The sequence below is a fragment of the Salipiger thiooxidans genome (assembly GCF_900102075.1).
Taxonomy (GTDB): Bacteria; Pseudomonadota; Alphaproteobacteria; order Rhodobacterales; family Rhodobacteraceae; genus Salipiger; species Salipiger thiooxidans.
On sequence record NZ_FNAV01000020.1, the window covers coordinates 1 to 55,707 of the forward strand.

Here is a 55,707-nt window from a genome sequence, read left to right on the forward strand (position 1 = left end):
AAGCAACTGGATACGCATGGAGAGGCGGTCGACCGCTCCATCGAGCGCCACACCATGGAGCTCGGCCTTCGGGATTTCGGTCGGACGGAGCTTGAGCAGCTTCGTGCGGCGGGCGAGGTCCTGCATATCAAGGTCGTGGGCCTCGCCCGCATCGGCTCAGACGTCACGCCCGACCTCGCCCGGGCGACCATCGGCTCGATCACCGTTCTCGGCAGCCTCCAGGCGTCCGCGGACATCAAGAAGGCCCTCGCCGACCGCATCCTGTAGCGTCGGCTCTCACAAGGACGGAACAGATGATCAAGCTCAACGCCGGCGCATGGCGCACGGCGACCGGGCAAACGCGCGCTGCGCGGCTTGCCTCCGCAAACGACCTCGTGACCCGAACCCTCGCCCAGCACGGCCTGACGGCCGGACCGGTGGCCGGGTCGCCCGCCGATGACGGCAATGACACGCTGACCTCGGCGCTTTCCGGGCTGATGGCGCGCCTTCACCTCGAAGGCCGGCCCGCAACGCCACCCGCCGATCTTCCGGACGGCGCACAATATGCCGAGGACAGTTTCACCTGCGCCGCCGGAACGCGCCGATACCGCACCTACGTGCCCGCCTCGGCGCAGGAGGGGATCACCGGCCTTGTGGTGATGCTTCACGGCTGCACCCAGACCCCGGAGGATTTTGCCGCCGGGACCGGCATGAACGCCCTGGCCGAGCAACACCGGTTCGTCGTTGTCTACCCGCAGCAATCGCGCGGTGACAATGCCCAGTCCTGCTGGAACTGGTTCAGCCGCGGTGACCAGGCGCGGGATCGGGGCGAGCCTTCCATCCTTGCCGGCCTGACACGCGAGGTCGTCGCCCGCCATGCCATACCCGGGGACAAGGTCTTCGTGGCGGGTCTCTCGGCGGGCGCGGCAATGGCGGTCATCCTTGGCGGCGCCTACCCGGAGGTGTTCAAGGCGGTGGGCGCGCATTCGGGTCTGCCAGCGGGGGCCGCGAAAGATGTCCCCTCCGCCTTTTCGGCCATGGCCGGTCGTGAGGCCGGAAGCGCTCCGCGCACGGCTCCTACGCGAACCATCGTCTTTCACGGCGATGCCGACGCCACCGTTCACCCGTCCAACGGCGCGGGTATCGTCCGGCAGGCTCTCGAGGGCGGCCCGTCGCAGAGCCTTCAGACCGAGACTGCGGGCGCCGCGGGGGGGAGATCCTATCAACTTAGCAAGACCTATGGCGACGCCGGTACGGAAGCGGTCGAACACTGGGTTGTCGAGGGGCTGGGACATGCATGGTCCGGCGGACAGTCCGCAGGAAGCTATACCGATCCGAAAGGGCCGGATGCGAGCTCAGAGATGGTCCGCTTCTTCTTCAACCCGTCCACGCCGCCGACTGGCTGAAGCGTAGGCTCGACACCAGATATCGCGCGCAGCAATTGCCGCCAGCGCAATTGCTGCGACATTGGCCTACGATGTTGATTTCCACCCAGAACTGACCCGGGTGTTCCATCGAGAAGTGACCCGCCTTGGATTATGCTGAGCGGGTCATGATTGGGTCAAGACATGGCGTCCCTCCCTCTTTTTCCGGGTGGCTGCGACCGCGCTGTCCTTGAAGCGGAAGCTGTCGTTTCCGGTCTCGAGGATGTGGCTGCGATGGGTCAGCCGATCGAGGAGCGCGGTGGTCATCTTGGCGTCACCGAACATTGTGGCCCACTCGCTGAAGCTGAGGTTCGTGGTGATGATCACGCTGGTGCGCTCGTAGAGCTTGCTCAGCAGATGGAAGAGCAAGGCGCCCCCTGAAGCGCTGAACGGCAGGTATCCGAGCTCGTCCAGGATCACCAGGTCGAGGCGGGTGAGGGTCTCCGCGATGTGTCCGGCTTCTCCCTTGGCCTTACCGGGTTCCGCGCGGGCGAAGATCCACTGACCGTCCGGTCACGGATGAGCGCCCTCGATGCTGCCGGCTTCGGCGGCGGGTCTGAGTGTCTTCGTCGTGACGCCGAGCAGGCGCGCGGCGTTGGTCAGGTTGAGCCAGGGGGCGGTGCCGTCGGGAGCCTGGCGGAACACCGGGATCTTGTGATGCGACCTGAGTGCGGTGACGCGCTCCCGGGTCCATCGGGTGCCATGACCGGTCAGCAGACCGTTTCGATTTAGGATGCCGGCGATCAGATCGTCGGAGGCCAGGAGAACAAGCTGACGTACCGCCGCGGTGATCTCGGGTGTTGTACTGTTGCGCTGGCCTCGACGCCGCTTCGGCAGGCGCAGTTCGGTAGAGCACCTCGCGCTCCTCGGTCCCGTGGGTGGTCTGTGATTGCGTTGTACAACACGGACCGGCCCCGCAGCGCCGGGCAACCAGACCCCGCAACAAGCGCGCCGAGTGCTTGAGTACTATGAGGGCTCCGCGCCCGACGCGCTTGCGCAAGAGGGGGAGCCGAATACCAAAATCCAACCAACAGGCGCTCGTTATGAATGAGGGACCAGCGGGGAGCAGGTCCCTTCCAGCGCGACCTTCGCCCTGAACTCAGGCGCGTGCTGCGTCCGTTTCGACATCTCTGATCTCCTTCGGCTCGAGTATCAGCAGACTGCAAATCGTTGCTTATGTGAGTGTCCGAATTTCCGGGGGGTGCTCAAGTCGCTCGGTTCGCTCTGCGTCTCACCGCGAAGGGACAGAGTAATTCCATGTAAACAATGCGATTTTCACTTTCGTGCTCTTGTACTTGTAATGCGAGGAAAAGCCTGCGAGGGTACGCGTAAGGTGACAACTCCTGTCGATCCGGTCACCCGCCGCTTGGCAGCCTGCCATGCGCTTTTACGATCCCACGCAGACCGCACGGTAGTCATGTTCAGGCGCCTTGGCCGCGAGCATGGATCTTGCAGAATGCAGGTCGTGCACTTGGAGGGCGCGCCATCGCATTTCGGACACCGGGCAAGGCGACAGTTACCTTCGAAAGGCCATTTCCGATTGTTGGGAGTGGTTGGCTTCAGCCCGGCACCTACGAACTTCTGATCGAAGAGGATCGGACCGGATACAGCGGCCTCGAAACCGTCTTCCGGATCTACCTTGTTCAGCACGATGCGCAGGGGCGCAAGGAACTACGCCTGCTCGACCCCAAAGCTCTGACGAGGGCCCTGAGCCCAGATCCCGACGGTAGAGGGGTTCCGAATACAAGCAATGCTGACGCGAGCCCATTGGAGACATCGCATGACCCTGCATCCCGATCCCGACCCTGCGGACTACGACTGTTTGGCGGTTGGCACAGTCGCGTCCTCTCACGGTTTTTCCCGAAGAGTCCTGGCCGCCAGCGGCGGTGCGGAACACCTGAGGCCCGGTCGCGCTCGCCCCACGCCGAACATCGCAATCTCTCCAGGTTCCGTCGGCCGCGACGGTAGCGTTTTGGAGCTGCTGACGAAGTTGGGCGGCGATGTGACATACGGGGCGCGCCCGACCTGCGGCGCAGACGTCGAGGCCCAACGCGCAACCATACCTGTCGCAGTGCGGCTGGACCGTGGCCTTGCGTCGGCCTGCCTGGGAAAGCCTGTTCATGTCGCGCACTGACATCAAGGAGCGGTCGGCTGGCCTGCTTACGACATTCGCAGTGTTCTGGATCGGGGTGTCCGCAATGGTACCGGCAGCGGCACAGACCGACAGCCCGGAGCCGCCGGAGAATGCCCAGTTGAGACGCTTTGGCGGAGGCTGGGAATGCGATCCTGGCTATCGCGAGCGCGAAGGGGCGTGTGCTGCGGTTGCCATACCAGAGAACGCGTATTCCACGAACAGCAGCTACGGTTCAGGCTGGGAGTGCGCGCACGGCTTCCGCGAGAGTGGGGCCTCGACTTGCGAGCAGATCGACGTTCCGGAAAATGCCTATCTGAACCCAGCGGGGAACGATTGGCGTTGTGATCGCGGCTATATCCAAAGCGGTGGTGGCTGCCAGAGGATCGACGTCCCGGCGAACGGGTATCTTTCTGAGAGTGCCTATGCCGGAGACTGGGATTGCGAGAGAGGCTTTGCGAAGACCCGGAACAGTTGTGTCAAGATTGACGTGCCGGAGCGCGGCTTTCTCACGGGGCGCCAGATCGGCGACCTCTGGGAGTGCGAGCGTGGCTACGTGAAGACGTCCGACAGTTGCAAGGAAATCGCGATACCGGAACACGCTTATCTCAGCGACTCCTACGGGGGGCCCGGGTGGGTGTGCGAGCGGGGTTACGCTGCCAGCGGCGATCGTTGCCTCGCACTGGAGGTCCCGGCCAATGCGCACCTCAATCACTCCGGAAATGATTGGTTGTGCAACGACAACTTTCGGCTGCGTGGCGGGGAATGCCACCTTGCCAACTGAGCGATGCACCAGCAGCAGGGGCGGCCCGCCGGTGGTATGCCAGGCATGTATAAAGGTTGGAAACGATGAGAATCCGCTTGGGGTGCCGACTACGCTATCATCTGGTGAAACCGACACCGATGATCGCGCTGCTGAACGTGCATTTTTCCCGTTTCGGAGATTTGGAACGTCCGGACTACCTCCACACCAAACCCAGCGTTCCCTTGCAGAGCTATCGCGATGCTTTCGGGAACTGGTGCACGAGATGTGTCGCCCCGGCCGGCGATTTCGTGCTCGGAACGGATGGGATCTTTCGGGATCTCGGTGTGCCGGACGCATGTGCTCAGGACGCAGCGGAGCATCCGGTCGAAGAGCTGCCGTTCGAGACCTTGGTATTTCTTCTTGGAAGCCGCTACTGCGACACGGATCTGCTCTCTGATCGTGCATGGCAGATGTTCGAGCATGTTCCGCCCGGCTGGAACCGGGTGCAGGCCGTCTGCGACTACGTTCACAACGCGGTAACCTTTGGATATGAGCACGCCCGCTCGACCCGCACAGCATCGCAAACACTGGCAGAAGGCGTCGGTGTCTGCCGCGATTTCACCCACCTGGCCATCACCTTGTGCAGATGCCTGAACATCCCGGCCCGTTACTGCACGGGATACCTGGGTGATATCGGGATGCCTCCCCCCTATCCACCGGGGGATTTCGCGGCCTGGATGGAAGTCTATCTCGGCGGAACGTGGTGGGTTTTCGATCCGAGAAACAATGAACGCCGGATCGGTCGCGTGCTGATCGCAAGAGGGCGTGATGCAGCAGACGTCCCCCTGACACAGAGCTTTGGTCACGCAGAACTCACGGGCTTCGAGGTCTGGGCCGATGAAATCGCCAACGCGACCGATGCCGAAAGGCACAATGAACGCGAGAATTGAACAGCTGAAGACACCCTTGGAGACTATCAGACTATGGCGAACAAGATTGATCAGAAGAAGTCCAAGGGGGGCGTGTCGGTCGCAGAGCGCACACACAGCGCGGCGATGGCGATCATCAACGATGAGACGAACGACCGCCTCGAGAAGACCCGTCGCCTGAGAGCAGCGCGGCTCGAGCGCGAAGCAAACGCTTCGAAACGGAAGAAAAGACCAGCTTCGTGACGTCTACGCCAATGCGGCGGGGCGCCGGGACTTCTCCCCGGCATCCAGCTTTCTGGCAGCTGCTCGGCTCTGCGGGAAAGGCCCGCGTGCTGGCGGTTAAGCTTTTGCTTCGGCGAAGGTCACGAGGCGCCTCGCGTCTTCATCCCAAAGATGCAGCCGCGCGCAGCGCAGGCTGTCCAGCAGGGTGATACGCTGTATGCCCGCCAGCATGTCATGCTCGCGGAGCACCTCGCTCAGGCGATAGAACGGGATCCTGCTGGCCAGATGGTGAATATGGTGTGCGCCGATATTGGCAGTGAACCAGTTCAGTACGGGCGGCAGGACGTAATACGAAGATCCGTGAAGCGCAGCGTTCTGTACGACCCAGTCGGGTTCGTGGTCCCACTCGGTGTCCTCGAACTGATGCTGGACGTAGAACAGCCACATCCCGATCGAGCTCGCGAAAAGCGTCGTGGGCAGGAATATCAGCAGGATGACCTGGAGGCCGCCAAAGACCCATAGAAGCGCGAGCGTCGCCGCAATGCCTGCATTGGTGAGGAGTGCGCTTGCCCAGTAGATTCTGCCAGATCGCATCAGTCCGACGGGCAGCCGATTCTGCAGGAAAAAGATGTAGAACGGAGCGAGGCCGAAGAGGAACAGCGGGTTGCGGAGTGCTCTGTAAATGATCCGCTTCAGTCGGCTTCTAGCCTGGAACTCGCTGACCGTCATGGTCGGAATGTCACCAACGCCGCGGCGGTCGAGGTTGCCGGTTGTCGAATGATGAATCGCGTGCGTCCGGCGCCAGACGTCGTATGGGGTCAGCGTCAGGACGCCGAGAATGCGCCCGGTCCAGTCATTGAGAGCTCTGCTCCCAAAGAACGCCGCGTGACCGCAATCGTGCTGGATCAGGAAGATGCGAACCAAGAAGCCGGCGTTCAGAAGCGCGAGACACAGGCTAAGCCAGGGACTGACGGAGATCAGCTGCCAGGCAAGGGTCCAGATCAACAAAAACGGAAGGATCGTGACGCTCAGCTCGAACAGGCTTCGCGACAGGATCGGAGTGCGGTACTTCATCAGCACGCGCGTCCATTCTGCCGGACTGCGAGGCGTTTGCATTGTTCCGGACATGTCTGAGCTGGTTGCCGGGCGCTCGCGAGGAGCGCCCGGCGGCAGTTCATGCAAGAGCAAGGTTGATGGCGCTTTCGCGGCCATCACGGCCGCTCTCAACGTCATAGGTAACCTTCTGAGCATCGGCGAGGCCGGTCAGGCCGGCGCGCTCGATCGCCGAGATGTGGACGAACACGTCGCGTCCGCCGTTCTCAGGCTCGATGAAGCCAAAACCCTTGGTGCTGTTGAACCATTTCACGGTGCCATTGGCCATATCCGTGGTCTCCTGTTCTGTTGCCGCCCACATTATTGCGGCGGCCCGGCAAAGTCAGTTCGAGTCGATCAACTGAGAGCCGGGTGAACGGAAAGCAGAGGTTCGAATGGAGTAACGATAGCATCCGACGATATGGAGGCAAAAACCGCCGAGCGCAATGGCTCATCACTGAAACTCTGACAAACTTGGACAAACTTGTGTACGTGAGCGTCCCGGCCGACGTCACCTCGGTGCATTATCGGCAGCGCAAGGATCCGAACCCGCAGGACCGCCAACGGCGCAGCACGGCAGGCGTCGGCGGGTCCGCGCGGTGACCGAAGCGCCAGGTCGGGAGCTTGAGACCAATGGCGATGATGTCACCGTGGAGGAGTGGCCTCCAAGGCGGCATCGCGCGTGCCCCGTCAGCTTTAGGATCCCGAAGAAAGAATCCTTGCGTTTGTGGCTGGCGAGGCTCATGGATGGAGGGCTTACGTTTCTTCTCTTCGAAATGCTGCTGCCGCTGACCCGGTTTCGGTTGACCGACTTGGATCGACTTTTGCCCGGCTGTCGCGATTCTGCGGGCAGCATTTCTAAGGAGACCACGGACATGGCCACTGGCACCGTGAAATGGTTCAACACCACCAAAGGCTTCGGCTTCATCGAGCCTGAAAATGGCAGCAGGGACGTTTTCGTCCATATTTCTGCCCTGCAGCGATCGGGTCTCGACCGGCTCGAAGATGGCCAGAAGGTTACCTTCGACGTTGAGAGTGGCCGTGATGGTCGCGAAAACGCCAATAATCTGGCGCTTGCTTGAAGTCGACATTTGAAGATTTGCTTCCCGGCGTTCCTCCTCAGACGGGGAACGGCGGAAAACTTCTGAAACCTAGCGTTTCGGATGTGAAGGTGACAAATTCCGAGCCCGTCACGCCAATCGACAAAACCACCAAGAACGCGAAGCGCGTCCTGGAGGAAGATGCCGAGGTGAGGGCCGAGAAGACAGCGCGCCTGAAGGCCGCTCGCGAAGAGCGTGACGCCCGCCGCATGGACTGATCGTCCAATTGTCAGCTGTACGTCTGGGTGACGCGCAAAGCGAAGCCCTTGCGAGACCAGAGGATTCCAGGCGAGCGCGTCGAGCGGACAATACCCTCCAGGGAAGTCTGTTCCGCACCTTGCTCTCCCGGAGGATCCGTGGCGAGGCTCGCCTCGTCACGGATGCCGGCATGTCGAGACCGGCACTTGGGCCGTCTCCGAGCATTTCACCAATAGATAATGTCTGGCGGTGGCGCTTGGTGCCGACCGTGGCGGTATCTACCGGAACTTCATGATCCCTTTGCGTCTCTGGCGATTGCGCATGTCATGCACATGCAATCGCTTTGGCGTGGATCGTATTCAATCGAAAGAAAACACATGATGGAAATTCAATGGGGCCAACCTGTGGTCCTGATGACGTCGCAAAATGGCGACACTGAACACTTCAGCACGATAGAAAAGGTGCGATATTGGCTGCGCCGCAGGTGGCCGATTTCCGATGGCGAGCGCCAGGTGGCGCTCACGAAAGTCGAGTCTGCAATGGACTGCATGAGCCCGGTCGAGGATGCGCGCCGCGCTTTCCTCGTTGCCGCGAGGTCTGCGGGCTTCATTCCCGCCAATCTGGTGTAGGTCCTTCGGTCGCAAAGACGCGCCCCTGGCACCTGTGTTCAGCTCGAGGCCCGTGACCCCCCCGGCAGAGTTCCAGGACGTTTCCGGTCTTCAGCCAACCTTCATGCGCTGCGGAGAAAGGGGCCGGATCCTGCCCTCTCACGGCAAGCGCTCGTCTCTTCGTCCCAACCTCTTCCCGATGCTCCCCCGCGGTGCCATTCAAGAGAGGATCAGGAGCGCCGAGTCTGTCGTCGATCACGACGTCAACTTTTGAGACGTCCTTCGACGTGCGGCAACGGATCTCGGGGGAAGCCCGCACATCTGCGCGGCGACCGACCACTAGTGGAACCTCGCCCCGAAGGGCCTTGCTGCTCAGTCTTCGCGTTCCCTCCAGAGCAACACGGCGGCAACATTTCCGCTCTTGTGCGCAGCACGGTACTCGGGGCAGCCTCGTGAAACCCTTCGTTCACCCGCGAGGCCACATGGGCGCACATCGGTTGCGGCAAACGCTTCTGTCAGACACTCTTGAGCTGCTCTCCACCGAGCCGGGAGTGGGAACGCTGCTCGGGATCGAGCCAGGCGAGCTGTCCGACTTGTCCGAGCTGATGGCGGCTGCGCTTGCCGCCTGCCTGCCCGAGGGCAAGGCGCGGGTGTGGCTGCGCGGTCTGGCCGTTGAGCTCTTCCGCCACCGGAACGATCTTCTGGAGACCTCGCTTGACGATCTGCTGGTCACCAGCGCGCGCGACGGACAACCCGGTGGGGCTCCGCGCGTGCTGCTTTTCGCAAACGGCTATCACGCGCTCTTGTCCTACCGGGTGAGCCGGGCGCTTTGGCTGGCGGGGCGCGAGGAGCTGGCTCTGGCGGTCAAGAGCCAGTTCACCCGGGCGCTCTCGGTCGAGATCTGGCCGCAAGCGGAGATCGGCCGCGGCGTGTGGTTCGATCACGGGCTCGGGCTGGTGATCGGCCAGACGGCGGTGATCGAAGAGGACGTGAGCCTCTGGCACGGGGTCACGCTGGGGTCGAATTTCGTCGACATGGGAGAGGGGCGACATCCCAGGCTGCGCCGTGGCGCGGTGGTCGGGGCGGGCGCGATGATCCTCGGCCCGGTCGAGGTGGGGGCCGGGGCGACGGTGGCTGCCGGAGCAGTCGTCACCAGGGATGTCCCGCCCGGCCATGTCGTGACCGGCCCTCGCGGCACTGATCGCGGCGTCGGGCGTTTCGCAGGCTTCGCAACGCTAGCAGAGTTGAAAGGCCGGGCGGAATGACGTCGCTTGGGATCGACCATCCTTTGGTCTGTGTGCGCAATCTGGCCGAGGCGCGCGAGACGTACCTTTCACTCGGCTTTCTGATGAAACCTCCGGGAATGCATCCCTGGGGCACGTCCACTGCGCTGGTGATCTTCCGCAACCAGTTGCTGGAGCTGGTGGGGATCGGCGACGAGAGTCTGCTCGAAGGCTACCCGGCGGGAGACTTCCTTTTCGGCCGCCATGTCCAGCGCTGGCTGGATGAGCGCGACGGGGTACCTTTTTCGGCACTCAACTCGACAGATGCCGAGGCGGATGAGGCGGCGGTCGTGGCGCGGGGCGGTCACTGCGAAGGCACCATCGAGTTCGGGCGCGACGTGATCCGCGACGACGGCGCGCCAGACCGCACCGCAACCACGCTGAAGATCTTCACCCGGCCCGGCCTGCCGCGCCTGACGATGTTCGCCTGCCAGCAACACCGCCGCGACCTGATCGAATTTCCGAAATGGATGGATCACCCCAATGGCGCACACGGCTTTGTCTCGGCCACGATCCTTGCCGAGCCGAAAGACCAACCGGCGGTGAGGGACTGGCTCGCCACGCTGCATGGTTCCGAGGCGATCACCGACACCGGCCGGGGTTTCACGGTCTTCACCGGCAGAGGCCACTGGCGGGTGCTTTGCCGCGATGCCGCCAGGGCAGTCTTTGGCCCGCTGCCCGCAGACCTTGCTCCGGACGGCGCGCCCTCGGTGATCTCGCTCGACGTCGCCTGCCGCGCGCTGGATCGGGTCCTCCCCTTCGTGGACACGGGCGGCTTCGCCTGTCAGAAGATCGGCAGCGCACTTGTCCTGACCGAGCACGCTCGGCTGGGCGGTATCCTGCTGACTTTCCAGGAGGCGCCGGCGGCGCCCTGACACGAGACGGGCGCCCGGGCGCGTCCGCAAGGAGACTTCATGTTCGACCAAGACCACATCGCCGAAGCCATTGCCTGGCGCCACGACCTGCACCGCCACCCCGAGCTGGGCTTCGAAGAGCACCGGACCTCGGAGATGATCGCCGCGCTGCTCACCGGCTGGGGCTGGCGGGTGCACCGCGGTCTCGCGGGCACCGGCGTCGTGGCGCAGATGGGGCAGGGCGCGCCGGTGATCGGTCTGCGCGCCGACATCGACGCGCTGCCCATCGTCGAGGCGACGGGCGCGGCCCATGCCTCGACCATTCCCGGCAAGATGCACGCCTGCGGCCATGACGGGCACGCTGCAATGCTCCTGCTTGCCGCGCGGCAGATCGCGGCGGAAGGCGTCGAACAGGGCACCGTCACGCTGATCTTCCAGCCCGCCGAGGAAAGCGAGGGCGGCGCGCGGGTCATGATAGAGCAGGGGCTCTTCACGCAGTTCCCGGTCGACAAGGTCTTCGGCATCCACAACTGGCCGGGCCTCGCGCCGGGGCGCTTCGTGGCGCGCGACGACAAGATGATGGCGGCCTTCTCGGTCTTCGACATCGAAATCCTCGGCAAGGGCGGCCATGGCGCCATGCCCGAGCAGTCCGACGGCGTGATCGCCGCCGCCGGGCGCACCGCCGCGGCGCTGCAGGAGATCCCGGCACGCGCGCTCTCGCCGCTCGAGCCCGGCGTGGTCTCGGTTACGCAGATCCACAGCGGCTCGGCCTACAACGTCTGCCCCGACCGCGCGGTACTGCGCGGCACCTGCCGCTGGTTCGGGCCCGAGGCCGGCGACATCATCGAAGAGCGTGTCCGCCGGGTGGCCACTGCCGAGGCCACCGCGCAGGGCTGTACCGCCAATATCGACTACCAGCGCCGCTACCCCGCGACGATCAACAGCGCCCCCGAGGCCGCGCTGGCCCGCGACGTGGCGGCGGAGATGGGACTCGATACCGCTATGACCGGCCCGAGCATGGCCTCGGAGGATTTCGCCTTCATGCTGAACGAGGTTCCCGGTGCCTACCTCTGGCTCGGGGCGGCGCGCGAGGGCGAGAACCCCGGGCTGCATTCGGCGAAGTTCGACTTCAACGACGCGGTGCTGCCCGCCGGCGCCGAGCTCTGGGTGCGCCTCGCCCGCCGCGCCACGCGGGGCTGATGGACGCGCTCGACAGCCGTTTCCTGCGCGAGTTCCTCGCGGTCGCGCAGGAGGGCTCGATCCGCCGCGCGGCGGATCGGCTGAATGTCGTGCCCTCGGCGATCTCGCGCAAGATCGCCGAGGCCGAGGCCCGGCTCGGGGTGGCACTCTTCGAGCGCAGCTCCAGGGGCGTGACGATGACCGAGGCCGGGGAGCTTCTGCGCGAGCACGCGCTGCACCTTCAGGACGAGCAGACCTTCCTTCTTGACCAGATCGGCCGCTACCGGGCAGGACGCACGCAGACCGTGCGCATCGCGCTCGGAGAGGGGTTCACCGCCGACCTGATGGAGAACGGGCTGTCGGAGCTGAGCCGGCTGCAGCCCGACCTGCGCTTTGCCATCGACCACGCCGGCACCGACGAGCTGCAGCGCCGCGTGATCGAGGGGGAGGCCGATATCGGAATCGCCTATAACCCGCTGGTGTCCGAGGCGACCCGCTCGCTGGCCATGGGGCGCCAGCCGCTCTGCGCCGTTGTGCCTGCGAATTCATCACTGGCGGATCGGAGACGGGTCGGGCTGGCCGAGGTGCTGGAGCATCCCGTCGCCATGCTCGATGCGCGCCATGCCATCCGGCACCTCGTCGGGCAGGTCGCCGCCGACCGCGGGCTGGCGCTGCGGGTGCATGTGGAGACAGCCTCCATCGCGCTGCTGATCCGCTACGTGAGCGCGGGCATGGGCGTGACCTTCCTGCCGAGATTTTCCGCGTCGATTCAGGCGGATCGCGGCGATCTGGCGGTGATCGAGCTGGACGAGCCGGCGCTGCACCGGGTCAGCACGCACCTCATGGTGCGGGCCCGCCGGCGCCTGCCGAAATCGGTGGAACTGGTGGCGAGCTTCCTGTCGGACCGCATGGTGGCCTTCCGCCGGTGATCTCTGGTGTTGCCGTGAGGGCAACGCAATGTGCGCAATGTGACCCCTTCCTGTGAACGCCATTCCTCCAGTTAGCTGTCTGGAATGCTGGCCGAACGTGGCTGGCGACGCACAACGACAGGAGATCACATGGCAGAGACGACAGGCAAACGGGCCGGGGTGATCGGACTTGGGGCCATGGGCTTCGGCATGGCGTCGAGCCTTGCCCGCGCGGGCTTCGAGGTGGCGGGCTACGACCCGGCTCCCGCGGCGCAGGACCGTGCCCGCGAGGCGGGGATCGCGCCAAAGGCGAGCCCGGAAGACGTCTTCGCCACAGCAGACGTCATCGTGCTTTCGCTGCCTACTGCGGCGCATGTCGAAGGCGTCATCGCCGCGGCACAGGGCGCCGGGCTGCTGGGCGCAGAAGCCGGGGCCAAGGTCATTATCGACACCTCCACCTCCGAGGCCGAGGTCAGCCGCAAGCTCGCCGCAGCGCTTGCCGAAGAGGGACACGGCTTCCTCGACGCGCCGGTCAGCGGCGGGCCCTCCGGCGCGGCCTCGGGCCAGCTTTCGGTGATGCTCGGCGGCGACGAGAAATGGGTCGGTGCAGCGATGCCCGCGCTCGAGGCGATGGCGGCGAAAATCCTGCACGTCGGCCCGAGCGGCTCGGGCAATGTCGCCAAGCTCGTGAACAACATGCTGGTCGCCAGCCACATGGTTACGACGCTCGAGGCGCTGCGGCTGGCCGAGGCCGCCGGTGTCGGCGCGGCAGACGCGCTGCGGGTGATCAACTCTGCGACGGGCCGCAGTGCCATCTCGGAAATCCACTTCCCCAACTGGGTGCTGCCACGCAGCTTCGACAGCGGTTTCAGCACCGGGCTGATGCGCAAGGACGTGCGCCTCGCCCGCGAGCTGGCGCAAAGCGTCGGCTGCGCCATGCCGGTGGCCGACCTGGTGGCCGATCTCTGGGCCGAGGAGAACTCGGGCCTGAAGGACGGCGATGATTTCATGCATATGGGCGATCCCGCAGTGGACCGCCTGAGCCATAAGGAAAAGATGTGATGGCCAAGGACCTCATCGATACCGCGGCCCGCGTGGCCGAGTTGCTGAAGGGTCTCACCGGCTCTTCCGAGGTGCAGTCCTATGTCGGCGGTGTGCTTGTGCCCGGCACCGGGCACGCGCTGGAGCTCACCGATCCCGCGACGGGCGAGGTCTTCGCCCGCTACAAGGACGCAGGCGCCGAGGTCGTCGCACAGGCCGCCGAGGCCGCGACGCGGGCACAGAAGGAATGGTTCGCCAAGACCGCCTCCGAGCGCGGTCGCATCATGTTCGAGATCGGCCGCCAGTTGCGCGCCAATGCCGCCGCGCTGTCGGAGCTGGAAGCCCTCTCCTCGGGCCGCCCGATCCGCGACACTACCGGCGAGCCGGCGCGTATGGCCGAGATGTTCGAGTATTACGCGGGCTGGTGTGACAAGATCACTGGCGACGTGATCCCGGTGCCCTCGACGCACCTCAACTACACCCGCCACGAGCCGCTCGGCGTGGTCAGCCAGATCACCCCCTGGAACGCGCCGCTCTTCACCTGCTGCTGGCAGGTCGCCCCGGCGATCTGTGCCGGCAACGGCGTGATGATCAAACCCTCCGAGCTGACGCCGCTGTCGTCGATCGTGGTCGGCATCCTCTGCGAGAAAGCCGGCGCACCGAAGGGCCTCGTCAACGTCATCGCGGGCGATGGTCCGGGCTCCGGCCAGGCGATGATCGAGAACCCGGCGACGGCGCTGGTGGTCTTCGTCGGCTCCGCCGAGGCGGGTTCCAAGATCGCGGGCGCGGCTGCGCGGCGGCTGGTGCCTTCGGTGCTGGAACTGGGCGGCAAGTCAGCCAACATCGTCTTCGGCGATGCCGATCTCGACCGCGCCGTGGTGGGCGCTCAGGCGGCGATCTTCGCCTCCTGCGGCCAGAGCTGCGTGGCAGGCTCACGGCTTCTGGTGCACCGCTCCGTGCATGCGCAAATGGTTGAAAAGCTGAGCCTCGCGGCTGGCAACATCCCCGTCGGCGCGCCGATGGATCCGGCGACGCAGATCGGCCCGGTCAACAACCAGCGGCAATGGTCGAAGATCGACGCGATGGTCCGCGAGGCGGTCAGCCAGGGCGCCGAGATCACCAGCGGCGGCGCGAAACCCGAGGGGCTTGCGGCAAGCGGCGGGTTCTTCTTCGCCCCGACCGTGGTCGACCAGGTGACGCCGCAGATGACCATCGCCAACGAGGAGGTCTTCGGCCCCGTGGTCTCGGTGCTGCCCTTCGACACCGAGGAAGAGGCCATCGCTCTGGCCAATGCCACGCCCTACGGGTTGGCGGGCGCGGTCTGGACGCAGGACGTCGGCCGGGCACATCGCATGGCGGCGCAGGTTCGGGCAGGCACCTTCTGGGTGAACAGCTACAAGACGATCAACGTCATGTCGCCGTTCGGCGGCTTCGGGCGCTCCGGCTATGGCCGCTCGTCCGGCCGCGAGGCGCTGGCGGCGTATACGCAGACCAAGTCCGTCTGGGTCGAGACCGCCGCGAACCCCGCGCAGGGCTTCGGTTACGCGCCGGGCTGATGCTTACCTTGGGTCAGTCTGGCGCTGGTCTTTTCCTACCGCCACGGACCGGGTAACCGCCCGGTCCCGGCCAATGCGCCCCCACAAGGGGGCGTCAACAGAGAGGTCCCCTCATGCCAATAAAAGACATCCTTCTCGACTGGCGGCTGCACCTGACCGTGCTGGTCATCACCGTGATCGCCGAGCTTATCGGGGTCATCGCCGTGCCCATCGGCATCGGCTCGATCCTGCTGCTGCCGCTGCTCTACGCCTTCGTGCTGGGGCTGCTGATAAACCCCAACGTGATCTCGGCTGCGCGCGTCCTGATCCGCGACCGCGAGGTGCATGCCGCATCTCCGCTGATCGTCGTCGCGATCATGCCCTTCATCGCGAAGTTCGGCACGATCATCGGCCCGTCGATGGACAAGATCATCGACGCCGGCCCCGCGCTTGTCCTGCAGGAGCTGGGCAACCTCGGCACCATCGTGCTGGCCTTCCCGGTGGCCGTGCTGGTGCTGCGCATGGGCCGCGAGTCCATCGGTGCCTGTTTCTCGGTGGCGCGCGAGCCCAATATCGCGATCATCGCGGACAAGTATGGGCTGAAGAGCCAGGAAGGCGCGGGGGTCATGGGGGTCTACGTGATAGGGACGCTCTTCGGCACCTTCATCTTCGCCATTCTCGCCTCGATCCTCGCCACCACCGGGGCCTTCTCGGTCGAGGCGCTGGCCATGGCCTGCGGCATCGGCTCGGGCAGCATGATGGCGGCCTGCTCGGGGGCACTGGTGCACGCGGTGCCGGACATGGAGGAGCAGATCCTCGCGCTCGCTGGTGCCTCCAACGTGCTGACCTATGCCACCGGTCTCTATCTCTGCGTCTTCGTGGCGCTGCCGCTGACCGAGAAACTCTACGACCTGCTGGGCCGCAAAGAGCCTTCGAAAACCGGAGCCTGAACCATGAGCGACATCCAATCCCAAACCCTCGATCCAACAGAAGAGGCCAAGCTCGGCCTCGGCGCCCATGCCGCGGCGCTGGCGGTTGTTTGCGTGATCGCCCTGGTGGGCAACACCGTGGCGACGGAGAACACCGTCCCGCAGGGGCTGGTGGGGCTCATCATCCTTTGGGTGATGTGCATGATCGGCATGCTGCTGACGAAGTTCGTGCCGTTCAAGCTGCCCTCGGTGGCCTGGATTTCCGCCGTCGGCATTCTCGCGACCATGCCCTGGACCCCGGGCAGCGCCTGGATCCTCGACAAGGTCAGCCACGTGAATTTCCTGACGCTGGCCACGCCCTGCCTCGCATATGCAGGCATCGCGATCGCCAAGCGCGAGATCGAGATCGCCAAGACCTCGGGTTGGAAGATCGCCGTGGTCGCCGTGCTGGTGATGACCGGCACCTACGTGGGCTCGGCCATCGTGGCGCAGGCGTTCCTCTGATCGCGCGCTGATCACCGCCACGGGCCGTGCTTCACGGCCCGTGGTAGCTGGCACCCCGCCGGGGACGGTGTGCTGCAGTCGAGGACATGGCAGCGATGAACATCTTCGGGGGGTTCGTGTCGGACCGGCCGACGGATCGACCGCTGGGCGGCTTCGCTCGGCACGGTACGCTCAGGGTCTGAACAGGCCCGGAAAACTCGCTCTGATTCACTTCTGATCCTGGTCCCGACATCTGGCCCGGACCATTCTTGAGACGGCCCATTCCGGCGGGCCCACATCTCATCAATGTATGAGCCTCCCTCCCGGTGATCGGGGCGGCGTTGTCCGGCATACGCGCGGTAAGGCTTCTGCCCGGGCGCACCAGGCAGGACAGACTGGTGCGCTATCTGGGCATGGATTGCCAGGATGAGGCCGAGAAACGCCCTGCACTCCCGCTTTGAGCAAGGGCGTCTCCGGGGGAGACCGGCACAGGTCTGCGCGAGCGCAACAGCAGGCCGCAGCAACGTCCGCCCGAGGCATTGCCCGACTGACGGTCACAAGGTGCGTTCGAGGGTCTCGGGTCGGTGTTGAGTAAGCCGGAGGCGCCGCAGCTGGCCTGCCGCAATATCGAGGTCCGTGATCGCGCGGCGCGAGACCCTGCACGGCCCGGAGAGGGTCGGGGAGGCCGGGGCCTCCCCTTATGTCACTCCGCCGCGACGGCGGCGGCTTCGTCGGGGCGGTAGTTGAGGATCGGCGCCAGCCAGCGCTCGGCCTCTTCCAGCTGCATGCCCTTGCGGGCGGCGTAATCCGCAACCTGGTCACGCTCGACCTTAGCGACGCCGAAGTAGTAGGCGTCGGGATGTCCGATGTAGAGCCCCGAGACCGAGGAGCCCGGCCACATCGCCATGCTCTCGGTCAGCTCGACCCCGGTCGCGACCTCGGCGCCAAGAAGGTCGAAGAGGGTGCGCTTCTCGGTGTGGTCCGGCTGCGCGGGGTAGCCGGGCGCCGGGCGGATGCCACGATAGGGCTCGCGGATCAGCTCCTCGGGGGTAAAGGCCTCGTCCGGGGCATAGCCCCAGAGCTCGCGCCGCACCCGTTCGTGCAGCATCTCGGCCATCGCCTCGGCGAAGCGGTCCGCCAGCGCCTTGACCATGATCGCGGCGTAGTCGTCGCCGGCCTTCTCGAAGCTCTCGGCCAGCGCCTGCTCCTCGGGGCCCGCGGTCACCACGAAGCCGCCGACGTAGTCGAGCACGCCCGCCGGGGCGACGAAATCCGCCAGCGCGAGGTTCGGGCTGTCCCTCCGCTTGGAGGTCTGCTGGCGCAGCGTGTGCAGCGTCGCGAGCGGCTCGGTGCGGGTGGCGTCGGTGAACAGCCGGATGTCGTCCTGCTCGCGGTTGGCGGGCCAGAAACCCACCACCGCGCGCGGGCCGAACCACTCTTCGCCGATGATCTGCTGCAGCATCGCCTGCGCGTCGCCGAACAGGTTGCGGGCGGCCTCGCCGTAGGTCTCGTCCTCGAGGATGCGCGGATAGACGCCCTTGAGCTCCCATGTCTGGAAGAACGGCGTCCAGTCGATGTAGCTGGCGATCTCGGCGAGATCCCAGTCGTCGATCACCTTGGCGCCGGTGAAGCTCGGCTCGGGGACCTCGTAGCCGGTCCAGTCGATCTGCTTGGCGTTGGCGCGGGCGGCGGCCAGCGGCAGGCGGGTCTTGGCGCGCTCGGCCCGTTCGTGGCGCTCTGCGACCTCGGCGTATTCGCTGCGGATGCCGTCGATGTAGCCCTGGCGCTGGGTCTCGCTCAGCAGCGAGGACACCACGCCCACCGCGCGCGAGGCGTCGGTCACGTAGATCGCCTGGTTGCGGGTGTAGCGCGGCGAGATCTTCACCGCGGTGTGCACCTTCGAGGTCGTGGCGCCGCCGATCAGCAGCGGCACGTCGAAGCCCTCGCGCTCGAGCTCGGTGGCAAGGTGGACCATCTCGTCGAGCGAGGGGGTGATGAGGCCGGAGAGGCCGATCACGTCGACGTTGTGGGCCTTGGCCTCCTCGAGGATCTTCTGCGGCGGCACCATGACGCCGAGGTCGATGATCTCGTAGTTGTTGCAGGCAAGGACGACGCCGACGATGTTCTTGCCGATGTCGTGGACGTCGCCTTTCACGGTGGCCATCAGCACGCGGCCGGCGCTGTCGCGTCCGCCGGCCTTCTCGGCCTCCATGTGGGGCAGCAGCACGGCGACCGCCTGCTTCATGACGCGCGCGGATTTCACCACCTGCGGCAGAAACATCTTGCCGGCGCCGAAGAGGTCGCCGACGACGTTCATGCCCGCCATCAGCGGGCCCTCGATGACGTCGAGCGGCTTCGAGGCGGCCAGACGGGCCTCCTCGGTGTCCTGATCGACGAACTCTGTGATGCCGTTGACCAGCGCGTGCTCGAGCCGCTTCTCGACCGGCCACTCGCGCCATGCGAGGTCGCGCTTCTTCTCTTCGCGGGCGCCGCCGCGGAAGCGTTCGGCCACGTCGAGCAGCCGCTCGGTGGCGGTGCCGCCGGCATTGGGGGCGCGGTTCAGCACCACGTCCTCGCAGGCCTCGCGCAGCTCGGGGTCGATCTGGTCGTATACCGCGAGCTGGCCCGCGTTCACGATGCCCATGTCCATGCCCGCCTTGATGGCGTGGTACAGGAACACCGCGTGCATCGCCTCGCGCACCGACTCGTTGCCGCGGAAGCTGAACGACAGGTTCGAGACCCCGCCCGACACGTGGCAATGCGGCAGGTTCTGGCGGATCCAGCGGGTCGCCTCGATGAAGTCGACGCCGTAGTTGTCGTGCTCCTCGATGCCGGTGGCGACGGCAAAGATGTTGGGGTCGAAGATGATGTCCTCGGGCGGGAAGCCCACGGTCTCGGTCAGCAGCTTGTAGGCGCGGGCGCAGATCTCGGTCTTGCGCTTGAAGCTGTCGGCCTGTCCGTCCTCGTCGAAGGCCATGACCACGACCGCGGCACCGTAGGCGAGGCAGAGCCCGGCTTGGTGCAGGAAGGACTCCTCGCCCTCCTTGAGCGAGATCGAGTTTACCACCGGCTTGCCCTGCACGCATTGCAGGCCGGCCTCGATCACCTCCCACTTGGAGCTGTCGATCATGATCGGCACGCGGGCGATGTCTGGCTCGGCGGCGACGAGGTTGAGGAACTCGATCATCGCCTGCTTCGAGTCGATGAGCCCCTCGTCCATGTTGATGTCGATGATCTGGGCGCCGTTCTCGACCTGATCGCGCGCCACGTCCAGCGCCGCGGCATAGTCGCGGTTGGTGATGAGCTTGCGGAACCGGGCCGAGCCGGTGACGTTGGTGCGCTCGCCGACGTTGACGAAGGGAATGTCGCTGGTGAGCACGAAGGGCTCGAGGCCCGAGAGGCGGAGCAGGGGCTTATGCATCGGCGGTTTCCTCGATCTGGCGCGGGGCGTAGGAGGCGACGTGCTCGGCGATGGCACGGATATGCTCTGGCGTGGTGCCGCAGCAGCCGCCGACGAGATTGACCAGACCCTCGCGGGCGAAGACCTCGACCTTGGCGGCGGTGTCCTCGGGTTCCTCGTCGTACTTGCCGAAGGCGTTGGGCAGGCCGGCGTTGGGGTAGGCGCAGATCCGGGTGTCGGCGACACCGGCGAGCTCTGCAAGGTGCGGCCGCATGGCGTCGGCGCCGAGCGCGCAGTTCAGGCCCACGCTGAACGGGCGGGCGTGGCGCACCGAGTGCCAGAAGGCGGTGGGCGTCTGACCCGAGAGGGTGCGGCCCGAAGCGTCGGTGATGGTGCCCGAGATCATGATCGGCAGGCGCGCACCGTGCTCGGCGAAGGCCTCGAAACAGGCGAAAATCGCGGCCTTGGCGTTCAGCGTGTCGAAGATCGTCTCGATCAGGATCAGGTCGGCGCCGCCGGCGATGAGGCCGCGGATCTGCTGCCCGTAGGCGCGGCGCAGGTCGTCGAAGGTCACGGCGCGGTAGCCCGGGTCGTTGACGTCGGGGCTGATCGAAGCGGTGCGGTTGGTCGGGCCCACGGCACCTGCGACCCAGCGCGGGCGGCCGTCTTCGGCGGTGGCGCGGTCGAGCGCCCGGCGCGCCACGCGGGCGCCCTCGACGTTCAGGTCGAACACCGCCTGTTCCATCGCGTAGTCGGCCTGCGCGATGGTCGTCGAGGAGAAGGTGTTGGTCTCGACGATGTCGGCCCCGGCCATGGCGAAGGCGTAGTGAATGTCCTCGATCGCCTTGGGCTGGGTCAGGATCAGCAGGTCGTTGTTGCCCTTCTGCGGATGATCCGAGTGGAACGAGCAGCATTGCCCGCCGTGGCCGCGGAAATCGTCCTCGTCCAGACCGAGGGTCTGGATCTGCGTGCCCATCGCCCCGTCGAGGATGAGGATGCGTTCGCGGGCGGCCCTTGTCAGGTCGGCCACGGTCTTGGTCGGCGGAAGAATGAAGCTGTGCATGTCGGACCTGCCTTTATCAGGCTTCCCGGATACTCCACACGGGCCGCACAATCAAATTCAACGATCGTGACAGGATCATGAGGTTCATTCATGTAGCCGCCATCACGACGCCGTTCCGCGCACCCGCATAAAGGGGCCCGGCCGCGCATCTGCCGGGCCCCGAGGCGGTCATCGGTCAGTGCGCGACCATGACGTGGCGCACCACCGAATAGTCTTCGAGCGCGTAGGAGGACATGTCCTTGCCGTAGCCCGACTGCTTCATGCCGCCATGGGGCATCTCGTTGGTCAGCATGAAGTGGGTGTTCACCCAGGTGCAGCCGTATTGCAGCCGCGAAGCCACCTGCATCCCCTTCGAGATGTCCTTGGTCCAGACCGACGAGGCCAGCCCGTATTCGCTGTCGTTGGCCCATGTGATCGCCTCGTCGGGGTCCGAGAACCGGGTGACCGACACCACCGGGCCGAAGACCTCGCGCCGCACGATCTCGTCGCTCTGCAGGGCGCCGGCCACGACGGTGGGCGTGTAGTAGAAGCCGCCGCCCTCGGGACTCGCGCCGCCGGTGGTGACCTCGATGTGGTTGGCCTCGCGGGCGCGGGCCACGAAGCTCGCCACCCGGTCGCGCTGGCGCTGCGAGATCAGCGGGCCGATCTCGTTCTTGTCGTCGTCGGCGTCATTGTAGGTGATGGTTGACACCGCATCGGTGAGGTCGGCGACGAAATTGTCGTAGACAGAGGCATGGGCGTAGATCCGGCAGGCGGCGGTGCAATCCTGCCCGGCGTTGTAAAAGCCGAAGGCCCGCAGCCCCTCGACCGTGCCCGCGATGTCGGCGTCGTCGAAGACGATGACCGGGGCCTTGCCGCCGAGTTCGAGATGGGTGCGCTTGATGGTCTTGTTGGCCGCCTCGAGGATCTTGCGCCCGGTGGCGATGTCGCCGGTGAGCGAGATCATCGCCACCTTCGGGTGGTGGATCAGCGCCGAGCCCACGGTCTCGCCCCGGCCGAGGATGATGTTGACCACGCCCTCGGGCAGCACCTCGGCGAAGATCCCGGCGATTTTGAGCGCGGTCAGCGGCGTCTGCTCGGACGGCTTGAAGACCACCGTGTTGCCGGCGCCGATGGCGGGGGCGATCTTCCACGCCATCATCATCAGCGGGTAATTCCACGGCGCGATCGAGGCCACCACGCCGATGGGGTCGCGGCGGATCATCGAGGTGAAGCCCTCGAGATACTCGCCGGCCACCGGCCCGGTCATGCATCGCACGGCGCCGGCGAAGAAGCGGAAGCAGTCGACGATGGCGGGCAGCTCGTCTCCCAGCGCCAGCGGGCCGGGCTTGCCACAGTTGAGCGCCTCGAGCCGGGCGAACTCCTCGGCCTCGGCCTCGATGCGGTCGGCGATCTTCAACAGGTAGCCCGAACGCTCGGCGGGGGTGGTGCGGGACCATTTCGCAAAGGCCTTGTCTGCGGCGGCGACCGCCTCCTCGACCTGCGCCAGCGAGGCCTCGGGCAGGGTGCAGATGACCTCTCCGGTGCGGGGGTTGAGGATCTGCTCCTCGGTCTCGGCGCCAAGGACGCGCTGCGCGCCGATCAGCATCTGGGTGTCCATGGGTGTTCTCCCTGTCTGTTCTCGTTGAGGGGTCATTTCTCGGCGCCGGCGGTGTGTTCGCCGTCGCGGGTCAGGTAGTAGGCCGCGAGGATCGGCAGGAAGGTGACCAGCACCACCGCCATCGCCACCACGTTGGTGACCGGCCGCTGGCGCGGGCGCACCAGTTCCTCGAGCATCCAGATCGGCAGCGTGGTCTGCTGGCCGGCGGTGAAGGTGGTCACGATGACCTCGTCGAAACTCAGCGCAAAGGCGAGCATACCGCCCGCCAGCAGCGCAGTGCCGATGTTGGGCAGGATCACCAGCGTGAAGGTCTGCAGCCCGTCGGCGCCGAGATCCATCGCCGCGTCGATCAGCGCCCCCGAGGTGCGGCGGAACCGCGCCACGGCGTTGTTGTAGACGATGACGATGCAGAAGGTCGCGTGGCCCAGCACGATGGTCCATGTGCTGAAGGGGATCTCCAGCAGCGAGAAGGCCGAGCGCAGCGAGATGCCGGTGATGATCCCGGGCAGGGCGATCGGCAGGATCACCAGAAGCGAGATGGTCTCGCGTCCGAAGAACCGCGACCGGGACACGGCGGCGGCGGTGAGCGTACCCAGCACCAGCGCGATGGTCGTCGAGATCGCCGCGACCTTGAGCGACAGGCCAAGCGCCTGCCAGACATCGGGGCGGCCCACGGTGACGGCAAGCCACTTGGTGGTGAGCCCGGGCGGCGGCCACTGGTAGCTCGTTTCCTCGGTGGTGAAGGCGTAGACGAAGATCAGCGCGATGGGGGCCAGCAGGAAGATCAGGCCGCCGAAGGCCGCGAGGCGCAGGGCGAGGGGGGCGCAGGCGTCAGAGTGCATCGAAGGCCCCCATGCGGCGCGCGGCCCAGAGGTAGATCCCCATGATGACGATGGGCACCACGGTGAAGGCGGCCGCCAGCGGGATGTTCCCGGCGGTGCCCTGCTGTGTGTAGACCGCCTGCCCGATGAAGAGCCGCGACGAACCGATGATCTGCGGGATGATGTAGTCGCCCAGCGTCAGCGAGAAGGTGAAGATCGAGCCCGCGACCACCCCCGGCAGCGCCAGCGGCAGGATCACCAGCCGGAAGTTCTGCCGCGGCGTGGCACCGAGATCTGCCGCCGCCTCGGTCAGCGTCGCGGGCACGCGCTCGAGCGAGGCCTGCACTGGCAGGATCATGTAGGGCAGCCAGATGTAGGTGAAGACGATGAAGGTGCCGAGGTAGCTGACCGAGAGCGAGTTGCCCCCGATGACCGGCACCGCCAGCACCGCCTCGAGCAGCCATGTCAGGTGCAGCTTGGCGAAGAGCCAGGTCAGGATGCCCTCCTTGGCGAGCACCAGCTTCCACGCGTAGACCTTGACGAGGTAGCTCGACCACAGCGGCAGCATGATCCCGAGGTAGAACACTGCCTTCCAGCGGCCCCGGGCGTAGCGGGCGGCGAAATAGGCAATGGGGAAGGCGAGGATGGCGCTCGCCACCGTCACCGAGGCCGCCATCAGCACGGTGCGCAGGATGATGTCGAAATTGTAGGGCCGCAGCAGCTCGCCGTAGGTCTTGAGGGTGAACTCGCGCACCACGAGGCCCGAGAACTCGTCGATCGAGAAGAAGCTCTGGATCAGCAGGGCGATCAGTGAGCCTACGTAGACGAGCCCGAGCCAGAGCGTGATCGGCAGCACCATGAGGAAGACGAACACCCGCGGGTGGCGCAGGATCCAGTCCACGAGGCGCGGCAGCAGCCCGCCGCGCGGCGCGAAGATCGCGGGCGCCGGATCGCGGGCGGTGGCGGAAAGGGGGGCGGCCTGCGTCATGCGGCCCCCAGCAGGTGGGCGCGGGCGGCATCCCACGAGACGCGGGCGGTGGTCCCGGGCTCGGGGGCCTCGGCATGGGGCGGCACCAGCGCCGTCAGGGGCTGGCCGTCGAGATCCAGCGCAAGCCGGGTGTAACGGCCATGGAAGGCACGGGCGGTGACGGTGGCGGGGCGGCCCGCGGGGTCGAGCACGATGTCCTCGGGGCGCAGGCTTGCCCACTGGCCGGCCGGGCCGACGCCCGCGACATCGGCGGGAATGACGTTCGAGGAGCCGACGAAATCCGCCACGAAGCGCGAGGCGGGGCGGCGGTAGATCTCTTCCGGCGTGCCGATCTGCTGCACGCGGCCCTCGGCGAAGACCGCCACACGGTCGGCCATCGACAGCGCCTCGTCCTGGTCATGGGTGACGAAGACGAAGGTGAGCCCGAGGCTGCGCTGCAGGGTCCGCAGCTCTTCCTGCATCTGCTCGCGCAGCTTGAGGTCGAGCGCCCCAAGCGGCTCGTCGAGCAGCAGCACGCGGGGCTTGTTGACCAGTGCGCGGGCCAGCGCCACGCGCTGCCGCTGGCCGCCCGAAAGCTCGCCGGCGCGGCGGTCGCCGTATCCTCCGAGTTCGACCAGCTCGAGCGCCTCGCGGGCGGCGCGGTGACGCTCGGCGCGGCCGACGCCCCTGACCCGCAGCCCGAAGCCCACGTTGTCGAGCACGTTCATGTGCGGGAAGAGCGCGTAGCTCTGGAACACGGTGTTGACGTTGCGCAGGTAGGGCGGCACGCCCTCGGCGCGTTCGCCGAAGATCTCGATATGCCCGGCGGTGGGCTGTTCGAAGCCCGCCACGAGGCGCAGGCAGGTGGTCTTGCCCGAGCCCGAGGGCCCCAGCATGGCGAAGAACTCGCCGTCGCGAATGGCGAGGTCGACCTCGTCCACGGCCTTCACCGGTCCGAAATGGCGCGACACGCCCCGGAAGGTTACAGCATCCATCAGGTCAGTCTTTCGAGGGAAGAGAGAGGGGGAGGCGCACCGGGTGGGCCGGCGCGCCTCGGTCAGGTCGTGATCAGCGCCCGCCGATCACGCCGATGTAGTCGGACACCCAGCGGTAGTAGGGCACGCAGCTGCCCTGGCTCTCGCATTGCGACACCGGGGTGCGCCAGAAGGCGATCTTCTCGAAATCGTCGAGCCCGTTGGCAGAGCAGCCCTCGGCGGTCTGCATTCCGGAACCGTCGGTGCAGGCTTCGGGGACCGAGGGCACTGCGCCGAACCAGACCGAGAGGTCGGATTGCAGGTTGGACGAGAGCGAGTGCTCCATGAACTTGTAGGCGCAGCTCGGGTGCTCGCTGTCGGCGTGCAGCATCAGCGTGTCGGCCCAGCCGGTGGCGCCTTCCTCGGGGATGGTCGAGGCCACGGGGGCGCCGTCGGCCTTGAGCAGGTTGACCTGGAACGGCCACGAGGACGAGGCCACGACGCCCTCATTCTTGAAATCGTCGATCTGGATGAAGGCGTCGTGCCAGTAGCGCGAGACCAGCGTGCGCTGGGTGCGCAGCAGGTCGAGCGCGGCGGCATATTGCGCGTCGTTCAGCTCGTAGGGCGAGGTGATGCCGAGATCGGGCTGGTGCGCCATCAGGTACATGGCGGCGTCGGCCACGTAGATCGGGCCGTCATAGGCCTGCACCCGACCCTCGTTGCTCTCGCCGTCCTGCAGGGTCATTGGCTCAAAGACCACCGACCAGCTCGTCGGCGCCTCGGGGAAGACCTCGGTGTTGTACATCAGCACGTTCGGGCCCCACATGAAGGGCGTGCCGTAATGGGTGCCGTCGACGGTGTGCCAGGGCGCGTCCTTGAGCCGGTCGTCGACCCTGGACCACGACGGGATCAGGTCCACGTTGACGGGCTGCAGGCGTTTTCCTGCGATCAGCCGCAGCGAGGCGTCGCCCGACGCGGTCACGAGGTCGAAGCCGCCCTCGTTCATCAGCGCCACCATCTCGTCCGAGGTGTTGGCGGTCTTGACCTCGACCATGCAGCCGGTCTCTTCCTCGAACTTGGTCACCCAGTCGAACGCGGGGTCGGTCTCGCCGCGCTCGATGTAGCCCGGCCAGGCGACGATGGAGACCGAGCCCTCGCCCTCGCCAAGCTCGGTGAGCATCTCCTGGGCGGACAGCGGAAGGCTGGTGGCGGCAACGAGCGCGAGGCCCGACACGCAGCCGTGGAAGATCTTTTTCATCTTGCGTTCCCTGTTGCAGCGGGAGTCCGTGCTCCCTTGCAGCAAGCGTGGGTAGAGAAATCCGATTTCACAAATTCAATTGTCAGGTTGCCCGTATCGGAATTTCCGATACCGCTTCTGCAACGCCGCGTTGGCGTCGGATTATCGAACGTTCTTGTAGGTTTGCGCCGAGCGGATGAATTCCCGGGTGGCGGGCGAGAGCGGCGCGCCCTTGCGCCAGACCACCCCCACCTGCACAACCGGCAGGCTTCCCGACACGTCGCGCGACACGATGCGGTCGCCTTCCAGCGACCAGCGGCGGTAGACCAGTTCCGGCAGGATGGCGATTCCTGCGCCGGTCGCCACGAGCGAACGCACCGCCTCGACCGAGCGGGTGCGGAACGCCACCCTCGGGCGGGCGCCAAAGGCCGAGAGCAGCCTGCGGGTGGCCTCCTCGATCTCGTCCACGCGCAGCATGATGATCGGTTCGTCCACGAGGTCCTCGATGGAGACCGAAGTGCGGGTCGACAGCTCGTGGCCGTTGGGCAGCCAGAGCTGGTAGGGCGAGGTGTCGATGATCTCGGTCTGCAGCGCCATGCGGTCGCGCATGTTGGTGGTCACCATCACTGCCGCGTCGAGCTCGCCGCCGATCAGCAGGTGCTCGAGATACTCGCCGCTGTCCTCGAGCGCGGTCACCTCGACGCCGGGGTTGGCGCGTCGGAAGCGCGAGAGGATGTCCGAGAGCACGTAGCCCGCCACCAGCGAGGTGACGCCCACGTGCAGCTTGCCGCTGAGCCGGTCGGGATCCTTGGAGAGCGACAGCCGCGCGTCCGAGACGCTGCCGAGGATGCCGGTCGCATGGCGCAGGAACTGGTGGCCCTTCTGGGTGATGTCGAGCCCGCGCGGGTGGCGCTCGAAGAGCTGCACGCCGAGATCGGCCTCGAGCTCGCGGATCGCCTCGGTCACCGCCGATTGCGAGATCGCCAGCGCCTGCGCGGCCCCCGAGACCGTGCCGCTTTCGGCGACGGCGAGAAAGTACCGCAGCTGTCTGAGTGTGAATGCCATGCGCTCCGCCCCTGCCTGTGCGCGTCCCTAGGTGCGTGTCCGTAGGAGCGCCCCCGGGCGGCAGCAGACCGCCCGATGCCGGCAGATGCAAGCCCGCCGCGTCACGGCGGGCCCGCCGGGGTCAGTTCTGGGCGATGCGCTTGGCGCCCGCCTCCATGGCGGCGCGCAGGCGTTTCTCGAGCGTTTTCTGCTTGGACGGAGTGTAGAACTTCAGCCCGAACATGTCCTTCACGTAGAAGGTATCGACCACCTGCTCGCCATAGGTCGCGATGACCGCGCTGGCGATGTAGACGTTGGTCTCCGCCAGCGTCCGGGTGAGGTCGTAGAGCAGCCCCGGCCGGTCGCGGGTGTCCACCTCGATGATCGTGTAGATCTCGGACCCCTCGTTGTCGAAGGTGATCGAGGTCGGCACGGTGAAGGCACGCTCGCGCTTCTTGATCTTGCCCTTGGACAGGATTGCCTCGCGCGGCTTCACCTCGCCCATGAGCGTCTTGCGGATCATGTCGCGCAGGCGGCCGAGGCGGTTCTGCTCGTAGGGCGAGCCGTCGGCATCCTGGATCCAGAAGGCGGCGGTGGCGTAGCCGTCCTTGGAGGTGAAGGTGCGCGCGTCCACGACGTTGGCACCGACCAGCGACAGCGCCCCGGCGAGACGCGAGAAGATGCCCGGATGATCCGAGAGGGCAAAGCAGACGCGGGTGGCGTCGCGGTCCTCGTCGGGGTGGATGTCGATCCGGATCTCGTCGCTCTGGATGTCGCGCAGGAGACGGGCAAAGACCTCGTGGGCAGTGAGGTGCAGCCCCTGCCAGTAGGGTTCGTAATGGCGGCCGGTCTCGACCCGCAGGTCCTTGGCATCCCAGTCGGCGAGCGCCTCGCGAAGGGCCTTCTTGGCCTCGGCGCCGCGGTTCTCGCGGTTGAGCGCCTCCATGCCGTCCTCGAGCGCGCGCCTGGTTTGCCGGTAGAGCCCGCGCAGCAGCGCGGCCTTCCAGTTGTTCCAGACGCCCGGGCCCACGCCGCGGATGTCGCAGACGGTCAGCACGGTGAGCAGGTCGAGCCGTTCCTTGGTCTGCACCGCCTTGGCGAAGTCGCGCACCGTGCGCGGGTCGGCGATGTCGCGCTTCTGCGCCATGTCGGACATCAGCAGGTGGTAGCGCACCAGCCATTCCACCGTGGCGCATTCGGTCTTGGTCAGGCCCAGACGCGGCGCCACCTTGCGGGCGATCTGCGCGCCCAGCACCGCGTGGTCCTCGTCGCGGCCCTTGCCGATGTCGTGCAGCAGCAGCGCCACGTAGAGCGTCTTGCGGTTCACGCCCTGCTTGAGGATGGTCGAGGCGACCGGCAGTTCCTCGACGAGATCGCCGTGCTCGAGTTCGCTCAGGTTGCGGATGCACTGGATGGTGTGCTCGTCCACCGTGAAGCTGTGATACATGTTGAACTGCATCATCGCCACGATGGGCTCGAACTCGGGGATGAAGGCGGCCAGCACGCCGAGCTCGTTCATCCGCCGCAGCGAGCGCTCGGGGTTGCCGTGCTTGAGCAGCAGGTCGAGAAAGATGCGCCGCGCTTCCTTGTCGTTGCGCATGTCGTCGTCGATCAGGTGCAGGTTCGCCTTGACCAGCCGCATGCCGTAGGGGTGCAGCAGCAGCCCGGTGCGCAGGCCTTCCTCGAAGAAGCGCAGCAGGTTGAGCTTGTCCGACAGGAAGGCGGTGTCGTCCGAGATCGCGAGCCGGTTGTGCACGACCTCGTAGCCGTCCTTGACCTGCGGGCCGCGCTTGAACATCCGCATCAGCAGCGGCGCGTCCTTCTGGTGCTCGGCCTCGAGCGAGGTCAGGAAGATCCGCGTCAGGTCACCGACGGCGGTGGCGTGGCGGAAGTAGTCCTGCATGAACCACTCGACGGCGCGGCGACCGGGCCGGTCGACATAGCCCATGCGGTCGGCGACCTCGACCTGCATGTCGAAGGTCAGCTGCTCGACGGCGCGCCCGGCGACGAGATGCAGGTGGCAGCGCACCGCCCAGAGGAATTCCTCGGCGCGCATGAAGGTCAGGTATTCCTCGCGCCGGAACACGCCCACGCGCACCAGCTCCTGCGCGTCCTCGGTGCGGTGGATGTACTTGGTGATCCAGTAAAGCGACTGCAGGTCGCGCAGCCCGCCCTTGCCCTCCTTGACGTTGGGCTCCACCACGTAGCGCAGGCCCTGCTTGCGGTGGCGGCTGTCGCGCTCCTCGAGCTTGGCGGCCACGAAGGCGCGCTCGGTGCCCTTGAAGAGCTCCTTCCAGAGCCGGGTCTCGAGCTCGCGCGCCAGCGGCTCGTAGCCGATGATGAACCGGGTCTCGAGCATCGCCGTGCGGATGGTGTAATCCTCGGTGCCGAGACGCAGGCAGTCCCTCACTGTGCGCGAGGCGTGGCCGACTTTCAGCTTGAGGTCCCAGAGGATGTAGAGCATCGACTCGATGACACTCTCGGCCCACGGCGTGATCTTCCACGGCGTCAGGAACAGCAGGTCGACGTCGGAATAGGGCGCCATCTCGCCGCGGCCATAGCCGCCCACCGCCATCAGCGTGAGGCGCTCGCCTTCGGTCGGGTTGCGCAGCGGATGGATGCGTTGGGTCGCCACCTCGTAGACCAGCCGGACGATGCCGTCGGTCAGCCAGGCATAGGCCTCGGTGGTGGGGAAGGCGGCACGGGGGCGCTGTTCGAAGGCCCGCTCGATGACGTCGCGCCCGTCGCTGCGGGCCTGCGAGAGAATGCGCACCGTGGCGGCGCGGATCTGCGCTTCGGTCTCGGCCTCGTCGGCAGCGGCGAACAGCGCCGTGCGCAGGGCCGGGAGGTCGAGGATGCGCGATGCCGGGGCAATCAGGTCCTCCGGCATCGCGTCAAGCGTCCTGTCTTCAGAAGCCTGCGCCGGAGAAGCTTGAGGGGGCAGGGTCAAGGATCACCATCTGGTTGTTTCTTACCGTGGCCACCGCCAGCCCGCGCTGGTTCGTGCCGTCACTCTTCAGGCGGAATACACCCCCCGTGCCCTGAAAACCAGCCGATTGCGTCAGGGCGCGGCCGGTCAGCGCATCACGGCGGCCCTGCTTCACCAGCGCGCCGACGGCGGCGATGCCGTCGAAGGCGAGACCGGCGAGCGGGTGCGGCGCGGCACCGTAGGCGGCGCTGTAGCGGGCCGAGAAGTTCTGCTGCATGGACTGGTTCGGCAGGGTGAACCACGCGCCCTCGGCACCGGGGTAGCTGAAGAGCTCGGGCTTCACGTCCCAGCGGGTCAGGCCGATGTACTGGTAGGTCGACGGGTCGAGCCCGTTCTCGGGCATCACCTGCAGCAGCAGCGGCATCGCGGCGTTGGTGGCGTCGGTGGTGATGAAGACCGAATCCGCGCCGGCGTTGGAGGCAACTTGCGCCATGCCCTGCGCGGCGTTGGTCACGCCGTCGACGCTGAGCGGGTAGGACTGCACCGCCGCCACGCTCACGCCGTTGTGCGACGCGGCCTGCTGGATGGCGTTGCGGCCGAACTGGCCGGGCACGTCGTCCGAATGCATGATGGCGACCTTGTTGCGGCCCTGGCGCCGGGCGTAGCCGAGCAGACGGTCGGCGGTGTTCTCGAAGGTCGGTCCGAGCACGAAGAGGTTGCCGCCGGCGATCGAGGGGTTGTTCGAGAAGGCGAGCACATTGATGCCCTCGTCGGCCACCACCTTGCTTGCCTCCACGGCGACCTCGCCGCGCAGCGGTCCGAGGATGATCTTGGCGCCCTCGTCGACGGCGCGCTGGGCCTGCGCGGCGGCGGTGGCCCCGGAACCGGCGGTGTCATAGACCGCGAGCTCGATGTTGACCCCGTCGAGATCGGCGATGGCGAGACGGGCGGCGTTCTCGAGGTCGCGGGCGATGCTCGCCGCCCCCGAATCGCTCTGTGGCACCAGCAGGGCCACGCGGACCGGGGCGCCGGGGTCGATGTCGGGACCGCCGCGCCCGGCGGACCCGCCGCCCAGATCGGTCATCGTTGGGACGTCGCAGGCTGCCAGCAGGCCGGCGCTTGCGACGACGGCAGCGGTGCAGAGCGCCTTGCGGGCGCGGGTCAAAACGGCGAACATGGTGGTGGAACTCCCTCGCATGACGGCGCGGGTTTCGCTCCCGCGCGGCTTTGCGCCTGATCATAGTCCAGCAGGAAGGTGGGTCCAGAAATGAATCCGGAAAAGGGCGGATTGGCGCCGGGCCTCTACATGGTCGCGGTGCCGATCGGTAACGCGCGCGACATCACCTTGCGTGCGCTCGACATCCTGCGCGACGCCGAGGTGCTGGCGGCGGAGGACACCCGCAGCCTGCGCCGCCTGCTCGAGATCCACGGCGTGCCGCTGGGCGACCGGCCCTGCCTCGCCTACCACGACCACAACGGCGACCGCATGCGCCCGCGTCTGCTCGAGGCGCTGGCCGTGGGCCGCAGCGTCGCCTACGCCTCCGAAGCGGGCACGCCGATGATCTCGGACCCGGGCTTCGACCTGGTGCGGGCCGCGCGCGAGGAGGGCCTGCCGGTGACCGCCGCGCCGGGGCCGTCTGCGGTGATCACCGCGCTGACCATCGCCGGGCTGCCGACCGACCGTTTCCTGTTCGGGGGCTTCCTGCCCAACACCCGCTCGGCCCGGCGCAAGGGATTGGAAGAGTTGCGCGCGGTGCCCGCGACACTGGCCTTCTACGAGTCGCCGCGGCGGGTGGGCGAGATGCTGGCCGACGCCGCGGAGACGCTCGGCGCCGGGAGGCGGGCGGCGGTCTGCCGGGAGCTCACCAAGCGCTTCGAGGAATGCCGGACCGGTACGCTCGAGGAGCTCGCCGCCTTCTACGCCGACGCCACGCCCAAGGGCGAGATCGTGGTGCTGATCGAGAAGGGCGATTCCGAGAAAATTAACGAGTCTGACTTAGACCAGTCCCTGCTCGAGGCGCTCGAGACGATGTCGGTCCGCGATGCGGCCGATGCGGTGTCCGGGATGTTCGGTGTCAAGCGCAGGCCGGTCTATCAGCGCGCCATGGCGCTCGCCAGGGACAGGTCCGCCCCGGAAGACTGACCAGACGGACCGACGTGAGGAACTGATGACGTGACGAACTGACCCGGGGAACGGTGCCGATGTGTCTGCAACTTGCCTTCGACTTCTCCGCACCCTTGCCGGTGGCAGACCCTTCGGCCGCCCCGGCGCCTGACCGGGCGGCCCCTGTGCATGTGCCAGCCACGGGCAATGCCGAGCTCGATCGCCGCCGCGCCCGCGGTGCTTGCGGCCACCTCGCCGGGCTCTCCGCCGAAGCGCGCATCGCGCAGGATTACGAACGGCGCGGCTATCGGCTCGCCGGGCAGCGCTGGCGCGGTCGCAGCGGAGAGATCGACCTCATTCTGCGCGATGGCGACGGGCTCATCTTCGTCGAGGTCAAGAAGAGCCGCAGCTTTGATCGTGCGCTCGAGCGTCTGTCCTCGCGCCAGATCCGCCGGTTGATGAAAACTGCCGAGGAATACGTCGGGCAGGAACCGCGCGGCTCGCTGACCGACATGCGCTTCGATGTGGCGCTGATGGACGCGCATGGCATGATACGGGTGCTCGAGAACGCCTTCCTCTCCTGAGCGGGCATTGCCTCTCGCCGGGCACTGCGCCATGTATGGCGAAAGCCAGCGCGGGAGACCCCATGAAGATCGCCTTCCAGATGGACCCGATCGGTCCGATCGACATCAATGCCGACAGCACCTTCCGGATCGCCGAAGAGGCGCAGGCGCGCGGGCACGAGCTGTTCTACTACACGCCGGATCACCTCTCCTTCCAGGAAGGGCGGATTATGGCGCGGGGTCATGCGCTGACGGTGCAGCGGGTCAAGGGCGACCACGCGCAGCTCGGGCCGCTGGAGCTGGTCGACCTCGCCGGGTTCGACGTGGTCTGGCTGCGGCAGGACCCGCCCTTCGACATGCACTACATCACCACCACGCACCTGCTCGAGCGGCTCGCCCCGGCGACGCTGGTGGTGAACGACCCGTTCTGGGTGCGCAACTCGCCCGAGAAGCTGCTCGTCCTCAACTTCCCCGAGCTGACGCCGCCCACGACCGTCGCCCGCGACCTCGAGACCATCCGCGAGTTCAAGGCCCGGCATGGCGACATTATCCTCAAGCCGCTTTACGGCAACGGTGGTGCGGGCGTGTTCCGCCTCGACGAGAACGACCGCAACCTGAGCTCGCTCTACGAGCTCTTCACCGGGTTCTCGCGCGAGCCGCTGATCGTGCAGAAATACCTCCCGGCGGTCACCAAGGGCGACAAGCGGGTCATTCTGGTCGAAGGCGAGCCGGTCGGCGCGATCAACCGCGTGCCCGCCGCCAACGAGGTGCGGTCTAACATGCATGTGGGCGGGCGCCCCGAGAAGGTCGAGCTCACCCCGCGCGACCTCGAGATCTGCGCTACCATCGGGCCCGTCCTGCGCGAGAAGGGGCAGGTCTTCGTGGGCATCGACGTGATCGGCGACTGGCTGACCGAGATCAACGTGACCTCGCCCACCGGGATTCAGGAGCTCGAGCGCTTCGACGGGATCAACGTGGCCGAGAAGATCTGGCAGGCGGTCGAAGCCCGCCGCGGATGAGCCGGCGGCTCGCCGCCCTCAACCTGTTCCTGCGCCATGCCGTGAAGCCGCGGCTGGCGCGCACCTCCGGGCCCGAAGAGGCCGCCGCGCAGTTCGAGACGATGGCGCGGCTGGCGCTCCGGGCCCCTCCCTACCTTCGCGACATTGCGCGGCCCGGCGGGCTGCACTGGATCAGCGCCGGACCCTGTCGGATGGACCGGATGATCCTCTATTTCCACGGCGGCGGCTACATCGCCGGCAGCCCCGCGACGCATCGGGGCATGATCGGGCGGCTGTCGCTGCTCTCGGGGCTCGAGATCTGCGCGCCGGACTATCCGCTGGTGCAGGAGGCCCGCTTTCCCGCCGCCTTCGAGGCCGCGGCGGTGGCATGGGAACGTTGCCGGATGCTGGGCCATGCGCCGAACCGCATCCTGCTCGCGGGCGATTCCGCCGGCGGGGGCCTCGCGCTGGCGCTGCTTGCGCATCTCCTGCAGCGGGGCGAGCGCCCGGCCGGCGCGGTGACCTTCTCGCCCTGGACAGACCTCGCGATGACCGGTGCCAGCCTCGGGCGCAACCGTGACGCCGACCCGTTCCTCCCGGTCGACCGTATCGGCGAGCTCGTGGGCATCGTCTGCGCCGGCGCCGATCCGCGCGACCCGCGGCTCTCGCCGCTCCATGCCGCGTTCCCGGACTGCCCGCCGGTGCAGATCCATGTCTCGGAAACCGAGATCCTCGCCGACGACGCCACTCGCATGGCGGCGCGGCTGGAGGCCCAGGGCGCGCGGGTCGATCTCCGGACCCACCCGTCCGCACCGCATGCCTGGCCGGTATTCGACGGCTGGATCCCCGAGGCACGCGCCACGCTGCGCGCCGCGGCGCGCTTCGCTCAGGCGTCCCTTGGCGAGACCAGCCGGTAGCTCAGCGCCTCGGCGACATGGGGGCGGCGGATGGTGTCCTCGTCCGCGAGGTCGGCGATGGTGCGGGCGACCCGCAGCACGCGGTGATAGCCGCGCGCCGACAGGCCGAAGCGGTCGGCGGCGCGCAGCAGCAGCTCGCGGCTCTCGCTGTCCGGCGTGGCGATCTCTTCGAGCACGCGCCCCTCGGCATCGGCATTGGTGCGCAGCGCCGCATCGGTCCCGAAGCGCGCGGCCTGCCGCAGGCGCGCCGCCCCGACCCGCGCGGCGACGGTGGCGGTATAGTCGCCCGAGGCGGGCAGGTCGAGGTCGCGGAAGGCCACGGGCGGGACCTCGATGCGCAGGTCGAAACGGTCCATCAGCGGCCCCGAGATGCGCCCGAGATAGTCCTCGCCGCAGATCGGCGCGCGCGAGCAGGCCCGGCCCGCGTCGGTGAGATAACCGCATTTGCAGGGGTTGGCGGCAGCGACCAGCAGAAAGCGGCAGGGATACATGACATGGGCGTTGGCACGCGACACCATGACCTGCCCAGTCTCGACCGGCTGGCGCAGGGTCTCGAGCACGGCGCGCGGGAACTCGGGGAACTCGTCGAGGAACAGCACGCCGTTGTGCGCGAGGCTGACCTCGCCCGGTCTGGCGCCGCGCCCGCCGCCGATGATCGCCGCCATGGAGGCGGTGTGATGCGGCTCGCGGAAGGGGCGCAGGCGCGAGATCCCGCCCTCGGAGAGCAGCCCCGCCAGGGAGTGGATCATCGAGGTCTCGAGCGCCTCGCGCGGGCTCAGCCGGGGCAGCAGCCCCGGCAGGCGCGCGGCGAGCATCGACTTGCCCGAGCCCGGCTCTCCCACCAGCATCAGGTGGTGGCGTCCGGCGGCGGCGATCTCGAGCGCGCGCTTGGCCCGTTCCTGCCCCTTCACGTCGCGCAGGTCACGCAGCTGGCCGGGGGCGGGGATCTCGCCGGGCTCGGAGGGCGCGATGGGTGCGTCGCCGGTGTAGTGGCGCACCACGTCGGCAAGGGTCCGCGCGCCCAGCACCCGGCAGTCGCCGACCCAGGCCGCCTCGGGCCCCGAGTCGCGGGGGCAGAGCAGGGTGCGCTCGGTCTCGGCGGCGGTCATCGCGGCGGGCAGGGCGCCGGGCACGGCGACCAGCGTGCCGTCGAGCGCCAGCTCGCCAAGCGCCATGGTCCGCGCGATCTCATCCCCCGGCAGGATTTCGAGCGCGGCGAGCAGCCCCAGCGCGATCGGCAGGTCGAAATGCGATCCCTCCTTGGGCAGGTCGGCGGGCGAGAGGTTCACGGTGATGCGCTTCGAGGGCATCGCGATCGACATGTTGCTGAGCGCTGCGCGCACCCGTTCGCGCGCTTCGGAGACCGCCTTGTCGGGCAGGCCCACGATGGCAAAGCCGGGCACGCCCGCAGTCACGGCGCATTGCACCTCGACCGGGCGCGCGTCGACCCCCTCGAAGGCCACGGTATAGGCATGCGCGACCACTTCCCACCTCATCGTCAGGCATCACGGGAGGATGCGCGACAGATGGTTAGCCAATCGTTAACGACACCGGGCGGCGCGGGGAGGGGGGGCGGTGCCGCCCGCGCCGGGCAGGCCTCCGTTCACAGAAGGGCGGTGAAGGCGGGCCAGGACGTCGGGTCGGCCATGGTCATGTCGCGGCAGAAGGGGTTGCAGAAGCCGAAGACGCGGCCGTCCATCTCGAGCAGGTCGGTGACCGGCTCGCCGGAATAGGGGCAGGCGGCGTTCTCGGGCGTGCCGGTCTCGACCGCGCGGGCGGGACGCGGCGCAGGCCCGGGCCACTCGCCCTTGTCATGCGGGCGGTCGTACCACGGCAGGTGCTCGCCCCGGGCAATGCCCATGGCGCGCCAGCGGCGGAAGGCCGGGTCGGCGAGGTGCTCGGCCACGTAACCTGCCGCGGCGGCTCCCACCGGGAGTCCGTAGCCCGCGATGCGCGCCGCGACCGGGGCGAAGAACGCGTCCGCCGCGCTGTAGCGCCCGAAGAGCCACGGCCCGCCATCGCCGAACCGCCCGCGGGCGAAGGCCCAGAGCGCCTCGATCCGGGCGAGATCGGCGAGGGTCTCTTCCGAGGGCGTGAAGCCCGTGTAGGCCGCCTGCAGGTTCATCGGGCATTGCTCGCGCAGGGCGCCGTAGCTCGAATGCATCTCGGCGGCCATGCTGCGGGCGGTGGCGCGCGCCGCCGCATCCGAGGGCCAGTGCCCGGCCTCGGGATGGCGGCTGGCCAGTTCCTCGGCCATGGCCAGGCTGTCCCAGATCACCGTTCCGTCGTCGGTGACAAGCGCCGGGACGGTCCGGGCAGGGGCGATCCTGGCAACCTGCGTGGCCACGGGGCCGTGAAGGAAGGTGATGTTCTGGACCGAGAAGGGAAGGCCGAAGCGCTCCATGAGCAGCCATCCGCGCAGCGACCAGCTGGAGTAGGTGTAGTCCCCGAGAATTAGGCAATCGCCCATCGTCCGCTCCCTCGATCAGCGTGTTTCCAGAGATTTAGCGCGGATCTCGCGCCCGCGGAAATTCCGATTTGTGGGGTCGGGCATCACCCTCCGTCATGCGGGGGTCATGCGCGGCGGGCAGGTTCCCAAAAAAGTGCCCGTTGCCGGAAACCTTTTCCGGACTAGGGGCGTTCAGATCATGTGGCACCGTTCGGGACGGGGTCGCGAAACACGGCGGAAAACGCCGTCCTGAGCAACGACGACGGGGAATGCCGATGAACACCGAGACCTTCAACGACCAGACCTTGTCCCGCCGCGCCATGAAGGCCGAGCTGCTGGATGCCGAGACCGAGCTGCGCCTTGCCTACGCCTGGCGCGACCAGCGCGACGAGGCGTCACTGCATCGTCTGATCAACGCGTACATGCGCCTTGCGATCTCCATGGCGTCGAAGTTCAAGCGCTACGGCGCGCCGATGGGCGACCTCGTGCAGGAGGCAGGGCTGGGCCTGATGAAGGCAGCCGACAAGTTCGACCCCGACCGGGGGGTGCGCTTCTCGACCTATGCGGTCTGGTGGATCAAGGCCAGCATCCAGGATTACGTGATGCGCAACTGGTCGATGGTGCGCACCGGCTCCACCTCTTCGCAGAAATCCCTGTTCTTCAACATGCGCCGGGTGCAGGCACGGCTCGAGCGCGAGGCCGCCGCCGAGGGCAAGACCCTCGAGCGTCACATGCTGCATGCCGCCATCGCCCAAGAGATCGGCGTGCCGCTCTCGGATGTCGAGATGATGGAAGGCCGTCTCTCGGGCTCGGATTTCTCGCTCAACGCGACGCAGTCCTCGGACGAGGATGGGCGCGAGTGGATCGACACGCTTGAGGATGACGGCGAGCAGGGCTCCAGCGTGGTCGAAGGCCGACTCGACAATGCCCAGCTGCGCGAGTGGCTGGTGGTTGCCATGTCGGCGCTGAACGACCGCGAGCGTTTCATCGTGCGCGAGCGCAAGCTGCGCGACGAGACCCGCACGCTCGAGAGCCTCGGGCAGGAACTTGGCCTCTCGAAAGAGCGAGTCCGGCAGCTCGAGGCCGCGGCCTTCGCCAAGATGCGGAAGTCGCTTGAAGCGCAGTCGCGCGAGGTGCAACACTTCCTCGCATGATGCGCAATTCCAGCTTGATCGCACCGCTCCTCGCAGCGTGCTTCGCCGCGTCCGCCGTTCTGGCGGACGACGGCGAATTTTCCGACGCCCAGGTGATTTTCCTCGGCGAAGTCCACGACAACCCGGCTCATCATGCCCGGCAGGCCGAACTGATCGCCGAGCTCAAGCCGGTTGCGCTGGTCTTCGAGATGCTGACCACCGACCAGTCGGCGCTGATCCATCCCGAAGATCTCGAGAACGAGGCGGGACTGGCCGAAAAGCTCGACTGGGAAAACTCCGGCTGGCCGGAGTTTTCGATGTATTTCCCGATCTTCACCGCGGCCCCCGGGGCGGCGATCTTCGGCGCCCAGCTCCCGCGCGAGGAAGCGCGGCGGGTCTCGGGCGAGTCGCTCGACCGGGTGTTCGGGCCGAGCGCGGGCTTCTACGGCCTCGACGAGCCGCTGCCCCCGGAAGAGCAGGCCATGCGTGAGACCATGCAGATGGCCGCCCATTGCGACAGCCTGCCGCTCGAGACGCTTCCCACAATGGTGGGCATCCAGCGCCTGCGCGACGCGCGGCTGGCCGAGACCGCGCTCGAGGCGCTGTCGATGCACGGAGGCCCCGTGGTGGTGATCACCGGCAACGGCCATGCCCGCACCGACTGGGGGGCGCCTGCGCTGCTCAAGCGCGCGGCGCCCGAGGTCACCGTTGCGGCATTGGGGCAGGGCGAGACCGGCTCCGAGGGGCCGGACGGCACCTTCGATCAGGTCGAGGAAACCGCCGGGGTCGAGCGTGACGACCCCTGCAAGGCCTTCGAGAAGCCGCCAGCCAATTGAGTCTTCCCGGCCCGCGCCGTAACAGTAGGGCAGCTTGGGTTGGGAAAGGCGGGCGACATGCTGTCGGGCAAACGCATCCTTCTGATCATCGGTGGCGGGATCGCCGCCTACAAGGCGCTGGAGCTGATCCGGCGCCTGCGCGAGCGCGGTGCGGCGGTGACGCCGGTGATGACCGCTGCCGCCGAGCAATTCGTGACGCCGCTCTCCGTCGGTGCGCTGGCGGGCGAGAAGGTCCACGGCGCGCTCTTCGATCTCACCAGCGAGGCCGAGATGGGGCACATCCAGCTCTCGCGCGTGGCCGACCTGGTGCTGGTGGTGCCGGCGACCGCGGACCTGATGGCGAAGATGGCGCAGGGGCTCGCGGGGGATCTTGCCTCGACGCTGCTTTTGGCCACCGATACGCCGGTGATGATCGCCCCCGCGATGAACGTGCGCATGTGGCAGCACCCGGCGACGCAGCGCAATCTCGGCCTGCTGAGGGGCGATGGTGTGACGGTGGTGGGCCCGGACGACGGCGACATGGCCTGCGGTGAATTCGGGCCCGGGCGCATGTCCGAGCCGCACGAGATCCTCGCCGCGGTCGAGCGGGCGCTGGCGGACGGACCGCTGCGCGGGCGCCGCGTGGTGGTGACCTCGGGCCCCACGCACGAGCCCATCGACCCGGTGCGCTACATCGCCAACCGCTCGTCGGGCGCGCAGGGCACGGCCATTGCCTCGGCGCTGCGCGATCTTGGGGCCGAGGTGGTCTTCGTGACCGGCCCCGCCGATGCGGCGCGGCCCGCGGGCGTTGAGGTCATCGAGGTCGAGAGCGCGGTCGAGATGCGCGCCGCGGTGCTGGGCGCGCTGCCCGCCGACGCGGCGGTCTTCGCGGCGGCGGTGGCGGACTGGCGCGTGGCGACGGCCTCGGACAGCAAGATCAAGAAACAGGCGGGGCGGCTCCCGGTGCTGGAGTTCACCGAGAATCCCGACATCCTCGCCGAAGTGTCGCAACTCCCCGAGGGGCGGCCGGGTCTGGTGGTGGGATTCGCTGCCGAGACCGACGACGTGGTGGCCCATGCCACCGCGAAGCGGTTGCGCAAGGGCTGCGACTGGATCCTCGCCAACGACGTGAGCCCCGCGACGGGAATCATGGGCGGCAGCGAGAACGCGGTGGTGCTGATCTCGGACGACGGATCCGAGGCCTGGCCACGGATGGGCAAGCGCGCTGTGGCCGAACGGCTGGCGCAGCGCATCGCCGCGGCGCTGGGCGCGCCCGCGGCAGAGTGACGTCAGAAATCCACGGAAAGATGAAAGGGCAGGGGCACATGGTTTCCATCGCTGTGCAATGGGACGAGGGCGCGGACAGGTCGCTGGGCCTCCCGGTCTACGCGACCGAGGGCGCGGCGGGTGCCGATCTGCGGGCCAACCTCGCCGATCGCGGCAGGATCGAGCTGGCACCGGGGCAGCGGGCGCTGGTGTCCACCGGCCTGCGGCTGGCGATCCCCGAGGGCTGGGAGGTGCAGCTGCGCCCGCGCTCTGGGCTGGCCCTGAAGCACGGCATCACGCTGCCCAACGCGCCGGGCACCATCGACAGCGACTATCGCGGCCCGCTGGGCGTCATCGTGATGAACGCGGGCGACGCGCCCTTCACCATCGCCCATGGCGACCGCATCGCGCAGATGGTGGCGGCGCCGGTGGTGCAGGCCGGGTTCGAGGTGGTCGAGGAGCTGCCCGAGACCGTGCGCGGCACGGGCGGCTTCGGCTCGACGGGCATCGGCTGATGCTGGTGGTGCTGGCGCTTGCCGCGGCGATCTGGGGGCTGGGCTGGGTCATGGGCGCCTCGCGCTCGGCGCGGGGCTACATGCTGGCGCTGCTCTACGTCGCCGTGCTGGCGCTGCATCTTTTGCTGCCGGACGGCCACCCGCTGCGGCAGGCGACCGGCGAGAGCGAGGCATTCTGGCTGATCCTCGGCGGCTTCGCGGCCATCGCGCTGGCCTATGCCTTCGTGCTGCGCCGGGTGAAGGCTCGGGCGGATGCTCAGGCCGAGGCGCGCGCCGAGGCTGCAGCCCCGGCGGCGCCGGCGCGCAAGCCGGGCTTCTCGGGTGCCGAGCTCGAGCGCTATGCCCGCCACATCGTCCTGCGTGAACTCGGCGGGCCGGGGCAGAAGGCCCTGCGAGAGGCCAGGGTGCTGGTGATCGGCGCCGGAGGGCTTGGCGCACCGGCGCTGCAATATCTCGCCGCGGCGGGGGTGGGCACCATCGGCGTCATCGACGACGACGTGGTGGAGAACGCCAACCTGCAGCGGCAGGTGATCCACAGCGACGCGCGGATCGGCATGCCCAAGGTGTTCTCGGCCAAGGAGGCGATGGAGGCGCAGAACCCCTATGTCGAGGTGCGCCCGTATCACCGGCGACTCGACGCCCCGACGGCGGAGGCGCTTTTCGCCGAGTATGACGTGATCCTCGACGGCACCGACAACTTCACCACCCGCTACCTCGCGAACGCTGCCGCCGTGGCGGCCGGCAAGCCGCTGGTCTCGGGCGCTTTGAGCCAGTGGGAGGGGCAGCTTTCGGTCTTTGCCCCCGCGAATGGCACGCCCTGCTACCAGTGCCTCTTCCCGGAGGCGCCGGCGCCGGGGCTTGCGCCCTCCTGCGCCGAGGCCGGGGTGCTGGGGCCGCTGCCGGGGGTCGTGGGCGCGATGATGGCGGTGGAGACGGTGAAGCTGATCGCCGGGGCCGGGCAGCCGCTGCTGGGCGAGATGCTGATCTACGACGCGCTCTGGGGCGAGACCCGCAAGATCGCCCTGAAGCGCCGTCCCGACTGCCCGGTCTGCGGCGGCTGAGCGCCGCGCCCCGGCGCTTGCGCTTGATCTGCGGCTTGCCATACTGGCCCGGAACCTCACCGGAGTTGCCCGTCATGAAACCTGTCTTCCACGCCGTCGCCGCCCTTATGCTGACCGCCGCCCCGCTCGCGGCGCAGGAGCTGCCGGATCTCGGCGGGCGCGAGATCGTGGTCGCGACCGAAAACGCCTATCCGCCGCTGCAGTTCGTCGATCCCTCGAGCGGTGACGCCATCGGCTGGGAATACGACGCCATGGCCGAGATCGCCGGGCGGCTGAACCTGACGGTGGTCTACGAGACGACCTCGTGGGACGCGATGATCCCCGCGGTCTCGGAGGGGCAGTACGACATGGGCATGACCGGCATCACCATTCGCGACGACCGCGCCGAGGTGGTGGATTTCTCGGACCCCTACATGCGCTCCGAGATGGTCATGCTGGTGCGCGGCGACGAGGAGCGCTTCACCGACGCCGCGAGCTTTGCCGCGGACGACGACCTGCTGATGGCGGCGCAGCCCGGCACGACGCCCTTCTACGTGGGGGTCTACGACGTGCTCGACGGCGACGAGGCGAACCCGCGCATCCGGCTTTTCGAGACCTTCGGGGCCGGGGTGCAGGCGCTCAGGGTGGGCGACGTGGATCTCGTCCTGACCGACGGCACCGCGGGCGAGGGCTACGTGGCGGCCTCGGACGGCGGGCTGAAGATCGTCGGAGACAAGCTGGGGACCGAGGATTTCGGCTTCATCTTCCCCAAGGGCTCGGAGCTGGTGGCGCCGATCAACGCGGCCATCGCCGCGCTGCAGGCAGACGGCACGCTGGATGCGCTGAACACCAAGTGGTTCCTCGACTACAAGCTCGGCGAGTGAGGGCTCGGGCAGAGGCCTTCCCGGCGTGACACCCAAGCGCGACAACGACTTCCCGTGGTGGCTGGTGGCGGTGTTGGCGCTCGGGGCGCTGGGCTACGGCGCGGTGCTGGCGGACGAGCTGCAGGCGCAGATCCTCGCGACGCTGGCGAAGGGCGTGCAGGTCACCGTCTTCGTGACGCTGGTGAGCTTCGCGCTGGCCTCGGCGCTGGGCATGGGCGTGGCGCTGATGTCGCTCTCGGACCACCGCCTGCCACGGCAGCTGGCGCGGTTCTACACCGAGATCGTGCGCGGCATCCCGATGCTCGTGCTGCTGCTCTACGTGGCCTTCGTGCTGGCCCCGGCGCTGGTCGAGCTGCGCAACTGGGCGCTGGGATGGCTCGGGGTGGAGCCTGCCCGGACACGGGACTTCCCGATGGTCTGGCGGGCGATCCTCGCGCTTACCATCGGCTATTCCGCCTTCATCGCCGAGGTGTTCCGGGCCGGGCTCCTGTCGGTCGACGAGGGCCAGGTCGAGGCGGCGCAGGCGCTCGGGCTCTCGCGCTACCAGCGCTTCCGGCTGATCGTTCTGCCGCAGGCGATCCGCACCATCCTGCCGCCGCTCGGCAATGATTTCGTTGCCATGGTCAAGGACAGCTCGCTGGTCTCGGTGCTGGGGGTGCTGGACGTGACGCAGCTGGGCAAGGTCACGGCGGCGGGGAATTTCCGCTATTTCGAGACCTACAACGTCGTGGCGCTGATCTACCTGACCATGACCATCACGCTGTCGCTGGCGCTGCGCCGGCTCGAGGCGCGGCTGCGCGAGACTCCGAAGGGCTGAGCCCGTGGCCGGTGGCGGATGCCTCCGGCGGGGATATTTGGGGCCATTGGAAGGGCCGGGCGCGGCGCGGGATTGCAGGGGGCGGGACGGGGACATAGCTTTGGGGGGAACAAGGAGTTTCATCCATGACCAACCCGCTGCTTGCCGACTGGGACACGCCGTTCCGCATCGCGCCCTTCGACCGGATTTCCGACGCCGATTTCGCCCCCGCCTTCGAGGAGGCGCTGGCCGCGCACCTGGCCGAGATCGAAGCCATCGCCGACAACCCCGACCCCGCGAGTTTCGCCAACACCATCGAGGCGATGGAGGGCGCGGGCGAGGGGCTCGACAAGGTGCTCTCGGTGTTCTTCTCGGTTGCGGGCGCCGACAGCAACGATGCGCGGCAGGCGCTGCAGCGGGAGTTCTCGCCGAAGCTTGCGGCGCATTCCTCGGCGATCTATGCCAACGCGGCGCTGTTCGCGCGCATCACCGACCTGTGGGAGCGGCGCGACGATCTTGGCCTCTCGGAGGAAGAGGCGCGGGTGCTCTATCTCACCCACCGCGGCTTCGTGCGGGCGGGGGCGGCGCTGACCGGCGCCGAGGCAGATCGCATGAAGGAGGTGAAGTCGCGGCTGGCGGTGCTGGGCACGCAGTTCACCCAGAACCTGCTGAAGGACGAGGCGGCGTGGTTCATGCCGCTGGCCGAAGCCGATCTCGAGGGGCTGCCGGGTTTCGTCGTGGACGCCGCGCGTTCGGCCGGCGAGGCGCTGGAGCAGCCGGGGCCGGTGGTGACGCTGTCGCGCTCGCTCATCGTGCCCTTCCTGCAGTTCTCGCCGCGGCGTGACCTGCGCGAGAGAGCGTTCCGCGCCTGGGCCGCGCGGGGCGAGAACGGCGGGGAGACCGACAACCGCGGCATCGCCGCCGAGACGCTGGAGCTGCGCGAGGAGCGGGCCAGGCTGCTGGGCTACGAGGATTTCGCGCAGTTCAAGCTTGAGACCGAGATGGCGGGCACGCCGGGGCGGGTGCGGGAGTTGCTGATGCAGGTCTGGGAGCCCGCGCGCGCACAGGCCCTGAAGGACGCGGCCGAGATGGAGGAGATGCTGCGCGAGGACGGCATCAACGACGCTTTGCAGCCGTGGGACTGGCGCTACTACGCCGAGAAGCGCCGCAAGGCGCTGCACGATCTCGACGAGGCCGAGCTCAAGCCCTACCTGCAGCTCGAGCGCATGATCGAGGCGGCCTTCACCTGTTCCAGCCGTCTTTTCGGGCTCGAGTTCAAGCCGCTCGACGTGCCGCTCTACCATCCCGATTGCCGCGCCTGGGAGGTGTCCCGCAACGGCAAGCACCTCGCGGTCTTCATCGGCGACTATTTCGCCCGGGCCTCCAAGCGGTCGGGGGCATGGTGCTCGGCGATGCGCAGCCAGGCCAAGCGGCCGAAGCTCGAGACGCCGATCGTGGTGAACGTCTGCAACTTCTCGAAGCCCTCCAAGGGCAAGCCCGCGCTGCTCTCCTACGACGACGCCCGCACGCTCTTCCATGAGTTCGGCCACGCACTGCACCAGATTCTTTCGGACGTCGAGTTCGGCTCGGTCTCGGGCACCTCGGTGGCGCGCGACTTCGTGGAGCTGCCGAGCCAGCTCTACGAGCACTGGCTCGAGGTGCCCTCGGTGCTCGAGGAATTCGCCACCCACGCCGAGACCGGCGCGCCGATGCCCAGGGCCCTGCTCGACAAGGTGCTGGCGGCGGCGACCTTCGACATGGGGTTCCAGACGGTGGAATACGTGGCCTCGGCGCTGGTGGACCTGGAATTCCACTCGGGCCCCGCGCCGGCGGACCCGATGCGCAAGCAGGCCGAGGTGCTCGAGCGGATCGGCATGCCGCAGGCGATCACCATGCGCCACGCCACGCCGCATTTCGCCCATGTCTTCTCGGGCGACGGCTATTCCAGCGGTTACTACAGCTACATGTGGTCCGAGGTGATGGACGCCGACGCCTTCGCGGCCTTCGAGGAAGCGGGCAGCGCCTTCGACCCGGAGACGGCGAAAAAGCTCGAGAAATTCATCCTGTCCAAGGGCGGCTCGCGCGAGGCCGAGGAGCTTTACACCAGCTTCCGCGGCCGGATGCCCGGCGTCGAGGCCCTGCTCAAGGGGCGCGGCCTCGCTGCCTGACCCGGCTGGCGCGGGGGCCGGGCGCCCCCGTGCCCGTCCCGGACATCAGAAAGCTTCGCGGGTGATCGTGAAGCCTTCGTCTTCGAGAAGCTGCAGAACGCCATCCTCGCCCGGCAGGTGGGCGGCACCGAAGGCCGCGACCACGGGTGCCTCGCTTTCGGCGGCGGTTCGCAGGAGGATGGGCAGCCACGCGTGGTTGCGCCGGGCCAGCAGCGCGTCGGTGGACTCGGCCATCAGGGCGCTTGCCTCGTCGGGCTCGTAGAGCCCGGTGCGGGTCATCAGGATCTCGGAGAACTTCCACATCTCGCCCGCCTGCTCGTCGAAATAGGCGGCGATGGTGGTGGCGAAACTGTCGGCATCCTCCTCGCCGCCGGCGGCAAGGCTGGCGCCCATCATCTCGATCTGCTCGTCGAGCGGCTCTTCGTTGAAGAGCGCGAAGATCGTGTCATAGGGCTCGAGCGCCACCGTGGGCACGTCCTGGGCCGTGGCCAGCGCCTCGAGCCGCACGTCGAGCCCGTCCTGTTCCTGCATGGCGGTGGCGGCGCAGGCGGGAATGGCCAGCATCATCGACAGGTACCAGGGCCGCATCTTGGCGGCCATCACCGCCGGAACGCCGCGCGCCCGGGCGGCTTCGGCCAGCATCTGCCAGTCCTCCTCGGGCATCAGCTCGGGCAGGGTCTGCTCGGTGAGCAGCAGGAGCTCGGGCCGGGTGGTCATCGCCTCGATGAGCTTGTCCTGCTCGGTCTTCGGCAGCTCCAGCAGCAGGGCACCGGCCTCGGCGATCACCGGCTGCAGCCGCTCGAACGGGGCGTCGAGCCGCGGATCGCTCAGGTGCAGGGTGCCGACGAGGTGGATCACCTCGTCGCCGCGCTCGGCGCGCCAGCGGTTGCCCTCGGGGTAGGGCATGTCCTGCATCAGTGCGTCGAGGCGGGCGCGCTCGTCCCCGGTCAGCGTGAGGCGCAGGTCCTCGCCCTCGCACTGGGCCTGCGCGGCGACGGGGGCAAGCAGGAGGGCGAGGGCAAGAAGGGCGCGACGCATGGCAGGGGACCTTTTACGTGGAACATTCAGCGCGACGCTAGCGCGTTTGGCGCGGGACATGAAGCAGATGCCACGCCGCCGGTGCGCGGGTTTCCGAGGGGCGCGCCGGGCGGGGGATGGACAGTGGCGGGGCGCGCGGCCACTCTGCGCGCTATGGAGCGGGAAAGCGAACTCTATGCGCCGGTCAAGGCGCTGCTGGCGGGGCAGGGCTACGACGTCAAGGGCGAGGTCGGCGCTGCCGATCTGGTGGCCGTGCGGGGCGACGAGGAGCCGGTCATCGTCGAACTCAAGCTGCGGATTTCGCTGGCGCTTTTTCATCAGGCTGTGGCCCGGCTGTCGGTCTGCGACGCGGTCTACATCGCGGTGCCGAAGCCCGGCGGACGCAGCGCGCGGCGGGCCCTGCGCGACACCCTCGCGCTTTGCCGGAGGCTGGGGCTCGGCTTCATCACCGTGCGCGACGGGCGGGCCGAGGTGCAGTGCGATCCGGGGCCCTATGCGCCGCGCCGCAACAAGGCCAAGCGGGCGCGGCTTCTGCGTGAATTCCAGCGGATCAGCGGCGACCCCAACGACGGCGGCGCCACCCGGCACGGCATCGTCACCGGCTACCGGCAGGAGGCGCTGCGCTGTGCTGCGCACCTGGCCGAGCATGGCGCCTCGCGCGGGCGGGACGTGGCGGCGGCGACCGGCGTCAAGCTGGCGACGCGGCTCATGGCCGACAACCATTACGGCTGGTTCGAGCGCGTCGAGAAAGGCATCTACGCGCTGACCGAGACCGGCCGGGCCGGTCTCGTGCACTGGGCCGACAGCTGGTGACGCGGGCTCAGATCTCTTCGGTGCGGGCGGCGGCCTCGGCCGCGTTTGCGGCTTCCGCCCGGGCGCGCTGCTTTGCCTTGCGGGCCGCGATGCGCTCGCGGTTCAGGGTGTAGAGCCCCGACGCCACGATCACTGCGCAGCCGAGCAGCGTCCAGAGGTCCGGCAGGTCGGCGAAGAGGATGAAGCCGTAGAGCGTGCTCCACAGGATCATCGAATATTGCATCGGTGCGACCACCACCGCCTGCGCCACGTCGAGCGCGCGGATCATGAAGATTTCGCCCACGCCCGCGCAGAGCGCCATGAGCGGGGCCACGAACCAGATCCACGACGCGCCGGGCGCTTCCCAGACGAAGGCGATGGGCAGGGTGAGGATCAGCGTCGAGGTGATCGAGGTGTAGGCCACCGTGGTGGCGATTGTGTCGTCGCCGCTCAGCATCCGCGACAGCAGCTGCCGCGAGGCGAAGGCGGTGGCGGCGGCCACGGCCATGAAGATCGCCGGGTGGAAGACCCCCATGCCGGGGCGGATGACGATCAGCATGCCGGCGAAGCCCACGGCCACCGCGGCCCATCGGCGCCAGCCGACGGGCTCCTTCAGGAACAGCCCGGCGATGGCGGTGACGATAAAGGGGGCGATGAAGGTGACCGCCGTGGCATCCGCGAGCGGCACGTGCTGGATGGTCAGGATGAAGAAAGCGGCGGAGCAGGTGGCGAGTACGCCGCGGCCGATCTGGATGACCGGATGGCGGGTGCGCATCAGGTGCAGGCCGCGCATCCCCAGCATGACGAGCACGCCCATGAACAGCCCGATCTGGCGCATCCAGACCACCTGCAGCGCCGGCAGCTCGGTGGTCAGCAGCTTGGCCATGGCGTCGGTGGCGCCGAAGAACACGAAGCCGAGGGTGATGAGGGCGATGCCCTTCATGTTGTCGGGCGCGCGGCTGGCCGCGGAAGGCGGCACCGGCAGAGATGCGGCGGGATGGGTCGGCATGGGGGAGGGACTCGGGAAGGTGGCGTGTAGCTATGGTATACCAAATCACGTTTGCGCGTCGGGCGCCATGCCCTGTCTTGCAAGTCCGACCCGGCGGATTCCGGCCGGGGGGCTTTCGCTCGTCGCGATCGTGCATAGATGCGGTCCAGCGGGCGCTCCCGGAGGGCCCGCCGCAGCCTTGGAGGGCGCGGTTTTTTTCCGGGTCGAGCCAGTTGACACGACTCGCAACGGTGCCTAGCTATGCGCCATTAGCACTCCAGTTCAGTGAGTGCTAACGACCCCGCCGGGGTCGTGATACAGGGACAAACTTTGAGCCAGGAGTACTCGAAGATGGCATTCAAACCGCTTCATGACCGTGTGCTGGTCCGCCGCGTTGAGAGCGACGAGAAGACCAAGGGTGGTCTGATCATCCCCGATAGCGCCAAGGAAAAGCCGGCCGAGGGTGTCGTGGTCGCATGCGGCGATGGCGCCCGCAAGGACAGCGGCGAGCTGATCTCGATGGCCGTCAAGGCTGGCGACCGGATCCTGTTCGGCAAGTGGTCGGGCACCGAGGTCAGCATCGACGGTGAAGAGCTGCTGATCATGAAGGAATCGGACATCCTTGGTGTGACCGAGGCCGCGTAAGCGCCGATCCTCACGGACGAACGGCGGCCCCCGCGCCGCCCAACCCCAACAGAATTCAGGAGATTTGCACATGGCTGCAAAGGACGTGAAGTTCGATACCGATGCCCGCACCCGTATGCTGCGCGGCGTGAACATCCTTGCCGACGCGGTGAAGGTGACCCTCGGCCCGAAAGGCCGCAACGTGGTGCTCGACAAATCCTTCGGCGCCCCCCGCATCACCAAGGACGGTGTGTCGGTGGCCAAGGAGATCGAACTGGAAGACAAGTTCGAGAACATGGGCGCGCAGATGGTGAAGGAAGTCGCTTCCCGCACCAACGACGAAGCCGGTGACGGCACCACCACCGCGACGGTTCTGGCTCAGGCCATCGTCAAGGAAGGCATGAAGTCGGTCGCAGCGGGCATGAACCCGATGGACCTCAAGCGCGGCATCGACCTGGCAACCGCCAAGGTCGTCGAGGCCATCAAGGCCGCTGCCCGCCCGGTGAACGACACCAACGAAGTCGCTCAGGTCGGCACCATCTCTGCAAACGGCGAAGCCGAAATCGGCCGTCAGATCGCTGACGCGATGCAGAAGGTCGGCAACGAGGGTGTCATCACCGTCGAAGAGAACAAGGGCCTCGAGACCGAGACCGACGTCGTCGAAGGCATGCAGTTCGACCGCGGCTACCTGTCGCCCTACTTCGTGACCAACGCCGACAAGATGATTGCAGAGCTCGACGACTGCATGATCCTTCTGCACGAGAAGAAGCTTTCCTCGCTGCAGCCGATGGTTCCGCTGCTCGAGTCGGTGATCCAGTCGCAGAAGCCGCTGCTCATCATCGCGGAAGACGTCGAAGGCGAAGCGCTGGCGACCCTCGTGGTCAACAAGCTGCGCGGCGGCCTCAAGATCGCAGCCGTCAAGGCACCGGGCTTCGGCGACCGCCGCAAGGCCATGCTGCAGGACATCGCGATCCTGACCGGCGGCCAGGTGATCTCGGAAGATCTCGGCATGAAGCTCGAGAACGTGACCGTGGACATGCTTGGCTCGGCCAAGAAAGTCTCGATCACGAAGGACGAGACCACCATCGTCGACGGTGCTGGCGAGAAAGCCGAGATCGAGGCACGCGTGTCCCAGATCCGCACCCAGATCGAGGAAACCACCTCGGACTACGACCGTGAGAAGCTGCAGGAACGCGTTGCCAAGCTGGCAGGTGGTGTGGCCGTCATCCGCGTCGGCGGCATGACCGAAGTCGAAGTGAAAGAACGCAAGGACCGCGTCGATGACGCACTGAACGCGACCCGCGCGGCCGTTCAGGAAGGCATCGTGGTCGGCGGCGGCGTCGCCCTGGTGCAGGGTGCCAAGTCCCTCGACGGGCTGGAAGGCGCCAACAGCGACCAGAACGCCGGCATCACCATCGTCCGCAAGGCTCTGGAAGCTCCGCTGCGTCAGATCGCCCAGAACGCGGGCGTCGACGGTTCGGTCGTGGCTGGCAAGATCCGCGAAAGCGAAGATCTCAAGTTCGGCTACAACGCTCAGACCGACGAATATGGCGACATGTTCAAGTTCGGCGTGATCGACCCGGCAAAGGTCGTCCGCACCGCTCTGGAAGATGCGGCATCGATCGCAGGCCTGCTCATCACCACCGAGGCGATGGTTGCCGACAAGCCGCAGAAAGACGCGCCTGCTGGCGGCGGCATGCCCGACATGGGCGGCATGGGCGGCATGATGTAATCACTCCTGCCTGCAGGAGTGACCGGGGCGGGCAACTGCCCCGGACCGCTGAAGACCTTCGACAGGGGAGCCCTCGGGTTCCCCTGTTTTTTTGTGCCGTGGTCACGCTTTACGTGATGTCGGAACGCCTCGCGCCGCCTGCCGTTGGTCTGCAAACGACCAAAGGAAAGGATCCAGCGATGGAACGCTTCACCGGAAAAACCGTCATCGTCACCGGCGCGAGCTCGGGCATCGGCGCCGCCACGGCCCGCCGCTTCGGGCGCGAGGGGGCGAATGTGGTGCTCGTCTCGCGCACGCAATCCAAGCTTGACGCGGTGGCCGCGGACATCCCCTCCGCCAGGGTGGTGGCCGCCGACCTGTCGACCCGCGATGGCGTCCGCACCGCTGCCAGCGGTGCCCGCGAGGCCTTTGGCCGCGTCGACGTGCTGGTCAACAACGCCGGCACGGCCGTCATGGGCTCCATCGAGGAGGTGGGCGAGGATGGCTGGTCCGAGGTCATGGAAACCGACGTCACAGGCGTGTGGCGGCTCACCAAGGCGCTGTGGCCCGATCTCAAGGCGAGCGGCGGCAACGTCGTGATGACCTCGTCGGTGTCGGGCATCGGCGGCGACTGGGGCATGCACGCCTACAACGCCGCCAAGGGGGCCATCACCAACCTGACGCGGGCGCTCGCGCTCGACGCGCGCGAGAGCGGCGTGCGGGTGAATGCGGTGAACCCCTCTTTCACCAAGACCGAGCTCACCTCGGGCATGGTCGAGAACGACGCGCTGGTGGCGAAGTTCCTCGAGCGCATCCCGCTGGGGCGCCCGGCCGAGCCCGAGGACATCGCCGACGTGATCGCCTTTCTCGCGAGCGACGACGCGCGCTTCGTCAACGGTGTGAACCTGCCGGTGGACGGTGGCCTTTCCGCCTCGAACGGTCAGCCGCCGCAGGCCTGACCCCTTGAACCCGTGCCGCCGGTGGTCTTTCTGGCGGCATGGAGTTTCCCGACGATTCCTTCGAAGCCCCCCATTGGGAGAAGGGCACCCGCGTGGCCGGCGTCGACGAGGTCGGCCGCGGCCCGCTGGCCGGTCCCGTGGTGGCGGCGGCGGTGGTGCTCGACCCGCGCTGGGTGCCGCCGGGGCTCAACGATTCAAAGAAGCTCACGGCGAAGCGCAGGGCGCGTCTGTCGGCCTGGCTCTGGGAATGTGCCGAGGTCAGCATCGGCAGCGCCAGTGTCGAGGAGATCGATCAGCTGAACATCCTCCAGGCCAGCCTGCTGGCCATGCACCGCGCCGTCACGGGGCTCGAAAACGCCCCCGGACACGTGCTTGTGGACGGGCGTTTTCTGCCGCCCCAGCTCCCGTGCGAGGCGACTCCGATTATCAAGGGCGATGGCCGGTCGGTGAGCATCGCGGCTGCTTCGGTGGTCGCGAAAATCTGGCGCGACAGGCTGATGCGGGATTTGGCGCAACACCATCCCGGCTACGGCTGGGAAACCAACGCCGGTTACGGGTCCAAAAGCCACAAGCTGGCGCTCCAGAATCTTGGTGTGACCCCTCATCATAGGCGATCCTTCAAGCCGATACACAATATCTTGTGGCAAGCGCAAAGCGCAAGTGACTGATTCAAAAAAGAAATTGACCACGAATCACCTTTGACTCATCTTTGTCGTCAACCAACGAGTGCAAAAATGCACCAAAGGGACTGAGGCAGAGATGAACGCGATGACCAAGACGAAGGGCGTGAAAACGCTCCCTCTAAACACGATTCTGGACGGTGACTGCATCGAGATGATGAACAGTCTGCCGGAGGAATCCGTCGACCTGATCTTTGCAGATCCCCCTTACAACCTTCAATTGAAGGGCGAGCTTCACCGCCCGGACAACTCCCGCGTCGACGCGGTGGATGACCACTGGGACCAGTTCGCGAGCTTCGCCGCCTACGACCAGTTCACCCGCGAGTGGCTCGCCGCCGCCCGCCGCGTGCTCAAGCCCAACGGTGCAATCTGGGTCATCGGCTCCTATCACAACATCTTCCGCGTCGGTGCCGCGCTGCAGGATGCCGGCTACTGGATTCTGAACGACGTGGTGTGGCGCAAGTCCAACCCGATGCCGAATTTCCGCGGCAAGCGCTTCACGAACGCCCACGAGACGATGATCTGGGCGTCGAAGTCGGAAGCGGCGAAATACACCTTCAACTACGAGGCGCTGAAGGCGCTCAACGAGGGCATCCAGATGCGCTCGGACTGGGTGCTGCCGATCTGCAACGGTGGCGAGCGGCTCAAGGATGCCAACGGCGACAAGGCACATCCGACGCAGAAGCCGATGAGCCTGCTGCACCGGGTGCTGGTGGGCTCCACCAACCCCGGCGACGTGGTGCTCGACCCGTTCTTCGGAACCGGCACCACCGGAGCCGTGGCAAAGATGCTGGGCCGCGACTGGATCGGCATCGAGCGCGAGGCCGCCTACCGCGAGGTGGCGACGCGCCGGATCGCCGACATCCGCGCCTTCGACCGCTCGGCGCTGGAAGTCACCCGCGCCAAGCGTGCCGAGCCGCGCATCCCCTTCGGCCAGCTCGTCGAGCGCGGCATGCTGCGCCCCGGCGAGATGCTGGTCTCGCCCTCGGGCAAGGTCGCCAAGGTGCGGGCCGACGGCACGCTCGTGGGCGATGACGTGAAGGGCTCGATCCATCAGGTCGGCGCCCATCTCGAGGGCGCCCCGTCCTGCAACGGCTGGACCTACTGGCACTTCCGCAAGGACGGCAAGCACGTCCCCATCGACGTGCTGCGCCAGCAGATCCGCGCTGAGATGGCCGCCCGCCCGCACTGAGCCAGCGGGCTCCAGCGAACACCAGAAGAACAATCGGAACACCGCCGGTGCCTGTCACGACAGGCACAGACTGGCCCCGTCCGCCTGTGCGGACGGGGTTTTTTCTTGGCGGCCTGCCGTCTCGTTGCGAAGGCTGTGGCCTGAAGCCGTGGCGTGGCGCATGACATGCCGCACGACGGCCCGCGCAAGGCGTCCAGCGCTCCGGGGCACCCTGGAACTCCTCCCCGCCGGGAGATACGGCGCCCGACCGATCCGCGGTGCCCGGGCAGAGGCCGCAGGGCGCGCACCCGATTGACCTCGGCTGCCCCAGCGGTCATTTGTGCGCAAATGGAGGGACGAATGGATCTGCGCGCGATACTCATGGGGCTGGCCTTTGCGGTCATGTGGTCCTCGGCATTCACCTCGGCACGCATCATCGTCACCGCCGCCCCGCCCATGGGCGCGCTGGCGCTGCGCTTCCTGCTCTCGGGACTGCTGGCCGTGGCCATCGCCCGGATGCTGGGGCAGAGCTGGCGTCTGAACCGCGCGCAATGGCGCGCCACGATCATTTTCGGGGTCTGTCAGAACGCGCTCTACCTCGGCCTCAACTTCGTCGCGATGCAGACCGTTCAGGCCTCGCTCGCCTCCATCGTCGCCTCCACCATGCCGCTGGTCGTGGCGCTGGCGAGCTGGCTCTGGCTGGGCGAGCGCCTGCGGCCGATCGGCTACGCCGGGCTGCTGGCGGGCGTGCTGGGCGTGGCGGTGATCATGGGCGCGCGGCTGCAGGGCGGCGCCGACCCGCTGGGCGTGCTGCTCTGCGTGCTGGGCGTGCTGTCGCTGGCGGTTGCCACGCTGTCCGTGCGGGGTGCCGTCTCGGGTGGCAACGTCATGATGATCGTCGGACTCCAGATGCTTGTGGGCAGCGCGCTGCTCTGGCCGCTGACCCTGGCCTTCGAGACGCCCGAGATCAGCTGGTCCTGGGAACTGATCGCGGCCTTCGCCTACACAGTGCTTGTCCCGGGAGTCGCCGCGACCTTCGTCTGGGTGCTGCTGGTCGAACGCATCGGGGCGATCCGGGCGGCGACTTTCCACTTCCTCAACCCGTTCTTCGGGGTCGCCATCGCGGCGCTGCTGCTGGCCGAACCGATGGGCCGCTACGACGTGATCGGTGTGGTGATCATCACCGTGGGCATTCTCGCGGTGCAGCGCTCGCGCGTGGCGATGCGTTGAGTTTTCCGGATCTGCCGAAGGGTTTGTTTACACCTCTCTGATAGCTCACATGCCTGCCGGGCGAAGCGCGCGGACGGAACAGGAGCATAGCAGCGAACATGAGACGGTTTTCCATCAGGATTCAGATCCTGGCCCTTGGCATGATCTTCGTCTTGCTTCTCGCGGTCAGCGGTGTGCTGTCCTGGACCGTG

General features: G+C 67.4%; 53 protein-coding genes and 1 pseudogene (1 of these 54 only partly in view). 36 read left to right on the forward strand and 18 right to left on the reverse strand.

Annotated features, from left to right (window positions below; genetic code table 11):
• Both BLQ77_RS23380 and BLQ77_RS23385 read left to right on the forward strand, forming a co-directional pair.
• A partial coding sequence (locus BLQ77_RS23380) for a ribbon-helix-helix domain-containing protein (protein WP_511227987.1) occupies window positions 1-267 on the forward strand: 267 nt, incomplete at its 5' end.
• Window positions 268-293: 26 nt separating this feature from the next.
• Entirely contained in the window at window positions 294-1,385 is a 1,092-nt protein-coding gene (locus BLQ77_RS23385; protein WP_089963211.1) for an extracellular catalytic domain type 1 short-chain-length polyhydroxyalkanoate depolymerase, read from the forward strand.
• Window positions 1,386-1,529: 144 nt separating this feature from the next.
• Here BLQ77_RS23385 and BLQ77_RS23390 read toward each other — a convergent pair.
• Window positions 1,530-1,877 (reverse strand): annotated as a pseudogene (locus BLQ77_RS23390) (ATP-binding protein); the annotation flags it as partial.
• Between the two features lie 39 nt (window positions 1,878-1,916).
• Entirely contained in the window at window positions 1,917-2,048 is a 132-nt protein-coding gene (locus BLQ77_RS29735) for a hypothetical protein (RefSeq protein WP_278184722.1), read from the reverse strand.
• A 1,475-nt stretch (window positions 2,049-3,523) separates the two neighbouring features.
• Here BLQ77_RS29735 and BLQ77_RS23400 point away from each other — a divergent pair.
• From BLQ77_RS23400 to BLQ77_RS23410, 3 genes are all read left to right on the forward strand, one after another.
• Window positions 3,524-4,318: a hypothetical protein gene (locus BLQ77_RS23400; RefSeq protein ID WP_089963214.1), complete on the forward strand. Its 795-nt coding sequence runs from the start codon at window positions 3,524-3,526 to the stop codon at window positions 4,316-4,318.
• 65 nt (window positions 4,319-4,383) lie between these two features.
• Window positions 4,384-5,229: a transglutaminase-like domain-containing protein gene (locus BLQ77_RS23405; RefSeq protein ID WP_008883344.1), complete on the forward strand. Its 846-nt coding sequence runs from the start codon at window positions 4,384-4,386 to the stop codon at window positions 5,227-5,229.
• 33 nt (window positions 5,230-5,262) lie between these two features.
• Window positions 5,263-5,451 (forward strand): hypothetical protein, encoded by a 189-nt coding sequence (locus BLQ77_RS23410; protein ID WP_089963216.1) that lies wholly within the window; start codon window positions 5,263-5,265, stop codon window positions 5,449-5,451.
• A gap of 96 nt (window positions 5,452-5,547) precedes the next feature.
• Here the strand turns inward: BLQ77_RS23410 and BLQ77_RS23415 are convergent, their stop codons facing one another.
• Both BLQ77_RS23415 and BLQ77_RS23420 read right to left on the reverse strand, forming a co-directional pair.
• Window positions 5,548-6,558, reverse strand: a complete 1,011-nt coding sequence (locus BLQ77_RS23415) for a fatty acid desaturase (RefSeq protein WP_089963218.1) — start codon at window positions 6,556-6,558, stop codon at window positions 5,548-5,550.
• A gap of 46 nt (window positions 6,559-6,604) precedes the next feature.
• The gene (locus BLQ77_RS23420) at window positions 6,605-6,811 is read right to left on the reverse strand and encodes a cold-shock protein (protein WP_008883462.1); all 207 of its coding nucleotides are present in this window, start codon (window positions 6,809-6,811) and stop codon (window positions 6,605-6,607) included.
• Between the two features lie 586 nt (window positions 6,812-7,397).
• Here BLQ77_RS23420 and BLQ77_RS23425 point away from each other — a divergent pair.
• The 11 genes from BLQ77_RS23425 to BLQ77_RS23480 all read left to right on the forward strand — a co-directional run bounded on the left by BLQ77_RS23425 (window position 7,398) and on the right by BLQ77_RS23480 (window position 16,661).
• Entirely contained in the window at window positions 7,398-7,604 is a 207-nt protein-coding gene (locus BLQ77_RS23425; protein WP_008883179.1) for a cold-shock protein, read from the forward strand.
• Between the two features lie 89 nt (window positions 7,605-7,693).
• Window positions 7,694-7,840, forward strand: coding sequence for a hypothetical protein (locus BLQ77_RS29520; protein WP_242661838.1), 147 nt, complete (start codon window positions 7,694-7,696; stop codon window positions 7,838-7,840).
• A gap of 357 nt (window positions 7,841-8,197) precedes the next feature.
• Window positions 8,198-8,449, forward strand: coding sequence for a DUF982 domain-containing protein (locus BLQ77_RS23435; RefSeq protein ID WP_008883155.1), 252 nt, complete (start codon window positions 8,198-8,200; stop codon window positions 8,447-8,449).
• 530 nt (window positions 8,450-8,979) lie between these two features.
• Window positions 8,980-9,693, forward strand: a complete 714-nt coding sequence (locus BLQ77_RS29740; protein WP_278184723.1) for a serine O-acetyltransferase — start codon at window positions 8,980-8,982, stop codon at window positions 9,691-9,693.
• Window positions 9,690-10,586, forward strand: a complete 897-nt coding sequence (locus BLQ77_RS23450; protein ID WP_089963226.1) for a VOC family protein — start codon at window positions 9,690-9,692, stop codon at window positions 10,584-10,586. The genes BLQ77_RS29740 and BLQ77_RS23450 overlap by 4 nt, the downstream gene beginning before the upstream one ends.
• Before the next feature lie 39 nt (window positions 10,587-10,625).
• Entirely contained in the window at window positions 10,626-11,765 is a 1,140-nt protein-coding gene (locus tag BLQ77_RS23455) for an amidohydrolase (protein ID WP_089963228.1), read from the forward strand.
• The gene (locus tag BLQ77_RS23460; protein WP_089963230.1) at window positions 11,765-12,673 is read left to right on the forward strand and encodes a LysR family transcriptional regulator; all 909 of its coding nucleotides are present in this window, start codon (window positions 11,765-11,767) and stop codon (window positions 12,671-12,673) included. The genes BLQ77_RS23455 and BLQ77_RS23460 overlap by 1 nt, the downstream gene beginning before the upstream one ends.
• Before the next feature lie 84 nt (window positions 12,674-12,757).
• Entirely contained in the window at window positions 12,758-13,714 is a 957-nt protein-coding gene (locus BLQ77_RS23465) for an NAD(P)-dependent oxidoreductase (RefSeq protein WP_089963232.1), read from the forward strand.
• Window positions 13,714-15,249, forward strand: coding sequence for an aldehyde dehydrogenase family protein (locus tag BLQ77_RS23470; protein WP_089963234.1), 1,536 nt, complete (start codon window positions 13,714-13,716; stop codon window positions 15,247-15,249). Before BLQ77_RS23465 ends, BLQ77_RS23470 begins: the two co-directional genes overlap by 1 nt.
• A 113-nt stretch (window positions 15,250-15,362) precedes the next feature.
• A complete protein-coding gene (locus tag BLQ77_RS23475; protein WP_089963236.1) occupies window positions 15,363-16,178 on the forward strand; it encodes a DUF3100 domain-containing protein in 816 nt (271 codons plus the stop codon).
• A gap of 3 nt (window positions 16,179-16,181) precedes the next feature.
• Window positions 16,182-16,661: a hypothetical protein gene (locus tag BLQ77_RS23480; RefSeq protein ID WP_089963238.1), complete on the forward strand. Its 480-nt coding sequence runs from the start codon at window positions 16,182-16,184 to the stop codon at window positions 16,659-16,661.
• A gap of 682 nt (window positions 16,662-17,343) precedes the next feature.
• Here BLQ77_RS23480 and metH read toward each other — a convergent pair.
• The 10 genes from metH to BLQ77_RS23530 form a co-directional block, all read right to left on the reverse strand.
• On the reverse strand, window positions 17,344-20,061 hold the full coding sequence (metH, locus tag BLQ77_RS23485) for a methionine synthase (protein WP_089963240.1): 2,718 nt from the start codon (window positions 20,059-20,061) through the stop codon (window positions 17,344-17,346).
• Window positions 20,054-21,103 (reverse strand): homocysteine S-methyltransferase family protein, encoded by a 1,050-nt coding sequence (locus tag BLQ77_RS23490; protein ID WP_089963242.1) that lies wholly within the window; start codon window positions 21,101-21,103, stop codon window positions 20,054-20,056. The genes metH and BLQ77_RS23490 overlap by 8 nt, the downstream gene beginning before the upstream one ends.
• 175 nt (window positions 21,104-21,278) lie before the next feature.
• Window positions 21,279-22,703 (reverse strand): gamma-aminobutyraldehyde dehydrogenase, encoded by a 1,425-nt coding sequence (locus BLQ77_RS23495; protein ID WP_089963244.1) that lies wholly within the window; start codon window positions 22,701-22,703, stop codon window positions 21,279-21,281.
• A gap of 32 nt (window positions 22,704-22,735) precedes the next feature.
• Complete coding sequence (locus BLQ77_RS23500; RefSeq protein ID WP_089963246.1) at window positions 22,736-23,545, reverse strand: ABC transporter permease; 810 nt, start codon at window positions 23,543-23,545, stop codon at window positions 22,736-22,738.
• The gene (locus tag BLQ77_RS23505) at window positions 23,535-24,512 is read right to left on the reverse strand and encodes an ABC transporter permease (protein WP_207545883.1); all 978 of its coding nucleotides are present in this window, start codon (window positions 24,510-24,512) and stop codon (window positions 23,535-23,537) included. Before BLQ77_RS23505 ends, BLQ77_RS23500 begins: the two co-directional genes overlap by 11 nt.
• The gene (locus BLQ77_RS23510; RefSeq protein ID WP_175583463.1) at window positions 24,509-25,486 is read right to left on the reverse strand and encodes an ABC transporter ATP-binding protein; all 978 of its coding nucleotides are present in this window, start codon (window positions 25,484-25,486) and stop codon (window positions 24,509-24,511) included. The genes BLQ77_RS23505 and BLQ77_RS23510 overlap by 4 nt, the downstream gene beginning before the upstream one ends.
• A 73-nt stretch (window positions 25,487-25,559) precedes the next feature.
• Complete coding sequence (locus BLQ77_RS23515) at window positions 25,560-26,723, reverse strand: ABC transporter substrate-binding protein (RefSeq protein ID WP_089963250.1); 1,164 nt, start codon at window positions 26,721-26,723, stop codon at window positions 25,560-25,562.
• 141 nt (window positions 26,724-26,864) lie between these two features.
• Window positions 26,865-27,767 (reverse strand): LysR family transcriptional regulator, encoded by a 903-nt coding sequence (locus tag BLQ77_RS23520; protein ID WP_089963252.1) that lies wholly within the window; start codon window positions 27,765-27,767, stop codon window positions 26,865-26,867.
• A 121-nt stretch (window positions 27,768-27,888) separates the two neighbouring features.
• Entirely contained in the window at window positions 27,889-30,636 is a 2,748-nt protein-coding gene (locus tag BLQ77_RS23525) for a [protein-PII] uridylyltransferase (RefSeq protein ID WP_008883284.1), read from the reverse strand.
• A 19-nt stretch (window positions 30,637-30,655) separates the two neighbouring features.
• Window positions 30,656-31,852: a penicillin-binding protein activator gene (locus BLQ77_RS23530; RefSeq protein ID WP_089963254.1), complete on the reverse strand. Its 1,197-nt coding sequence runs from the start codon at window positions 31,850-31,852 to the stop codon at window positions 30,656-30,658.
• Between the two features lie 90 nt (window positions 31,853-31,942).
• On the opposite strand from BLQ77_RS23530, the gene rsmI reads away from it, so the two are divergent.
• The 4 genes from rsmI (at window position 31,943) to BLQ77_RS23550 (ending at window position 35,257) form a co-directional block, all read left to right on the forward strand.
• Entirely contained in the window at window positions 31,943-32,818 is an 876-nt protein-coding gene (gene rsmI, locus BLQ77_RS23535) for a 16S rRNA (cytidine(1402)-2'-O)-methyltransferase (RefSeq protein WP_089963255.1), read from the forward strand.
• Between the two features lie 59 nt (window positions 32,819-32,877).
• The gene (locus tag BLQ77_RS23540) at window positions 32,878-33,363 is read left to right on the forward strand and encodes a YraN family protein (RefSeq protein WP_311135905.1); all 486 of its coding nucleotides are present in this window, start codon (window positions 32,878-32,880) and stop codon (window positions 33,361-33,363) included.
• Window positions 33,364-33,425: 62 nt separating this feature from the next.
• Window positions 33,426-34,361, forward strand: coding sequence for a glutathione synthase (gshB, locus tag BLQ77_RS23545; RefSeq protein WP_089963257.1), 936 nt, complete (start codon window positions 33,426-33,428; stop codon window positions 34,359-34,361).
• A complete protein-coding gene (locus BLQ77_RS23550) occupies window positions 34,358-35,257 on the forward strand; it encodes an alpha/beta hydrolase fold domain-containing protein (protein ID WP_089963259.1) in 900 nt (299 codons plus the stop codon). Before gshB ends, BLQ77_RS23550 begins: the two co-directional genes overlap by 4 nt.
• On the opposite strand, the gene BLQ77_RS23555 is transcribed toward BLQ77_RS23550, so the two are convergent.
• Window positions 35,227-36,741, reverse strand: a complete 1,515-nt coding sequence (locus tag BLQ77_RS23555) for a YifB family Mg chelatase-like AAA ATPase (protein WP_089963261.1) — start codon at window positions 36,739-36,741, stop codon at window positions 35,227-35,229. The genes BLQ77_RS23550 and BLQ77_RS23555 overlap by 31 nt on opposite strands.
• Before the next feature lie 119 nt (window positions 36,742-36,860).
• The gene (locus BLQ77_RS23560; RefSeq protein ID WP_089963263.1) at window positions 36,861-37,727 is read right to left on the reverse strand and encodes a glutathione S-transferase family protein; all 867 of its coding nucleotides are present in this window, start codon (window positions 37,725-37,727) and stop codon (window positions 36,861-36,863) included.
• Between the two features lie 254 nt (window positions 37,728-37,981).
• Here BLQ77_RS23560 and BLQ77_RS23565 point away from each other — a divergent pair, with 254 nt between their 5' ends.
• From BLQ77_RS23565 to BLQ77_RS23600, 8 genes are all read left to right on the forward strand, one after another.
• The gene (locus BLQ77_RS23565; RefSeq protein WP_008883446.1) at window positions 37,982-38,860 is read left to right on the forward strand and encodes an RNA polymerase factor sigma-32; all 879 of its coding nucleotides are present in this window, start codon (window positions 37,982-37,984) and stop codon (window positions 38,858-38,860) included.
• Entirely contained in the window at window positions 38,857-39,675 is an 819-nt protein-coding gene (locus BLQ77_RS23570) for a ChaN family lipoprotein (protein ID WP_089963265.1), read from the forward strand. Before BLQ77_RS23565 ends, BLQ77_RS23570 begins: the two co-directional genes overlap by 4 nt.
• Before the next feature lie 57 nt (window positions 39,676-39,732).
• On the forward strand, window positions 39,733-40,941 hold the full coding sequence (coaBC, locus tag BLQ77_RS23575) for a bifunctional phosphopantothenoylcysteine decarboxylase/phosphopantothenate--cysteine ligase CoaBC (RefSeq protein ID WP_089963266.1): 1,209 nt from the start codon (window positions 39,733-39,735) through the stop codon (window positions 40,939-40,941).
• 38 nt (window positions 40,942-40,979) lie between these two features.
• On the forward strand, window positions 40,980-41,435 hold the full coding sequence (gene dut, locus BLQ77_RS23580) for a dUTP diphosphatase (RefSeq protein WP_089963268.1): 456 nt from the start codon (window positions 40,980-40,982) through the stop codon (window positions 41,433-41,435).
• Entirely contained in the window at window positions 41,435-42,496 is a 1,062-nt protein-coding gene (locus tag BLQ77_RS23585) for a HesA/MoeB/ThiF family protein (protein WP_089963270.1), read from the forward strand. Before dut ends, BLQ77_RS23585 begins: the two co-directional genes overlap by 1 nt.
• Window positions 42,497-42,570: 74 nt before the next feature.
• Window positions 42,571-43,359: a transporter substrate-binding domain-containing protein gene (locus BLQ77_RS23590; protein ID WP_089963271.1), complete on the forward strand. Its 789-nt coding sequence runs from the start codon at window positions 42,571-42,573 to the stop codon at window positions 43,357-43,359.
• Between the two features lie 25 nt (window positions 43,360-43,384).
• The gene (locus BLQ77_RS23595; protein WP_089963273.1) at window positions 43,385-44,176 is read left to right on the forward strand and encodes an amino acid ABC transporter permease; all 792 of its coding nucleotides are present in this window, start codon (window positions 43,385-43,387) and stop codon (window positions 44,174-44,176) included.
• 125 nt (window positions 44,177-44,301) lie between these two features.
• Window positions 44,302-46,323 carry a M3 family metallopeptidase gene (locus BLQ77_RS23600; RefSeq protein WP_089963275.1) on the forward strand — a complete coding sequence of 674 codons (2,022 nt, stop codon included), beginning with the start codon at window positions 44,302-44,304 and terminating at the stop codon, window positions 46,321-46,323.
• Between the two features lie 45 nt (window positions 46,324-46,368).
• On the opposite strand, the gene BLQ77_RS23605 is transcribed toward BLQ77_RS23600, so the two are convergent.
• Window positions 46,369-47,361: a TraB/GumN family protein gene (locus tag BLQ77_RS23605; RefSeq protein ID WP_089963276.1), complete on the reverse strand. Its 993-nt coding sequence runs from the start codon at window positions 47,359-47,361 to the stop codon at window positions 46,369-46,371.
• Between the two features lie 153 nt (window positions 47,362-47,514).
• On the opposite strand from BLQ77_RS23605, the gene BLQ77_RS23610 reads away from it, so the two are divergent.
• Window positions 47,515-48,174: a DUF2161 domain-containing phosphodiesterase gene (locus BLQ77_RS23610; protein WP_040383672.1), complete on the forward strand. Its 660-nt coding sequence runs from the start codon at window positions 47,515-47,517 to the stop codon at window positions 48,172-48,174.
• 7 nt (window positions 48,175-48,181) lie between these two features.
• Here BLQ77_RS23610 and BLQ77_RS23615 read toward each other — a convergent pair whose 3' ends face one another.
• Window positions 48,182-49,162, reverse strand: coding sequence for a DMT family transporter (locus tag BLQ77_RS23615; protein ID WP_089963278.1), 981 nt, complete (start codon window positions 49,160-49,162; stop codon window positions 48,182-48,184).
• A gap of 330 nt (window positions 49,163-49,492) precedes the next feature.
• On the opposite strand from BLQ77_RS23615, the gene BLQ77_RS23620 reads away from it, so the two are divergent.
• The 7 genes from BLQ77_RS23620 to BLQ77_RS23650 all read left to right on the forward strand — a co-directional run.
• Entirely contained in the window at window positions 49,493-49,786 is a 294-nt protein-coding gene (locus BLQ77_RS23620; protein WP_008883425.1) for a co-chaperone GroES, read from the forward strand.
• 70 nt (window positions 49,787-49,856) lie between these two features.
• On the forward strand, window positions 49,857-51,497 hold the full coding sequence (gene groL / locus BLQ77_RS23625) for a chaperonin GroEL (protein ID WP_008883487.1): 1,641 nt from the start codon (window positions 49,857-49,859) through the stop codon (window positions 51,495-51,497).
• Window positions 51,498-51,676: 179 nt separating this feature from the next.
• The gene (gene budC, locus BLQ77_RS23630; RefSeq protein WP_089963280.1) at window positions 51,677-52,435 is read left to right on the forward strand and encodes a meso-2,3-butanediol dehydrogenase; all 759 of its coding nucleotides are present in this window, start codon (window positions 51,677-51,679) and stop codon (window positions 52,433-52,435) included.
• Between the two features lie 38 nt (window positions 52,436-52,473).
• The gene (gene rnhB, locus BLQ77_RS23635) at window positions 52,474-53,103 is read left to right on the forward strand and encodes a ribonuclease HII (protein ID WP_040383670.1); all 630 of its coding nucleotides are present in this window, start codon (window positions 52,474-52,476) and stop codon (window positions 53,101-53,103) included.
• A 91-nt stretch (window positions 53,104-53,194) separates the two neighbouring features.
• Window positions 53,195-54,307: a site-specific DNA-methyltransferase gene (locus tag BLQ77_RS23640; RefSeq protein WP_089963282.1), complete on the forward strand. Its 1,113-nt coding sequence runs from the start codon at window positions 53,195-53,197 to the stop codon at window positions 54,305-54,307.
• A 339-nt stretch (window positions 54,308-54,646) separates the two neighbouring features.
• Window positions 54,647-55,516 (forward strand): DMT family transporter, encoded by an 870-nt coding sequence (locus tag BLQ77_RS23645; RefSeq protein ID WP_008883093.1) that lies wholly within the window; start codon window positions 54,647-54,649, stop codon window positions 55,514-55,516.
• A gap of 98 nt (window positions 55,517-55,614) precedes the next feature.
• Window positions 55,615-55,707: the 5' portion of a methyl-accepting chemotaxis protein gene (locus BLQ77_RS23650; protein ID WP_089963284.1), read on the forward strand. Its footprint extends 1,779 nt past the window's final position; the window shows 93 of its 1,872 coding nt (coding positions 1-93); it begins with the start codon at window positions 55,615-55,617; its stop codon lies beyond the right edge, outside the window.

Excerpts from the sequence above, each read along its gene's own strand:
- BLQ77_RS23400 (WP_089963214.1), top strand. The coding sequence starts at position 3,524 with ATGTCGCGCACTGACATCAAGGAGCGGTCGGCTGGCCTGCTTACGACA.
- BLQ77_RS23465 (WP_089963232.1), top strand. The coding sequence starts at position 12,758 with ATGCTGGCCGAACGTGGCTGGCGACGCACAACGACAGGAGATCACATG.
- BLQ77_RS23645 (WP_008883093.1), top strand. The coding sequence starts at position 54,647 with ATGGATCTGCGCGCGATACTCATGGGGCTGGCCTTTGCGGTCATGTGG.
- BLQ77_RS23505 (WP_207545883.1), bottom strand. The coding sequence starts at position 24,512 with ATGACGCAGGCCGCCCCCCTTTCCGCCACCGCCCGCGATCCGGCGCCC.
- budC (WP_089963280.1), top strand. The coding sequence starts at position 51,677 with ATGGAACGCTTCACCGGAAAAACCGTCATCGTCACCGGCGCGAGCTCG.
- BLQ77_RS23425 (WP_008883179.1), top strand. The coding sequence starts at position 7,398 with ATGGCCACTGGCACCGTGAAATGGTTCAACACCACCAAAGGCTTCGGC.
- BLQ77_RS23520 (WP_089963252.1), bottom strand. The coding sequence starts at position 27,767 with ATGGCATTCACACTCAGACAGCTGCGGTACTTTCTCGCCGTCGCCGAA.
- BLQ77_RS23530 (WP_089963254.1), bottom strand. The coding sequence starts at position 31,852 with ATGTTCGCCGTTTTGACCCGCGCCCGCAAGGCGCTCTGCACCGCTGCC.
- coaBC (WP_089963266.1), top strand. The coding sequence starts at position 39,733 with ATGCTGTCGGGCAAACGCATCCTTCTGATCATCGGTGGCGGGATCGCC.
- BLQ77_RS23475 (WP_089963236.1), top strand. The coding sequence starts at position 15,363 with ATGCCAATAAAAGACATCCTTCTCGACTGGCGGCTGCACCTGACCGTG.
- BLQ77_RS23515 (WP_089963250.1), bottom strand. The coding sequence starts at position 26,723 with ATGAAAAAGATCTTCCACGGCTGCGTGTCGGGCCTCGCGCTCGTTGCC.
- BLQ77_RS23410 (WP_089963216.1), top strand. The coding sequence starts at position 5,263 with ATGGCGAACAAGATTGATCAGAAGAAGTCCAAGGGGGGCGTGTCGGTC.
- BLQ77_RS23605 (WP_089963276.1), bottom strand. The coding sequence starts at position 47,361 with ATGCGTCGCGCCCTTCTTGCCCTCGCCCTCCTGCTTGCCCCCGTCGCC.
- BLQ77_RS23460 (WP_089963230.1), top strand. The coding sequence starts at position 11,765 with ATGGACGCGCTCGACAGCCGTTTCCTGCGCGAGTTCCTCGCGGTCGCG.
- BLQ77_RS23620 (WP_008883425.1), top strand. The coding sequence starts at position 49,493 with ATGGCATTCAAACCGCTTCATGACCGTGTGCTGGTCCGCCGCGTTGAG.
- BLQ77_RS23385 (WP_089963211.1), top strand. The coding sequence starts at position 294 with ATGATCAAGCTCAACGCCGGCGCATGGCGCACGGCGACCGGGCAAACG.
- BLQ77_RS23435 (WP_008883155.1), top strand. The coding sequence starts at position 8,198 with ATGATGGAAATTCAATGGGGCCAACCTGTGGTCCTGATGACGTCGCAA.
- BLQ77_RS23610 (WP_040383672.1), top strand. The coding sequence starts at position 47,515 with ATGGAGCGGGAAAGCGAACTCTATGCGCCGGTCAAGGCGCTGCTGGCG.
- groL (WP_008883487.1), top strand. The coding sequence starts at position 49,857 with ATGGCTGCAAAGGACGTGAAGTTCGATACCGATGCCCGCACCCGTATG.
- dut (WP_089963268.1), top strand. The coding sequence starts at position 40,980 with ATGGTTTCCATCGCTGTGCAATGGGACGAGGGCGCGGACAGGTCGCTG.
- BLQ77_RS23550 (WP_089963259.1), top strand. The coding sequence starts at position 34,358 with ATGAGCCGGCGGCTCGCCGCCCTCAACCTGTTCCTGCGCCATGCCGTG.
- BLQ77_RS23455 (WP_089963228.1), top strand. The coding sequence starts at position 10,626 with ATGTTCGACCAAGACCACATCGCCGAAGCCATTGCCTGGCGCCACGAC.
- BLQ77_RS23490 (WP_089963242.1), bottom strand. The coding sequence starts at position 21,103 with ATGCACAGCTTCATTCTTCCGCCGACCAAGACCGTGGCCGACCTGACA.
- BLQ77_RS23615 (WP_089963278.1), bottom strand. The coding sequence starts at position 49,162 with ATGCCGACCCATCCCGCCGCATCTCTGCCGGTGCCGCCTTCCGCGGCC.
- BLQ77_RS23560 (WP_089963263.1), bottom strand. The coding sequence starts at position 37,727 with ATGGGCGATTGCCTAATTCTCGGGGACTACACCTACTCCAGCTGGTCG.
- BLQ77_RS23640 (WP_089963282.1), top strand. The coding sequence starts at position 53,195 with ATGAACGCGATGACCAAGACGAAGGGCGTGAAAACGCTCCCTCTAAAC.
- BLQ77_RS23565 (WP_008883446.1), top strand. The coding sequence starts at position 37,982 with ATGAACACCGAGACCTTCAACGACCAGACCTTGTCCCGCCGCGCCATG.
- BLQ77_RS23450 (WP_089963226.1), top strand. The coding sequence starts at position 9,690 with ATGACGTCGCTTGGGATCGACCATCCTTTGGTCTGTGTGCGCAATCTG.
- BLQ77_RS23525 (WP_008883284.1), bottom strand. The coding sequence starts at position 30,636 with ATGCCGGAGGACCTGATTGCCCCGGCATCGCGCATCCTCGACCTCCCG.
- BLQ77_RS23405 (WP_008883344.1), top strand. The coding sequence starts at position 4,384 with ATGAGAATCCGCTTGGGGTGCCGACTACGCTATCATCTGGTGAAACCG.
- BLQ77_RS23570 (WP_089963265.1), top strand. The coding sequence starts at position 38,857 with ATGATGCGCAATTCCAGCTTGATCGCACCGCTCCTCGCAGCGTGCTTC.
- BLQ77_RS23480 (WP_089963238.1), top strand. The coding sequence starts at position 16,182 with ATGAGCGACATCCAATCCCAAACCCTCGATCCAACAGAAGAGGCCAAG.
- BLQ77_RS23540 (WP_311135905.1), top strand. The coding sequence starts at position 32,878 with ATGTGTCTGCAACTTGCCTTCGACTTCTCCGCACCCTTGCCGGTGGCA.
- BLQ77_RS23585 (WP_089963270.1), top strand. The coding sequence starts at position 41,435 with ATGCTGGTGGTGCTGGCGCTTGCCGCGGCGATCTGGGGGCTGGGCTGG.
- metH (WP_089963240.1), bottom strand. The coding sequence starts at position 20,061 with ATGCATAAGCCCCTGCTCCGCCTCTCGGGCCTCGAGCCCTTCGTGCTC.
- gshB (WP_089963257.1), top strand. The coding sequence starts at position 33,426 with ATGAAGATCGCCTTCCAGATGGACCCGATCGGTCCGATCGACATCAAT.
- rnhB (WP_040383670.1), top strand. The coding sequence starts at position 52,474 with ATGGAGTTTCCCGACGATTCCTTCGAAGCCCCCCATTGGGAGAAGGGC.
- BLQ77_RS23415 (WP_089963218.1), bottom strand. The coding sequence starts at position 6,558 with ATGTCCGGAACAATGCAAACGCCTCGCAGTCCGGCAGAATGGACGCGC.
- BLQ77_RS23495 (WP_089963244.1), bottom strand. The coding sequence starts at position 22,703 with ATGGACACCCAGATGCTGATCGGCGCGCAGCGCGTCCTTGGCGCCGAG.
- BLQ77_RS23500 (WP_089963246.1), bottom strand. The coding sequence starts at position 23,545 with ATGCACTCTGACGCCTGCGCCCCCCTCGCCCTGCGCCTCGCGGCCTTC.
- BLQ77_RS23510 (WP_175583463.1), bottom strand. The coding sequence starts at position 25,486 with ATGGATGCTGTAACCTTCCGGGGCGTGTCGCGCCATTTCGGACCGGTG.
- BLQ77_RS23470 (WP_089963234.1), top strand. The coding sequence starts at position 13,714 with ATGGCCAAGGACCTCATCGATACCGCGGCCCGCGTGGCCGAGTTGCTG.
- BLQ77_RS23590 (WP_089963271.1), top strand. The coding sequence starts at position 42,571 with ATGAAACCTGTCTTCCACGCCGTCGCCGCCCTTATGCTGACCGCCGCC.
- rsmI (WP_089963255.1), top strand. The coding sequence starts at position 31,943 with ATGAATCCGGAAAAGGGCGGATTGGCGCCGGGCCTCTACATGGTCGCG.
- BLQ77_RS23420 (WP_008883462.1), bottom strand. The coding sequence starts at position 6,811 with ATGGCCAATGGCACCGTGAAATGGTTCAACAGCACCAAGGGTTTTGGC.
- BLQ77_RS23600 (WP_089963275.1), top strand. The coding sequence starts at position 44,302 with ATGACCAACCCGCTGCTTGCCGACTGGGACACGCCGTTCCGCATCGCG.